Annotated in this window: 45 protein-coding genes and 1 pseudogene; 5 read left to right on the top strand and 41 right to left on the bottom strand. The window is 38.9% G+C overall.

Annotated elements, in window-relative coordinates; translation table 11 throughout:
• Positions 1-250: 250 nt before the first annotated feature.
• The gene (locus GGQ84_RS09800; protein ID WP_429162158.1) at positions 251-1147 is read left to right on the top strand and encodes a Na/Pi cotransporter family protein; all 897 of its coding nucleotides are present in this window, start codon (positions 251-253) and stop codon (positions 1145-1147) included.
• 84 nt (positions 1148-1231) lie between these two features.
• The gene (locus GGQ84_RS09805; RefSeq protein WP_429162160.1) at positions 1232-1705 is read left to right on the top strand and encodes a general stress protein; all 474 of its coding nucleotides are present in this window, start codon (positions 1232-1234) and stop codon (positions 1703-1705) included.
• Between the two features lie 35 nt (positions 1706-1740).
• Here GGQ84_RS09805 and fdhD read toward each other — a convergent pair whose 3' ends face one another.
• From fdhD to GGQ84_RS09890, 17 genes and pseudogenes are all read right to left on the bottom strand, one after another.
• Positions 1741-2517 (bottom strand): formate dehydrogenase accessory sulfurtransferase FdhD, encoded by a 777-nt coding sequence (gene fdhD / locus GGQ84_RS09810; RefSeq protein WP_429162161.1) that lies wholly within the window; start codon positions 2515-2517, stop codon positions 1741-1743.
• Positions 2510-3121, bottom strand: a complete 612-nt coding sequence (gene mobA, locus GGQ84_RS09815; RefSeq protein ID WP_429162163.1) for a molybdenum cofactor guanylyltransferase — start codon at positions 3119-3121, stop codon at positions 2510-2512. The genes fdhD and mobA overlap by 8 nt, the downstream gene beginning before the upstream one ends.
• 83 nt (positions 3122-3204) lie before the next feature.
• Complete coding sequence (locus GGQ84_RS09820) at positions 3205-3573, bottom strand: DUF192 domain-containing protein (protein WP_429162165.1); 369 nt, start codon at positions 3571-3573, stop codon at positions 3205-3207.
• Positions 3574-3593: 20 nt separating this feature from the next.
• Positions 3594-4526, bottom strand: a complete 933-nt coding sequence (locus GGQ84_RS09825) for a type II secretion system F family protein (RefSeq protein WP_429162167.1) — start codon at positions 4524-4526, stop codon at positions 3594-3596.
• 11 nt (positions 4527-4537) lie between these two features.
• Positions 4538-5503: a type II secretion system F family protein gene (locus tag GGQ84_RS09830; RefSeq protein WP_429162169.1), complete on the bottom strand. Its 966-nt coding sequence runs from the start codon at positions 5501-5503 to the stop codon at positions 4538-4540.
• A 21-nt stretch (positions 5504-5524) separates the two neighbouring features.
• Positions 5525-6903, bottom strand: a pseudogene (locus tag GGQ84_RS09835) (TadA family conjugal transfer-associated ATPase).
• 33 nt (positions 6904-6936) lie between these two features.
• Positions 6937-8145, bottom strand: a complete 1209-nt coding sequence (locus tag GGQ84_RS09840) for a CpaE/TadZ family protein (RefSeq protein ID WP_429162171.1) — start codon at positions 8143-8145, stop codon at positions 6937-6939.
• Positions 8146-8179: 34 nt separating this feature from the next.
• Entirely contained in the window at positions 8180-8890 is a 711-nt protein-coding gene (gene cpaB, locus GGQ84_RS09845; protein ID WP_429162173.1) for a Flp pilus assembly protein CpaB, read from the bottom strand.
• 27 nt (positions 8891-8917) lie between these two features.
• On the bottom strand, positions 8918-9835 hold the full coding sequence (locus tag GGQ84_RS09850; protein ID WP_429162174.1) for a TadE/TadG family type IV pilus assembly protein: 918 nt from the start codon (positions 9833-9835) through the stop codon (positions 8918-8920).
• 15 nt (positions 9836-9850) lie between these two features.
• Positions 9851-10249, bottom strand: a complete 399-nt coding sequence (locus tag GGQ84_RS09855) for a TadE/TadG family type IV pilus assembly protein (RefSeq protein ID WP_429162176.1) — start codon at positions 10247-10249, stop codon at positions 9851-9853.
• Between the two features lie 11 nt (positions 10250-10260).
• Positions 10261-10602, bottom strand: a complete 342-nt coding sequence (locus GGQ84_RS09860; protein WP_429162178.1) for a prepilin peptidase — start codon at positions 10600-10602, stop codon at positions 10261-10263.
• Positions 10603-10741: 139 nt separating this feature from the next.
• On the bottom strand, positions 10742-11488 hold the full coding sequence (lgt, locus tag GGQ84_RS09865; RefSeq protein ID WP_429162180.1) for a prolipoprotein diacylglyceryl transferase: 747 nt from the start codon (positions 11486-11488) through the stop codon (positions 10742-10744).
• 111 nt (positions 11489-11599) lie between these two features.
• Positions 11600-13606 carry a TRAP transporter permease gene (locus tag GGQ84_RS09870; RefSeq protein ID WP_429162182.1) on the bottom strand — a complete coding sequence of 669 codons (2007 nt, stop codon included), beginning with the start codon at positions 13604-13606 and terminating at the stop codon, positions 11600-11602.
• Positions 13603-14199 carry a DUF1850 domain-containing protein gene (locus tag GGQ84_RS09875; RefSeq protein WP_429162184.1) on the bottom strand — a complete coding sequence of 199 codons (597 nt, stop codon included), beginning with the start codon at positions 14197-14199 and terminating at the stop codon, positions 13603-13605. The genes GGQ84_RS09870 and GGQ84_RS09875 overlap by 4 nt, the downstream gene beginning before the upstream one ends.
• The gene (locus tag GGQ84_RS09880; protein WP_429162186.1) at positions 14171-15139 is read right to left on the bottom strand and encodes a TAXI family TRAP transporter solute-binding subunit; all 969 of its coding nucleotides are present in this window, start codon (positions 15137-15139) and stop codon (positions 14171-14173) included. Before GGQ84_RS09880 ends, GGQ84_RS09875 begins: the two co-directional genes overlap by 29 nt.
• A 221-nt stretch (positions 15140-15360) precedes the next feature.
• On the bottom strand, positions 15361-16377 hold the full coding sequence (locus GGQ84_RS09885) for a sensor histidine kinase (protein ID WP_429162187.1): 1017 nt from the start codon (positions 16375-16377) through the stop codon (positions 15361-15363).
• Between the two features lie 123 nt (positions 16378-16500).
• Positions 16501-16761 carry a DUF3243 family protein gene (locus tag GGQ84_RS09890; protein ID WP_429162189.1) on the bottom strand — a complete coding sequence of 87 codons (261 nt, stop codon included), beginning with the start codon at positions 16759-16761 and terminating at the stop codon, positions 16501-16503.
• 157 nt (positions 16762-16918) lie between these two features.
• Between GGQ84_RS09890 and GGQ84_RS09895 the strand changes: the two genes are divergently transcribed.
• Positions 16919-17872 carry a calcium/sodium antiporter gene (locus GGQ84_RS09895; RefSeq protein ID WP_429162191.1) on the top strand — a complete coding sequence of 318 codons (954 nt, stop codon included), beginning with the start codon at positions 16919-16921 and terminating at the stop codon, positions 17870-17872.
• A 15-nt stretch (positions 17873-17887) separates the two neighbouring features.
• On the opposite strand, the gene GGQ84_RS09900 is transcribed toward GGQ84_RS09895, so the two are convergent.
• The 23 genes from GGQ84_RS09900 to GGQ84_RS10010 all read right to left on the bottom strand — a co-directional run bounded on the left by GGQ84_RS09900 (position 17888) and on the right by GGQ84_RS10010 (position 40109).
• Entirely contained in the window at positions 17888-18358 is a 471-nt protein-coding gene (locus GGQ84_RS09900) for a ferritin-like domain-containing protein (RefSeq protein ID WP_429162193.1), read from the bottom strand.
• A gap of 51 nt (positions 18359-18409) precedes the next feature.
• Positions 18410-19333: a cation diffusion facilitator family transporter gene (locus GGQ84_RS09905; protein WP_429162195.1), complete on the bottom strand. Its 924-nt coding sequence runs from the start codon at positions 19331-19333 to the stop codon at positions 18410-18412.
• Between the two features lie 20 nt (positions 19334-19353).
• Positions 19354-20127, bottom strand: coding sequence for a bifunctional hydroxymethylpyrimidine kinase/phosphomethylpyrimidine kinase (gene thiD / locus GGQ84_RS09910; RefSeq protein ID WP_429162197.1), 774 nt, complete (start codon positions 20125-20127; stop codon positions 19354-19356).
• A 21-nt stretch (positions 20128-20148) separates the two neighbouring features.
• On the bottom strand, positions 20149-21165 hold the full coding sequence (gene thiL, locus GGQ84_RS09915) for a thiamine-phosphate kinase (RefSeq protein ID WP_429162199.1): 1017 nt from the start codon (positions 21163-21165) through the stop codon (positions 20149-20151).
• Between the two features lie 9 nt (positions 21166-21174).
• The gene (thiE, locus tag GGQ84_RS09920) at positions 21175-21813 is read right to left on the bottom strand and encodes a thiamine phosphate synthase (protein ID WP_429162201.1); all 639 of its coding nucleotides are present in this window, start codon (positions 21811-21813) and stop codon (positions 21175-21177) included.
• Between the two features lie 8 nt (positions 21814-21821).
• Complete coding sequence (thiM, locus tag GGQ84_RS09925; protein ID WP_429162234.1) at positions 21822-22613, bottom strand: hydroxyethylthiazole kinase; 792 nt, start codon at positions 22611-22613, stop codon at positions 21822-21824.
• Between the two features lie 17 nt (positions 22614-22630).
• Positions 22631-23641: an alpha-hydroxy-acid oxidizing protein gene (locus tag GGQ84_RS09930; protein ID WP_429162203.1), complete on the bottom strand. Its 1011-nt coding sequence runs from the start codon at positions 23639-23641 to the stop codon at positions 22631-22633.
• Positions 23642-23768: 127 nt separating this feature from the next.
• A complete protein-coding gene (locus GGQ84_RS09935) occupies positions 23769-24800 on the bottom strand; it encodes a polysaccharide deacetylase family protein (protein ID WP_429162205.1) in 1032 nt (343 codons plus the stop codon).
• A gap of 77 nt (positions 24801-24877) precedes the next feature.
• Positions 24878-26044, bottom strand: coding sequence for an MFS transporter (locus GGQ84_RS09940; protein ID WP_429162207.1), 1167 nt, complete (start codon positions 26042-26044; stop codon positions 24878-24880).
• Positions 26045-26123: 79 nt separating this feature from the next.
• Entirely contained in the window at positions 26124-26618 is a 495-nt protein-coding gene (locus GGQ84_RS09945) for a hydrogenase maturation protease (protein ID WP_429162209.1), read from the bottom strand.
• Positions 26597-28060: a Ni/Fe hydrogenase subunit alpha gene (locus GGQ84_RS09950; protein ID WP_429162210.1), complete on the bottom strand. Its 1464-nt coding sequence runs from the start codon at positions 28058-28060 to the stop codon at positions 26597-26599. The genes GGQ84_RS09945 and GGQ84_RS09950 overlap by 22 nt, the downstream gene beginning before the upstream one ends.
• Positions 28026-29024, bottom strand: coding sequence for an NADH-quinone oxidoreductase subunit B family protein (locus GGQ84_RS09955; RefSeq protein ID WP_429162212.1), 999 nt, complete (start codon positions 29022-29024; stop codon positions 28026-28028). Before GGQ84_RS09955 ends, GGQ84_RS09950 begins: the two co-directional genes overlap by 35 nt.
• Positions 29017-29448 carry a hydrogenase iron-sulfur subunit gene (locus tag GGQ84_RS09960; protein ID WP_429162213.1) on the bottom strand — a complete coding sequence of 144 codons (432 nt, stop codon included), beginning with the start codon at positions 29446-29448 and terminating at the stop codon, positions 29017-29019. The genes GGQ84_RS09955 and GGQ84_RS09960 overlap by 8 nt, the downstream gene beginning before the upstream one ends.
• Entirely contained in the window at positions 29448-31397 is a 1950-nt protein-coding gene (locus GGQ84_RS09965) for a 4Fe-4S binding protein (RefSeq protein ID WP_429162215.1), read from the bottom strand. Before GGQ84_RS09965 ends, GGQ84_RS09960 begins: the two co-directional genes overlap by 1 nt.
• Positions 31398-31411: 14 nt before the next feature.
• Positions 31412-32275, bottom strand: coding sequence for a CoB--CoM heterodisulfide reductase iron-sulfur subunit B family protein (locus GGQ84_RS09970; protein WP_429162217.1), 864 nt, complete (start codon positions 32273-32275; stop codon positions 31412-31414).
• Positions 32272-32832, bottom strand: coding sequence for a 4Fe-4S dicluster domain-containing protein (locus GGQ84_RS09975; RefSeq protein ID WP_429162219.1), 561 nt, complete (start codon positions 32830-32832; stop codon positions 32272-32274). The genes GGQ84_RS09970 and GGQ84_RS09975 overlap by 4 nt, the downstream gene beginning before the upstream one ends.
• A 253-nt stretch (positions 32833-33085) precedes the next feature.
• A complete protein-coding gene (locus tag GGQ84_RS09980; protein ID WP_429162220.1) occupies positions 33086-34459 on the bottom strand; it encodes a sigma-54 interaction domain-containing protein in 1374 nt (457 codons plus the stop codon).
• 10 nt (positions 34460-34469) lie between these two features.
• On the bottom strand, positions 34470-35477 hold the full coding sequence (hypE, locus tag GGQ84_RS09985) for a hydrogenase expression/formation protein HypE (protein ID WP_429162236.1): 1008 nt from the start codon (positions 35475-35477) through the stop codon (positions 34470-34472).
• 28 nt (positions 35478-35505) lie between these two features.
• Entirely contained in the window at positions 35506-36609 is a 1104-nt protein-coding gene (gene hypD, locus GGQ84_RS09990) for a hydrogenase formation protein HypD (RefSeq protein ID WP_429162222.1), read from the bottom strand.
• On the bottom strand, positions 36593-36817 hold the full coding sequence (locus GGQ84_RS09995; RefSeq protein WP_429162224.1) for a HypC/HybG/HupF family hydrogenase formation chaperone: 225 nt from the start codon (positions 36815-36817) through the stop codon (positions 36593-36595). The genes hypD and GGQ84_RS09995 overlap by 17 nt, the downstream gene beginning before the upstream one ends.
• On the bottom strand, positions 36795-39125 hold the full coding sequence (gene hypF / locus GGQ84_RS10000) for a carbamoyltransferase HypF (RefSeq protein WP_429162225.1): 2331 nt from the start codon (positions 39123-39125) through the stop codon (positions 36795-36797). The genes GGQ84_RS09995 and hypF overlap by 23 nt, the downstream gene beginning before the upstream one ends.
• Positions 39104-39766: a hydrogenase nickel incorporation protein HypB gene (gene hypB / locus GGQ84_RS10005; RefSeq protein ID WP_429162227.1), complete on the bottom strand. Its 663-nt coding sequence runs from the start codon at positions 39764-39766 to the stop codon at positions 39104-39106. Before hypB ends, hypF begins: the two co-directional genes overlap by 22 nt.
• Positions 39756-40109, bottom strand: coding sequence for a hydrogenase maturation nickel metallochaperone HypA/HybF (locus tag GGQ84_RS10010; protein ID WP_429162238.1), 354 nt, complete (start codon positions 40107-40109; stop codon positions 39756-39758). Before GGQ84_RS10010 ends, hypB begins: the two co-directional genes overlap by 11 nt.
• Before the next feature lie 185 nt (positions 40110-40294).
• Here GGQ84_RS10010 and GGQ84_RS10015 point away from each other — a divergent pair, with 185 nt between their 5' ends.
• Positions 40295-41173 carry a L,D-transpeptidase family protein gene (locus GGQ84_RS10015; RefSeq protein WP_429162229.1) on the top strand — a complete coding sequence of 293 codons (879 nt, stop codon included), beginning with the start codon at positions 40295-40297 and terminating at the stop codon, positions 41171-41173.
• On the opposite strand, the gene GGQ84_RS10020 is transcribed toward GGQ84_RS10015, so the two are convergent.
• Positions 41163-42587, bottom strand: coding sequence for an FMN-binding glutamate synthase family protein (locus GGQ84_RS10020; protein WP_429162231.1), 1425 nt, complete (start codon positions 42585-42587; stop codon positions 41163-41165). The genes GGQ84_RS10015 and GGQ84_RS10020 overlap by 11 nt on opposite strands.
• Before the next feature lie 150 nt (positions 42588-42737).
• Between GGQ84_RS10020 and GGQ84_RS10025 the strand changes: the two genes are divergently transcribed.
• On the top strand, positions 42738-43166 hold the full coding sequence (locus GGQ84_RS10025; protein WP_429162233.1) for a PPC domain-containing DNA-binding protein: 429 nt from the start codon (positions 42738-42740) through the stop codon (positions 43164-43166).
• Positions 43167-43368: the final 202 nt, after the last annotated feature.

Genomic DNA, 43368 nt, shown 5'->3' on the forward strand with positions numbered 1-43368 from the left:
TACAAAGTGACTTCCCTCCTTGTGGGTTTTCTTGTTTCGTCACTTGAAAATTTCTCCACATTGGGGTGAAGTCCTTTTTTATGCTATTGAAAACCCTATATATCAAGGTTTAATTAATTTGCAAAAGTCTCACTTAAAAATGGTATAAACCGTTAGTCGCATCATATAGTTTTGTAGTAGTTTTTTCTTGTATTTATCTTTTAATAATAAATGGGGTTGTTATATGATCTTCACATTATTCTTTATATTTATGGGGCTACTTTTATTTATTATTGGTATGCAGCTGATTAGCAGAGGCCTTAAACTATTGTCATTCTTCAGAGTTGAAAGAATAATAAGAAATATAACCTATAGTCCCACTATGGGACTGATAACAGGTACTGTAACAACTGCTATTCTTCAGAGCAGTAGCGCTGTTACTGTTATAACTATTGGGTTAGTAAATAGCGGTTTAATGAGTTTCTATCAGTCTATTGGCATTATCTTAGGCACAAATATCGGAACTTGTTTTACTGCTTTTTTGTTTGCATACAGTATAGTAGATTATTATTGGATTTTTTTATTAACAGGAGCTCTTCTCTCTTTATCTAAAAAACTAAGGTATAACTCTCTAGGCGTAGCAACTTTTGGATTAGGTTTAGTTTTCTTAGGTTTTTATTGTTTAACAGTGGGTGTTGCACCAATTAAAGAGAGCCCTGATTTGTTGCAAATAATTAGTAAAATGAGTAACAACAACATTAGCGCCGTAATTGCTGGCACACTTTTTTCAGCAATTGTTCAGAGCAGTAGTGCTACTACAGTTGTAGTACTAGCACTTAGTCAGGAAAACTTGATTAGCCTCTCAGCCGGGATAGGAATAATTCTCGGCAGTAATATTGGCACATGCGTAACTGCAGTTATTGCTATTATTGGTGCAAATCGAGCTGCTAAAAAGGTAGCTTTAGCACACGTGCTACTCAATGTATTAGGTGTTGCTGCTTTTATTCCCTTTATTAATTTATATTCAAACTTTTTGATGACTATATTTACCGATTTGTCCATGCAAATTATTTGGGGCCAACTTATTTTTAACATACTATGTTCACTCTTGATTTTACCCTTTGTTCGACCTTTTGCTAAAGTAGTTGAATATATAGCAAAAAAATAAAAAGCACTGATGAATAAAAAATTTCTAAAAGCTTAAACTAAACTTGAAAACTATATTTCCAAGTTTGCTTAAGGAGGAGATAATTTGTCTAGTAATGTAGTAGCAGTATTTAACTCAAAAGACCAAGCAGAGGAAGCTGTAAATGCACTTAGAGATAAGGGTTTTGATCAAGAGATCTCTATCTTAGCTAAAGAGCAAAACAATGAATCAGAGCAAGGTGTAACAATGGAAAATGATAGTGTCTCAGACGGGGCCACTACCGGAGGTGTAATTGGCGGACTTACTGGTTTAGCAGTAGGTGCTGGTGCTTTAGTTGTACCTGGTCTTGGACCTCTAATCGCTGCTGGGCCAATAGCAGGTCTCTTATCAGGAGCTGCTACCGGTGGTGTTGCAGGTGCACTTGTAGACTTTGGGATCCCTGAAGCTGAAAGCAAGCGGTATGAAGAAGAAGTAAAGCAAGGTAATATTTTAGTAACAGTGGAGTGTAATAGAGATCGAGCTGACGATGCAATGAGCATGCTAGGTGAAAAAGGCTCCAATGATGTAGAGATTCACTAAAAAAGAAGCTAACCTCGTCAAATGAGGTTAGCTTCTTATTTTATTCGCTGCGGGCTAGTGTATACATTACAACGAGATGCTCTAGCGAAACCCACTATTGTAACTCCTAGCTTTTCTGCTAGATTTACTGCCAATGCAGTTGGAGCTGAACGAGAAGCGATTACTGGTATTCCCACTTTTGCAACTTTTAAAAGTATTTCCGACGATATCCTACCGCTTGTCAATAACATCTTATCATCCAAGCCTATGTCCTCCATAAAGCACTTGCCAACAATTTTATCTGTAGCATTATGGCGTCCTATATCATCCCTGAATAAAAGTACACTGTCCGTGTTACATAGGGCATTACCGTGAACTCCTCCGGTCTCTTTAAAAAGCTCCGACATAGTCTGGGAACTCTTCATTAATTTGAGCATTTGATCTATTGAAATGCTGAAATTAGATTCAATAGGCTTTGTTTGTACATCTAAAACATTATAAAATGTAGTCCCTTTGCCACATCCAGTGGTAATGTATCTTTTGAGGAACATTTTTTCCGCAAAGGGTTGCTCCTTTCCTTCAATCCAAGCAGCACCTTTATCTTCATCCAGGTGAACATCCTTTAGATCCTCTTTTGTATTAATGATTCCTTCTGCAGCAAGAAACCCTACTGCTAATTCGTCCATATGCTCAGGTGTACAAAGAAGTGTAACTATCTCCTTGTCGTTAAAATAAATGGTCAGGGGACTCTCTTTTGCCAACAAGTCTTCCATTTCTTTAGCCTCTTCTATAGATCTTCTCCAAACTGTTACTCCTTGCGTTAGTTCAGTCATTGTTCCCCTCCTCGTATAGTTCCTTAGCTTTTTCCAATGTTTGCAAATCGTTTACATTAAAAAACACCTTGTCTAAATCTGTAACACTCTTCATTTTTTCTTCGCTAACAAAATTTATCTTAACCCAAGGATAGAAAGCAATAATCTTTTTAATATTTTCTTTTAAGCATTGCTCGATAGGTTTAATACACTTTTTATGATATACTGCGTGCAATGGCTGTAGATAGTTTCCCATTTGCGGAACTACTATCTCATAGCCAGGCGCTTCACTAACTAACAGTTCAATTAAACTCCTATTTACAAAAGGCATATCACAAGCTATTGTAAAGGCATAATCGTTTTGAGCTGTTACTAATCCTGCGTGTATCCCACTCAAAGGACCTTTTTGTGGGATTATATCCGTAACTACCTTGGCCTTTAAGTTCTCATATTTATTCGGTTCGTTTGTTACAATTATAGTTTCATCAAACACCTGGTTAAAAGTATCTACTGCTTTTTCTATAAAACTCTTTTTCTCATCCAATGTTAAAAATGCTTTATTTCTCCCCATTCTAGAATTTTTTCCACCAGATAATATTACACCTGTAGCCTTCGCTTTAGACATCTCATCAGCTCCCCCACCTAATGGTAACCGCAGAATTTGTAAAATTCTTAGTATAAATTATATTATAACAATTTTACTGCTGTCTAGCTAGGTTCTTTACTCAGCTCTTTAATTATTAACTGGTCACCTACCACTGTGTTTGTATTATTAATACAACCTGTGGGCATTTCAAGCACACAGGTTGCATTTTTAACTGGTAAAATTACTTTTCTAGGTGTTACTTTTTCTTGAAGCTTTAAAGCTCTTCCTTTTTCATCTAAAAAAATAACATCTATTGGAAACTTCATGAAAAAGGTATGAATACTGTTACAGGGTTTTATGATCAGACCACTCCCTGTAGGTAATTCCGTTCGTCCTATTAACCCTTTCAATCGTGTAAAAAAGCTATCTGCCCTTTCAAAATTCCAACCTAAAGTTTTATTTTTAGTAACATTTATAACTTTACAGCCCATCTAACACCCCTATAAATTAATTAATTTATTAAAGTATTTATAATTTGAATTGCTGCTGGCCCCAAAAGCACTACAAAGATGGTTGGGAAAATAAAAAAAACAAGAGGAATTAGCATTTTAACAGGTGCTTTCATGGCAGTTTCTTCTGCTAGTTGTCTTCTTTTAAGCCGCATTTGCTCAGCCTGTAATCTCAACACATTACTAATACTTACGCCTAACTGATCTGCCTGGATTACAGCTCCAATAAATGCACTAAGGTCACCTACATTACAACGATTAGCCATATCTCTCAGTGCTGCTCTCCTAGCCTTACCTTTTTTTATTTCTTGTAATAACCGTAAAAACTCTTGAGATAATACCCCTTCCTTTTTCTCCGTCACTTTTACTAATGCTCCGTCAAAGCCCAGCCCAGCTTCTACACTTATAGTTAACAAATCTAGTACATCTGGCAATTGATCCCTAATATCTTGATTTCTAGCTTGTGTTTTTTTGTTTAAATAAACCACTGGTAGAAGATATCCTACAAGTGCACTTGCAACTCCTAATAAAATTGCTTTGTGTACTTCTATGAGTAGAATGCTTACAGACATTGTAATAATCGTTAATGCAGCAGCAATGGCATACTGTAGCACTGTGAATTCACTGGGAGAAATATTTCCGGGATTTCCAGCCATAATAATTTTCTTTTGCAATACTATTTCTTTTTCTGCAGGTACTACACTTCTTGTAACCGTAGATAGTTTTGCTAAAACTGGCCGAACAACCCTTTGAAAAAAGGGGATATCTAACTCCGCCTGTCGAATGTCCTTTTGCTTGGGCTTCCCCTGTTCAAGTTGCCCCAGTCGGTCTAGTGCATTTATTCTGTGGCGCATAAAAAAATAGTAGAGAGACAATGTGCAAAAGAAGATAGAGAAAAATATGGCCCATAATATTATATATTTTAGATTATCCATATTTGTGCCCCCTAAATTTTTATATTTACCACTTTTTGAATAAGTAAAATTCCAATAATCTCTGAAACAATGCCATATGCTAACATTAAAAGACCAATTTGGTGATTAAATAGCACCATCACATAGCTGGGGTTAATAACTAATAACACTCCTACCAACACTACAGGCAATACTCCTATAATCAATCCAGATATTCTCCCCTGAGCTGTTAGCGTCTTTACTTCTCCTTTAATTCGCACTCGCTCTCTAACTGTATGGGAAATGTTGTCTAGAACCTCTGCTAAGTTTCCCCCTACTTGCCGCTGGATTAAAACAGCAGTGATAACCATGTCAAGATCCTCACTTTTTACTCTTTTTCCCAAGTTGACTAAGGCCTCTTCAGTAGTAGTTCCTAAGTTTATTTCGCGAAGAACCCGCTTAAACTCTTTACTCAAAGGGTCAGGTAATTCGTTTCCTATATGCTCCATTGCTTGTAAAAAGCTAAAGCCAGCTCTAAGTGAATTTGACATCATTATTAGCGCATCGGATAATTGATGATTAAACAAAGCAACCCTCTTGGACTTGGAAGACTTTATAAAACTCAATGGACCAATAATCCCCAGAATACTTAAGAGAAAACTTAATAAAATGTTCTCCGTTATCAACATAACCAAAACTGCAGGTCCGAGTGCAGTGAGAATCATGGTGGTGATAAACTCTTCGCCTTTTATTGGTATATCAGCTTGAGAAAGTTCCACCTCTAACCTCTGAGCTATCCCCTTTGATTTAAAAATACTACTTATACGAATAAGTGCTTCCTTTGGGGTCAACTTTGCATGCTCTTTTTGGTCCTTTTCTATGATATTCATTAGATTTTTTGAAGTATAGGTTTCTAGTCGATTATGCATATTTTTTTTGCCACTAGTTAACCACATGTATCCTCCTAAAATAAAAAAGAATCCCCATAGAAAAACTGCTGCTATAATTAATGTTGTCACAACTGCCCCCCCTTTTTTGCTTTAAATAAAATCAGAAGGGTAAAATACTTCTTGGGGAATACTTATCCCCGCCGCTTCTAACTTCTCAACAAATTTAGGCTTTATACCCGTAGCCTTAAAGGAACCCTTTAGTTTTCCTTTACTATCTACTCCCTTGGTTTCATACTTAAAAATATCTTGTAAAACCACCTTGTCCCCTTCCATCCCTTGAACCTCTGTAATATAGGTTAATTTTCTGGTACCATCTCTCAGCCTAGACTGCTGCACGATTAGGTCTATGGCCGATGAAATTTGTTCTCTAATAGCTCTTACAGGTAAGTCCATACCCGCCATCAATACCATAGTCTCCAATCTAGCCAGCATATCCCTAGGGCTATTAGCGTGCCCAGTTGTAAGAGAACCATCATGTCCTGTATTCATCGCTTGAAGCATATCTAAAGCTTCCCCACTACGAACCTCTCCCACAACAATTCGTTCAGGACGCATTCTCAGGGAGTTTCGTACCAAATCTCTCATGGTAATTGAACCTTTTCCCTCAATATTAGGCGGCCTAGTCTCAAGGGTAATAACATGTTCCTGTCTCAACTGGAGTTCTGCAGCATCCTCAATCGTTACAATTCTCTCATTTTTGGGTATGAATGACGACAACACATTTAAAGTGGTTGTCTTTCCTGATCCTGTTCCCCCAGATACAACTATATTAAGTTTCGCCTTTACACACGCCTCCAAAAACTTTGCTATCTCAGGTGTTAACGTACCAAAGCGAACCAAATCTTGGACCTGAAAGGGGTCTTTAGCAAACTTTCGTATAGTAATACATGGGCCTACTAAAGAAAGGGGCGGAATTACTGCATTTACTCTAGAACGTCGGGAAGACGTGCATCTACCATGGGCATACTTTCATCTATTCTTCTGCCTATAGGAGCTACTATTTTTTCTATAATTCTATGAACATGTTCGTCATCCCGAAATGTTATATTTGCTTTTTCTAATTTCCCCTTTTTCTCTACAAAAATCTGACCTGGCCCATTTACCATTATCTCTGTTACAGTTTCATCGTTAATCAGAGGGTTTATTGGCCCAAATCCTAAAACCTCGTCCTTTATTTGCTCCATAATCATATCTCTATCACTAGTAGGCACAAAGGATCCTTCACTGTCGATTAGCTCTGACCCTATTTCTTCAATTTTTTCAGATAATTCTTTTATACTCTCCCTATCATCTTCCTTTGATTTAGTAGAAACTTCATCTTTTAAGTCTTCTATAATCTTCTTGTGAATCTTATCCTTCAACTCAAGGTAAGGATCTATTTTAGTTTTTTTAATGTCTTTGCTATCATCAATTGTCTTGTTATTTGCACTGACTCCCTTCTCTTGCTCTAGCCTTTTTAAAAGGGACATCCAGTCTCCCCCCCTACCTTTATCTTTCTGGTTTTAGCCGAATAGTCTACTTAGCATTCCTGCTTTCTTAGTCTTAAGTTCTTCTTGCGAACCCTTTCTAGCAACAACTAATTCTTTCAAATGGTTAATGCTCTTGCTTAATTTTGCCCTTGGTTCACTCTTTACAAATGGAACGCCTTTATTGATGGCTCCAATAACCATTTTCCCATCACTGGGTATTTGACTGGCAGTAAGGAAGTCAAGACTATGTTCTAAGTCGGATATTTTAATACCATTTTCTTCTGTGGCTCTGTTCACAACTATTTTTGTCTTCACTTTATGGTGTAGTGTTTCAAAAACCTCTAGACTAAGCTTGGCGTTTTTTATAGTTGACAAGTCTAACGCTACAACTAAAAGAATCTGATCTGACATGTCCAATGCCACCATATTTGTTTCATGAAAAAAAGGCGGCGTATCAACAATGATATAATCGTAGTTCTTTTTTAGCAGATTAATTATTTTTTCTATTTGAGTTGCTGTAATCAGTTCAGCGTACTCTGGCCTGTTAGGAGCAGGCAGAATTTTAATGCCTGTCTCATGCTTGACTAGAAACTCTTCTAATTCTCGCTCATCAAAATCCTCAAAATCCTGACTTAGTTCTGTTATGGTTTTCTTCGGCAATACGTTCAGCATAACAGCCACATCACCAAACTGTAAATCTAAGTCGATTAAAGCTACTTTTTTCTTAGTGCTTTCCGCTAAGTCAACAGCTAGGTTCACTGCAATAGTGCTTTTACCCACCCCACCTTTTGTACTAAAAATTGTTACAACTTGACTATCTCTTTCCTTATTATTAACTTTTGGCTTGGTATCAGCATTTTTTCTCTTAAGTCCTGCTTTATGAACAGAGTGGATCGTTTGAGTTAAATCGTCAATGCTAAATGGCTTAATTATATACTCTCTAGCCCCTGCTATCATAGCTTTCTTGAGATATTCATTTTCTCCTTGAACCGACATGATAATAATTGCTGTATCGGGGCAATCCATAGTAATGGTTTCTGTAGCAGTAATCCCATCTACCTTAGGCATATTGATGTCCATTAAGATAACATCTGGTTGTAGCTCCCTAGCCAAATTAATTGCCTCTTCCCCATCTGACGCTTCCCCTATTACCTCTATCTCTTTCTCTAAAATAATAATTTTCTTGATATTATCTCTAGTTTCTTGCACATCGTCTACAATCATTAATTTTATTGGTTCCATCCAATCACCCCTTCTGGCATATTAGGGTACTTTCCTAGTTAAGGAATTGTCTCATGTTAGCTGGAGGTATATTTGTCTTCCCTCCGTCCACAGGTGACCTCAACAATAACCTCAAGCTACCCCTTTCGGAAGCAAGGACAAGCTGTGGTGCATTACTAGAACTCACTTCTAGAGTAATGGTATTCCTGTCTAGAGATCCACTTTCACTGGCATTTCTGGCAATAATATTATCCACTGCTAGTACTAAGATGTCTTGTAGTACGTATGTTGTCACTGTCTCACTATTTCCATCAGCTTTTTCTGCATCTACAGTTACTACAATATCCACTGAATCCCCAGGCTTAACTAGGCCAGATAAGCCTGATACTAAGTTTATTGGAATAGTTACTGCCCGATACCCCGATTTAATCTGATAGGCTAAACCATCCTCATATTGTTCTTTTTGTACCAGTTTACCTGCTAGTAGCTGTTCTTCTGCCATAAGCATAGACTTTGTTATTGCCCCATCTATTTCCTCAGGGTTTGTTATGGCATTGGGATGAATATATGCTACTGGCAAATCAACAAACTTAAACATACTCCGGTCTACCTGAGTATTTATGGGTACCTCTTCTCTTGGCACTATTACCTGCCCATATTCTGTTTGATCTAATTTTTTTTCTATGTAATCTATATACCAGTACATCCCCATTGCTGCAATAATTCCAAAAATAAGAGCTAATAATATTACTTTTTTATTTTTCATCCTATATTCACCCCCAAGTATGCAATATTAATTAATTAACTTTACTCCCATTGCTCCATAATTTTTTTGCCAAGCATCTATTTCCCCCGGTTGTACCATCTGGACAAACCTACCAACCACTTCACTCTCATTACCCTGACCAATTACATTTTTTACAAAAAAGGCAGCAAAGCCAACTATTTCAACTTTCTTGATTTTGGTTGTATCTTCTTCTTCCCCGGTATAAACAGGTATAATTATAATTCGCTTACATTCTCTGTGATGATTATCAAATGTACAGTTGGGACTGTGGTTGCACTGAGCGATTCTCCAATCCAAAGCCGATTTTGTAGGTCCCGACATATTTCCTGATTCGGTAGGCACCTTGTCTCCTACTCGGAGCATGTTTTGATATCCGTGCTTTAAGTTTTCCTCATAACGAGATGCACCACCTCCCCCTAGCGCCAAGGCACCATAATTACCTGAGCCCAATTCGTGTTCATCCCCACCTGGTGCTTTTAACCGGTATTGAACTCCATACTGTAGGTTTTGGTCAGGAATGGCCAAGGGTGCCGCACCCATATAGCCGCTCAAGCTTCCTACCATGCCTTTGCTCATTGCATATACATTCGAGGAGCTAATTCCTAGGACTGGGGCAAAGAGAAACTGTACTTCTTTTTCCAAAGACACTTCTATCTCTGTGTTTTGATTATTCAATGAAATATGGTAATGATCTCCTTTATCATTGTAGTAGAGGTATTCTTCAGCCACTTCATAGGCTTTTATCGGTTCTCCAGGCAGCTCTTGAGCACCCGCTAAAACTGCAGCGTCGGCACTATTCACCAGTTTTACTCTGGTAGTATGGAGCAAGCCCACATCTGTTACTAGGGCTGTAAAACCCAACAGAGCTACCATTCCCATTGCAACAAGTACCATTGCACTACCCTTTTCTTCTTTTAGCTTCATTGGATACACACTCCTTTACTCAATGCGCATAGTAGTATGGCCCCTCACGGGAAAGGGATTTGGAACAATTCTGCCTACAAAAGGGGTATACAAGGGCACCTGATAATCTACTTGTACACTTATTTCCTCTCCTCTGGTTCTCCAAGCAGTGATAGGAGCTATAGTTACTTCTACTTCCTCCTGATTTAAACTAGCTACAGAACCCTTTACCTGTTCGATAATTTCCATGTCAGATGTACCTAAGGCGCCATATCTAGCCCCCTCCCTAGATGCATGGGTCACAGTTAATTGCGCGTTAAATATTCGACCAAACTCTATAATTCCAAAGAGAATCATAAGGAGAATTGGCAAAACTAAAGCTAATTCTACTAAAGCTTGTCCTCTTCTCTCTCTTATTAAATTAGTTATTTTCATAAACAAATGCATCACCTCATTAGAAGTGCAATTATAGTTCCAGCTACAATAGCTACCCCATAGGGAAATGTATTATCTGCATCGGTATTGCTCAAATTCCCCAGAGTATTTACTTTAAAGCGACTCAATACACTTAAGGTTACAGCTGTACCAACTCTGTTTAGAGTAGTGACAACTGCTTTTTGATAAAACAAAATACCTATTGCCAGAGCACCTCCACAAATGGCTATGATTAAAAAGGAATTCCAGACAAAGTTGTGGCCCATCAGGGCACCAACTGCACCTAATAGCTTTACATCACCAGCACCAATACCTTCTAGAGCAAATGGAATAATTAATAAACCAATTCCCAATAGTAGTCCCAGGCCGCTATTTATAATTTAAACTTTATAAATATATTCATCTATCCGCCACAAGTCCAATTATGTAAGGACCAATTTCCCTTATTTCCACAATACCTTTGTCCTTATATCAAAAAAACCTGATCTAAGATCAGGCTTTTCCTTTGTTGCTATTCATTTTTCTTCTAATGTAAATTGCCGCAGTAGCTACCACTATTATAATAATACTAATCAATTGGGCTGTTCTCAACGGCCCTATCATTAAGCTATCTGTTCTAAATCCTTCAATAAAGAAACGTCCAACGGAATAAAGAATTGCATATGCCAGAAATATTTCCCCAACAACATAATCTTTCTTTTTCCTCATCCAGAGCAAAATACCAAAAACCCCTAGGTTCCAGATGAATTCATATAAAAAGGTTGGGTGCCGGTACGCTCCATCTATGTACATAGCCCAAGGCAAATCCGTGACATAGCCATATGCCTCTTGATTGAAGTAGTTTCCCCATCTTCCTATAGCCTGACCAAGCACGATACTTGGCGCAAATATATCTGCTAACTGCCAAAATTTCAGATTGGCCATTCTCGTATAAATATATCCGGCACCAAAGCCACCTAGAAGCCCACCATGAATCGCCAAGCCACCTTCCCAGATTGCTATCATTTTCATGAAATCACCAGCGTAGAGTTGATAATTGAATATTACATAATAAGCTCGGGCCCCAATAATTCCAACTGGTAAGGCAATTAAAATTAAATTTAGCAGCTTATCCTGGTCAACTCCCTGTCTTCCTGCTTCCCTTAGTGCCAAGAAAGATCCAAGCAAGATTGCACTACTAATTATAATTCCATACCAATATATCGTAATTGGACCAATTTGCAAGGCTACTGGATCCATATAAATCACTCCCATACAAGGTTTAATTATTAGCAGTTATAAGGAATAAGCCAAGCCGACAATAGTCCCGTCGCCTTGGCTTATATTTTCCCAAAGTCATTAATAATATAACTAGCTGTATAAGTTTTGGCCAAAGTCAGTACTTGGACCTTCTTTTGGTCGACGACGCTGGTTTAAATATGCAACAATAATAAGAGCAGCTCCAGCTATGTCAGTTTGTAACACGTACTCAGGGTAAATCATCAATAATCCACCAATAAACAGTGCAAAGCGCTCCCATAGTAATGCTTTTCTAGCCAAGTAACCAATAGAACCACTACTAATACCAATCATGCCTACAAAAGCTGTAGCTAAGGCTATGATAACAGTAACAGGAGTTGCATCGACCAGCACTAACACAGGTGACAAAGCAAATATATACGGAATCAAGAATGCCGCAATTGCTATCTTAACTGCCGTCAGTGATGTCTTAAATGGATTTGATCCGGCTACACCTGAACCGGCATAAGCTGCTAAGGCCACCGGAGGTGTAATGTCGGCTACAATTCCAAAGTAGAACACGAATAAATGGGCGGCAATAACTGGTACTCCAAGCTCTAAAAGCGCTGGGGCAGCCATTGTAGCTGTTACAACATAGTTTGCTGTGGTAGGTAAACCCATACCAAGCACAATACATGCAATCATAGTAAAGAATAAGGTCAATATCAAATTCCCGCCTGCTAAACCTATAATTCCTCCAGCCACTTTCATACCTAAACCAGTAAGTGTCACAACCCCAACGATAATCCCTGCAGTGGCACACGCGGCAATTACGGGAAGTGCGGTCCTAGCACCATCTTCAAGTGTTTTTAGCATCTCCCTTAAATTCATCCGACTTTCTTTCTTGAAGAAACTAACAACAAAGGTTGCTAAAATACCCCACATAGCTGCTCGCATTGGTGTTTGACCACTCACTAAAATATACACTATAACAACTAATGGTAAGAACAAATAACCCTTTTGCAGTATTAAATCTTTCAATACAGGGAGTTCACTTTTAGGCAGCCCATAAAGACCTTCCTTTTTAGATTCTAAGTGAACAGACAAAAATATCCCTGTGAAGTATAAAAATGCTGGTATAGCAGCTGCTGCCGCAATAGATAAATAATCAATACCTGTAAACTCAATCATGATAAACGCTGCTGCTCCCATAATAGGTGGCATTAACTGGCCACCAGTAGAAGCAGAAGCCTCAGTTGCTGCAGCAAACTCCGGCTTATAACCTCTACTCTTCATAAGAGGAATTGTAAATGAACCTGAGCCAACAGTGTTTGCTACTGAACTACCAGTAACTGTCCCCTGCATAGCACTAGCTATTACTGCTGCTTTTGCTGGTCCACCAACTGCTCTACCAGTAAGAGCAAAGGCTAAGTCATTAAAAAATTGTCCTATCCCAGTCTTCCTTAGCATTACACCGAAAAAGAGGAACAAGAATATGAACGTAGCTGAAATACCTAGGGGTATACCCATAATTCCCTCTAGACTCAAGAAAGAGTGACTTACTATTCGCTCAAAGGAAAAGCCCCTGTGAGATAAAAATCCAGGCATATAGCTTCCAAAGTAAGCATATAAAAGTGCTGCAGATGCAACAACCACGATAGGAGTACCTACTGCTCTTCTAGTAGCCTCAAGAACTAATATTACACCAATTGTGGCAACCACGTAATCTTGTGTTATAAAAGCACCTGTTCTCTGAATCAGTTCCGCGTAAAAGAACACATGGTAAAAGGCAACACCCATACCTAGTACACCTAATACAATATCGTACCAGGGTATAGTACCTTTTTTAAGTCCAGACTTCTTTGCTGGATAAAGCAAAAATATCATGAATAGTGCAATACCTAAGTGGATTGACCTCTGCTTTTGCGGAGGCAATACACCAAACATACCTGTATACAAGTGAAATACAGTTAAACTTATACCAAGAAAAGCTACTACTATTCCCCAGAATTTCAAGTCTTTTCGGTACGCTGACTCTTTATCGTATTTTTCCAGTAACTCTTCAACTTTAATTTCTTCATTGTCGTTCATATTAGCCATTGTCTCAGGTTGTTTTGAATTACTATCATTTTTTTTCATATCTCATTCCACCTCCAAATTAAAAACTTACCAATTGATAGGGGAACAGCTTTAATTATCACAAGTGAATTCTCTGTTTTTTGAGACAGGAAAACTTCTGTATTGTCTTCAAATATCAGATGATGATTAGCTATTACCTGCCCCACTGCTAAAAGCAGTTCGTCCATTTTCCTTTCAAATCCTACTACTCTATAGCTATTTCCATCAATTATAAACTCAGTTGTCTCTGACCCTGCTATTTCACTATCGACAGGTAGGTTTGCACTAAAATGATTAAATCTCATCTCTTCTAAGGCTAATCTATTGTCAACAGTTATTTTATATAACTCTTTAACTGGTTGCTTGCTAACTGAATGGGTAAACTGAATTGTAAACCCTTCTTGTCGAGTGAGTACTTTATTATAAATTATTTTATCAGTGCGGTAATCGGAAACTTGAATAATTATATAACGATCTAAATAAAAAGAGACTAAACCATATAAAAACAAACTCATTATCAACGTTATTATCAGTAAAAAATAGGGTCTAGATGGTAACCAGACCCTATTTTTCATTTTAAGTTTATTATGGAAGCTCAACGCCAACTTCTTCATAGTATCTTATCGCTCCCGGGTGTAGAGGTGTTGTAATGCCGTCAACAGCATTGTCAATAGAGATTTGTTCTCCACGAGCGTGACCTCTTGCAATCTCGTCATTCTTTTCGTACATTACCTTAGTTAAGTTGTAAACAACTTCTTCGTCTAACTCATCAGTTACATATAGCACAGCTTGAAGTGCAACTGTGTTTGCATCCTCAGGTACACCATCATAAGTTCCACCTGGAATTACATATGGAGCTGCTAATGGATAAGCTTCTTGTAAAGCCTCTAATCCTTCACCGTCGATTTCAACAAACTGAATATCTCGGCTTGTTATTACATCATTGATTGCACCAGCAGGCACAGCTAGTACGTTAGCAGCTACATCGATGTGTCCATCTTTAAACTGGTCAGCTGCATCGCCAAAAGGCACTTGAATGTCTCTAAAGTCATCGTAACTTAAACCATAAGCAGCTACAATTTCTCTGAAAGTAGCCTCTGTACCACTACCTGGAGGTCCAACTGCAACTCTTTTGCCTTTCAGGTCTGAAATAGTGTTGATATCACTATCAGCACGAGCAAAAATCTGCATTACCTCTGGGTATATAACACCTACAGCTTTAAAGTTTGTTACTGGCTGTTCAAAGTCTCCATCACCATTGAAAGCATCTTCAGCAATGTTATTCATAGCCATTACTAATTCAGCCTCACCGCGTTCTAGTAATCGCATGTTTTCAACAGAAGCACCTGATGATTGAACACCAACATTTACACCATCAATATGCTCACTCCATGCGTTTGCAATAGCTCCACCTAGAGGATAATAAGTACCAGCAGTTCCTCCAGTTGCCATTAATAATTCTAAGTCTCTTTCTCCATCTGAATCTCCACAGCCCACAAAGACTGCTGACAGCATCAATACTGCCATGATTACTGCAATTGTTCTTTTCTTCACTTCAATTCCTCCCCTTAATATTTTAATATGAACCAAAAAATGGCCCAACCTTTTTTTCAGAATTTTAAGAATATAATAACGTTTTACTATTTAGTTGTCCAACATAAATATAATTCTCTTTAAAAACCAAAATTCCTCCCAAGTATAGAATTTTTTTTGCTGAATTCAAGCTTTCGTAAAATTCCCACTAAGTTTTATTTTATTCTGTCTATTTCTATTATCTAATTTAGTATTATCTTTGCTTTAACAGTTGTTCCTTTCCCAGGAACTGAAACAACCTTAAATTCACCTTCTACTAACTCAATTCTCTGTTTCATGCTTGCTAAGCCGAAATTATTCCCCTCCACAAAATTCAGCTCAGAAAAACCACAACCATCATCTTCAACTATTAGCATAATTACATCTTTGTTAACTTCTATACTTACTTTAACTTTTTTCGCGTTTGCATGCTTTCTCACATTAGTTAAGGCCTCTTGAATTACCCTGGCCATTTGCACTTTGATATTGAAGGGAATTTTGTTTTCATTACCCTCTAAAGATACTTGTACTTGAATGTTGTTTTCTCGTTGAAATTTTTCAGTCATATTGCGAACAATGTTGTAAAAATTCTTTTCCAATTCCATATTCATTTTCAGCCCGAATATATGCTGCCTCACATCATCATAGGCTTCATCTAGTACTTCGTTGATTTTTTTAAATTCATTTTTGTACTCCTCATTATTTATCTTCCGTGAAATTTGTTTCAACTTGAAATTTGAGAAACCTAAAGCTTGAGCCAAACCATCATGTAGTTCTCTTGCAATTCGGTTGCGTTCTTCAACTATTGCACACTGGGATAGTTTTTTGTTTGCTTCATCAATAATCTTCTGTTTGTTCTTTAACTTTTGAGATAAAACTCCAACTGCAATAGCAAATAAAAAAGTGGTCACTAGCTCTATACTCAAGTATATTATAAAAGTAATATGTGTTTCAGGGCTAATTACTATTTGCCGCAGTTCTATCAATAGACTTGTAATAACAGTAAAAGTTGCTGTAAGAAGCCCACCTAATACTCCCAAGTAAAAAGAAAAGATGCCTGCAGACAATAAATGCATCCTCCAGACAGAGCTTTGGAGCATTAAGTCTTCTATGAGATGAGGGAAAATTAGTCTGATAACTAACGGACCTAATAAGAATGCAAAGGCTATAGCTTTTGGCAATGAAGGTATTTGCATAAACTCTCGATATAATCTTATCATAACTCCCCCCCTAACTAAAACCTCACTTGTACTAGTACTATGTTACCATAGAACGTATATAAAGAAAATAGGCAAGCTAATTATATATGAATTAGCCTGCCTATTTCGAAATAAAATTAATTTTTAGTGTTGTTCTTCTATTTGTTGTTTTCCCAGCCTTAAGACCATGTTCGCTAATGTATATTTTTCTTCTTCATTAGCTTGCTCCCACATCTGCTGCATAAGTGCCTCTTCTGGACTATCAGGCTTTACAAAGTGAGTCATCAGGTTTCCTAAGCTCACCATGCCCTTAACCATATTTTCATCTGAAACTCCATGGTTTTTACCATCGATAATGCGTTCTGCTAAGGCTTGTGGAAAAGCGGAAATATTGTTGTTTTCCATTAGTTCACCTCCTTTTAATCATTAATTATTATCTCCACATTTTATAGTGGTATGTAGAAAAAATTTTACCTAAATTATTTGTCATTTAAATTTGAAAAAAGGAGAAAATATACTTTAAGCGAAGATAATATAATATTTATAACAGGAGGACTTAAAATTGGACGCAGCTATCACTGTAGTTTTTGGCCTTTTTGCCTTAGGAATAGTTATGGTAATAAAAGGAGGAGATTTATTTACTGACGGAGCAGTTTGGGTGGCAAAGTATACAGGAATTCCACAGGTAGTTGTAGGTGCCACAATAGTCAGCTTAGCTACAACTATTCCCGAGTTGATTGTAGCTATAACAGCTGCACTAACTGGTCATCCTGATATGGCAGTAGGTAATGCTATTGGTTCTGCAAATGTAAACATAGGTATTATTTTAAGTATTGCTCTAATAATTTCCAGTTTGAAGGTTTCTAAGTCATTTCAGATAAATAGTATGATTATGTTTGTTACTGGTTTGGTATTTTTTGTTTTGCTTCATGATGCAACCGTTACTCGCTTGAATGCGATAATATTGCTTATAATATTAATTATCTATTTCATATATAATTATCAACAGGCTATTAACTCTAATTCCAGTAAAGCTAAGCGAACAGAGAAGGACAATAACCTAAAGCAAAATCTTATTAAGTTTTCTTTTGGAGCTATTTTAATAGTTATTGGCAGTAGACTACTAATTGACAATGGCTCTAAGTTGGCTGAATTTTTTGGAGTTCCTGAATTAATTGTTGCCCTAACATTAGTGGCTATCGGCACGTCTTTACCAGAATTAGTTACAGCAGTAACATCTGCCCTTAAAGGAAACCCAGCTATAGGCATTGGTAATATTTTAGGAGCAAACTTTTTCAATATAACACTAGTATTTGGTGGTGCGGCACTGATCACTCCTATACCTGTTTCCGAACAAACTATTAGAGTCGATGCACCAGTTATGCTAACATTAATGTTGCTTACGGTTTTATTTACCTATCGCTTTAAACGCCTTACAACTATTCATGGAATCTGTTTAGGGTCAATTTATTTGGCTTATTTCATTTTTTTGGCTACAACTATAATGGGAGGCTAGGTTAGCCTCCCATTATTATTTCAATGCTGTTAATTTTTTGATATGCTTTCGCTCTTCCCCTATGAGCTCTTCAATCACATGCGCTTCCGATGCATTAACCATATTCTTGAATTCTATAAAGAACACTATTGAATCTTTTTCAAAGTTGATGGCAAAGTCAATTGCATCTTCTGTAGTGGAAATCTTATCTAAAATTGTATCAAGATCTCTGTTAAACATATGAGAACTCACTAAAGATTGAACATATTCTAGATATTCACCTTCAAAGCTTTCCCTAGCATTAAATTCTTTTAGTTTCTCACCTAGTTTCGAAAAGTCTAGCTGATGTTTCGCTTCTTCTTTTGCTAAAAACTGAAAAAGTTCTGATGCTTTATCATCATCACATTTTTCAGCTAAGCTATTATAAAACTTCTCACCCTTTTTTTCCACTTCTACAGCAAACTCTATCAGCTCGCTCCCACTAAATTTAGACAAATGCCACACCATAAATCCCCCTCTCATGATAATAAGCTTATGTGTATTTATTCTATAAACACATTATTTTTCCTGCTTTTTGCGTTTGCAATCGCACTCTCCACTTAATTCACTATAAAAACAGGGGTTTACATGTATTAATACATCTTTTACAGTTGAGTCTTTTTCTAAAATATTGTATTTAGCAGCAGCGGCAATTGCATGTCCCTTTTCCACTGTAACTTGAGGGTGTACACAAATTTTTAGATCCACATATATATAGGGGCCATTATATCTTGCCTTTATCTCCTCTACCGATCTTACACCTTCAGTATTTTTAACAATCTCACTAATCTGTTCAATTACTTCTGGTTTAGGAGCTGGGTCCATTAATTCTTTAATTGCACTCCAATAAACATTTATACCCATTCTAAGTATCATAATAGCAACAATAATACCAGCTAGCGGATCTAAAATGGGGTAGCCAAAGTTGGCACCTAATACACCTATTAATGCAGCAATAGATGAAAAAGCATCAGAACGGTGATGCCATGCATCTGCAACAATAACAGAGCTCTTAATCTTCCTGCCAATTCTTACGGTATAATGATACATTCCCTCTTTAATTACAATCGATAAAATTACTGCATAAATTGCTACTGTACCTGGTACAACAATATTGCCACTTTGTGCTACTTGAATAGCTTTCCACCCTATACCTGCAGCAGTGAAAATTAATATTAGAGCTAATATTTTTGCAGCAATTGGCTCGGCTTTAGCGTGTCCATAGTGATGGTGCTTATCCGGCGGTTGATGAGCAAGCTTTACCCCACCCATTGCCACTAATGTTGATAACACATCAGAAGCAGAGTGAAATGCATCGGCTATTATTGCTGTACTACCAGTTAATACACCGACGCTTCCTTTAAGCAGTGTTAGGACTGCATTACCAGCTAATCCAGCCGCAATGGCATATCTAGAAAGCTGGACTCTTTCTTGTTCATTCATTTAAAAAATACACCTTCTTGTCAGTGGTTTAACAATAAGGAACCCTTTCCTAGTAGGTAATTCTCATTTATTGCCTTCCACACATATTTTTTACTCTTTTCTACTGCTTGAAAAATATTTACTTCTCTTGCTAAATAGCTTGCTATTGCTGCTGAAAGAGTACACCCTGTGCCATGAACACTGCCTACCCCAATTCTAGGTGCAGACAAATAAGAAAATTCTTTCCCATCAAAAAAGATATCTAAAGCTTCTCCCTCTTTGTGTCCACCTTTAATCAATACCGTTTCTGGCCCCATCTCCCGAAGCAAGATGGCAGCTTTCTCCATATCCTTCTTCGTTTCTATTTTGATATCAGTGAGCTTTTCAGCTTCTGGAATGTTTGGAGTTACAATTTTCGCTAGAGGAAATAGTTCGTTTTTTATTACGTTTACTGCTTCCTCCGTCAATAAAAGGTGTCCACTAGTAGAAACTAAAACCGGATCTACTACTAAAAAGGGAAGTTCATACTCCTTTACTTTGTGTGCCACAGCTTTTACAATTTTATCGTTTGCCAACATACCAGTCTTAACAGCAGAAACTTTCACATCGGTTGCTACAGCGTCTATTTGTTCGGCCACAAAATCTTCTGGTAAGAAATGAGCGTTGTTTACCCCACAAGTATTTTGCGCTGTAACAGCAGTTAATGCTGAGGTTCCATAAACACCAAGGGCATAAAAAGTTTTAAGGTCTGCTTGTATCCCTGCACCAGCTATGGAATCAGATCCTGCGATTGTAAGCGCTATTTTTTTGTCCATATTTGTATCCTCCTAATTTTATTAACTTCGAAAATGATTATACCCTTTTGCTTTAATCAACCGACTCTGACCTTCTTTATTGATTATACATACTTTGTTTTCATCATTTACTTTAGGAATTATTTTTCCAATCTGTGTTATATTTAAATTGAGGTTGCCCCCTACTACTTCCTTTACAGCTTGCCAACGTTCTTCAGGTACTGTAAATAATAGCTCGTAATCTTCTCCACCAAATAAAGCTAATTCTAAAACATCTATTTTATTTAAACTAGCAAAGGCTCTAGCCTCTTCCGAGATGGGAATGGCTTCTTCTATTACTTCAGCACTTACATCACTTTGGGCACAGATATGGTTTATCTCACTGGCCAAACCATCACTAATATCTATCATAGAGCTTGCACCTAAACGCGCCAAAAGCTGACCCGCCTCAACCCTAGGCTCTGGCATCATGTGACGCTTTCGCAAGTACTCCTGAATATGATCAGGGGGGGATTTCTTAAGTTCTTGTGTGATTTCTGCCAGCCCAGTTGCTGAATCTCCTAGTGTCCCTGTTGCAGCCAGCACATGACCGGGCTTTGCTCCCGATCTCATAATTGCTTTATTGTATTCCACTTCTCCTATAACTGCTACATCTATAACAATATCATTTGAATTTACTGTATCACCACCAACAATACTTACATGAAATTGTTGAGCAATCCCTTTTACTCCTTCGTAAAACTCTTGAATATAGACAATTTCTAAATCCTTAGGCCAACCTGTAGATAAAAGTGCATATTTTGGTTTTCCACCCATGGATGCAATATCGCTCAAGTTAACTGCTAATGCTTTGTAGCCCAATTCCCTAGGGGTGATTACATCTCTTAGAAAATGCCGACCCTCTATTAACATATCACTACAAAACAGAATGTTTGTGCCTACAGTAGCTTCTAAAACTGCTGCATCATCACCTATTCCCTTTATAACTCCTTCTGAGTTTATGGTATTAGCTTTAATTCGATCTATGAGCTCAAATTCACTAATTTTATCAATTTTCAATGTCTAAGCCTACCTTTCTGCTTGACCTATTATTTTCTTTTTGTATTGCTCTGCAGTGCTCTTTACAGACTTTGCACTCATAATTCCCGATACCACTGCCACTCCATCTACACCTGTACTCATCACTTCTCCTAAGTTATCCAGCTTTATTCCTCCAATTGCTACCACCGGCACATCCACTGAGTTAACTATCTCTTTTAAACCCTTTGTTCCAATTTCCGGAGCCTCTGTCTTAGTGTTCGTTAAAAAAACTGCTCCAGCACCTAAGTAATCAGCTCCCTGGGCCACAGCTCCTTTGGCATCTTCAACCGTATCCACTGATACCCCTAGTATTTTATTTGACCCAAGTAGCTTTCTAACCATATCAGGTGGCATATCATCTTGTCCCACATGAACACCGTGGGCATCTATAGCTAACGCCACATCTACTCGGTCATTTACAATAAACGTGCTATTATACTTTTTAACTAGTTCCAATAAACGGCCCCCCAGGTCTATCATGTCTCTAGTGCTACCACTTTTACTTCTAAGCTGAACCACATCAGCTCCTCCTTCTAAAGCTTCGCCTACAACGTCTATTATGCTTCTTCCTAGAGTTAGATTCTCATCAGTTACTACATACAGACCATATTTATTCATTGTCATCATTTTATCACCTACTTAATTTTTATATTTATTTGCTTCTCTATATTTGATTGCGTTAGGCTGTAGGTACTGTCAAATAGCTTCACTTTAAAATTCCCAGGAAGTCCTGCACTTTCTGCAGCTAACTGTCCAGAAATTCCAAATGCAGTAACACCAGCAGTAGCAGCTAACATATAGTCATCTGTTACTGCAGCACAAGCAGCTATTACAGATGTTACCATACATCCAGTTCCAGTCAGAATTTCTAACATAGGATGTCCATTTCTACACTCTGCCACTTTCGTTCCATCTGTTATGTAGTCTATTGGACCTGTTGCGGCAACTACAGAGCCTGTCTTTTGCGCCAAGGACTTTGCAGCAACTCCCACTTCCCCCTCTATTTCTCCTGCATCAACTCCTTTTACTTGCGCCTCAACTCCTGCTAATACACAAACCTCAGCACTATTGCCGCAAATAATTGCAACATCCAATTCCTCTAGAATTCTATTTGCTACTTGGGTTCTATAGGATGTAGCCCCTACTCCTACTGGATCAAAAACAATAGGTATTCCTATTTCGTTTGCTTTTTTTCCCGCCAAAATCATGGCTTCCACTTGAACAGGTGTAAGTGTTCCAATATTTAGAACAAGGCCACTAGCAATACTAACCATCTCTTCCACTTCTTCTTTCGCATTTGCCATCACTGGTGAAGCACCAATTTGCAATGTAATATTAGCTGTATCATTCATCACAACCGCATTAGTAATATGATGAACTAATGGCTTTGTTCTTTTTACCTCTCGTAGAGTATCAAACACATCCATTGCTTCTATGTTTTTCACTATTCATCACCCCATATTATATCTTTATTTATACTATCAACATCGTTACATCCTGTCATTACCATACCTTGAACTAATTCTCCTATTATTTTTTCTAAAACTACACTTACCCCAAGGGCACCTGCACCTAGGTTTCCTACAACAAGAGGTCTTCCAATCAGTACCCCATGAGCTCCTAAACCCAACATCCTCAATACATCAATTCCTGTTCTAATACCACCATCAACAAGAACCAACACTCTGTCTCTTACTGCATTAGCTATTTGGGGCAGTACATGAGCTGTTCCTGGGGTACCGTCTAACACCCTGCCACCATGATTAGAGACAACTATAGCTTTTGCCCCAACCTCTGCAGCTATAATAGCTTCTTCAACGGTCATTATTCCCTTTAAGATAAAGGGCAATTCGGTGCTATTTATTACACTACTTAAATCCTTTTCTCCCATAGGTGGGACTCCAGTTTTCAAAGCAACTAGGCCAGTCCCATCTATATCCATACCCACAGCAGGAGCTCCTACCTCTTTTGCTTCCTTAATTTTTTCCATTACTTGATATACTGTACCAGGTTTTAAAACTGGTATTCCTAAGCCCTTTTTCTTTTTTATAGCTTCTATTCCACTGGGGTATTCTCGAGAACTGAGACCATCACCAGTCATCCCTATTAAACCAGCTTTAGCGCAGCCTGCAATAGTATTTTCCGCATACTCTTCCTCGCTAATAACATCACCGTAATTGTAAGTCATCCCCGCGATGGGGGCTCCCAATATAGGAGCTTTTAGTTGGTGACCAAACATATTTACTTCCGTACTAGGAATAGTTCCGCCAATAGTACGCATATTTAACCTTACTTCTTCTAAGGCTTTAATATTTGCTTTAAAGGAACTGCCTGTTCCCACCCCACCTACTCCAGGTACTTTGCCAGCACATGCATTTCCATTACAGCTAACGCACACTTTACATATGTTACCTAATCTCTCTCGGGCTTTTGCTTGAATAGTTTTAAGATCCAATATTCTCACTCCCAATGAATTCATTTCTGGTCTTTGTTTAATTTTAATACTTTTATGCCTAAAATAAAAGTCCTCCTGCCATTTTAATAAAAAGAACAGCTTTTTACAGCTGTTCTCAAACCATCCTTTATTCATTTTTTCTCAGAAAATTAATTGTGTTTAGATTTATATAATTATTTTTACTATCCCACCTTATTTCTATATCATCCAATTGCTCTATGACTGGCCGAAGTGGGATATATGCTCGCCTATTAATTAGAAGCAGATGGTTTTCTCCACCTTGAAGTTTAAAACTATAAGTCTGCCCTGAAAGATTAATAACTACTTTTTTCTCCTCATCCACCCAGCTTATCTTGCCACCTAGTAATTCAGCTAAATCTCTTGCAGCAAGATATGATGTTCCATTATGCAAAATAGGTGGGCGATCAAATACTTTAAATCGTCCATCCACTCGCATGGTGATGGGCTTATAATTTATTATTTCTTCTCTCGTGGGATTGCTCACCTGGGTTACAGGAACTATATTATATTTTCGCTGTTGCAGTCCTTCTATTATTCCTGGCAACGCCTCGGGGGTATTGTTTCTATTTACATGCATAAGTACAATACCCCCGTTATGGGCATTATCAAGAACCGAATTTGTTATCTGACTTGAGCTAATACCACTCCAATCTCTAGTATCAATACTCCAAAGATAGACTTGGCTATAACCGGCCTCCCCGATGGCATTATAAACTCTTTTGTCGACAGCCCCATAAGGTGGCCTAAAGAGAGGTTGTGGATTAACACCTGTGGCCTTCTTTATTACTTGCTCTGCTCTTTTTATATCTGCTATAATAACATCTTTACTGTGCCTTGTTAGCAGGTGATGGCTATATGTATGATTCCCAATTTCGTGCCCCCGATCAACTATTTGCTTTGCTAAGTTTGGATTATTTTCCACCCATGAACCCAACAAAAAAAAGGTGGCTTTAACCCCATAAGAGTCTAGTGTTTGTAATACTCTATTTATATCAGTTCCACCTTCAACGTCAAAAGTTAACGCAATATTCCTGTACTCACTATCCCCTCTACTAATACTCTGCACCCGAGCTTCCGTGATAGAAACGCTACAAAAAAAATATATAATAATTGTTGCTATAGTTATTATCTTTTTCATTTTAGTAGCTTCTTCCTCCTTTTACTCGTATATGTTTAACATATGCAAAAGTAAAGGAGTAAGAACTATATAAATTCTTAGCTTACAGAATTAAATTGCAAGGTTTTACTAAAATAAATAAACAAGAAAACACTGAACATAATTATAGCTCCAGTTATGTACGGATAACTGGTTCCAAACATATAAGTAAAGCCTCCCCAAATAGGTCCTATAATTCTTCCCAAGCTATCAAAGGAACCTACCATTCCCATCGATACTCCTTGATTAAAAGGGGTTTGTTTTGAAACTAATGAGTTCATTGCTGGGCGCAATAAGCCCATTCCTACTCCTGAAAGAGCAATAAAAAAAATCAGAGAAACTAATCCAACTGCAGACAAAACTAATAAGTACGCACTTGCAGTAATAAATAATCCCGCAAGCATAATGGCCTTCTCTCCAAATCTATTAATAACATAACCTACTACTAATCCCTGTTGAACAACTGTGACAATCCCCATAATCATAAACGCCAGTCCCATTTCTTTCTCTCCGAAACCAAAGTTATCACTGGCGAAATATGCAAAGGTTGCTTCAAGGTTAGCAGCTGCAAAACTCACGATAAACGCTACGACCAACAGCACACCTATAGAACTCTGCAATCCCTTGGTCAAAGAGGGGCGTTTTGACTTCTTTTCTGTTCTTTCTTCCTCGAGCAAAGACTCTGGTAAAAATATAATTATAAATATAACGTTTACTGCAGCTAGTGCTGCTGCTACAAAGAAGGGGGTACTTACATGATAACCCGCCAAAAAACCTCCTATTGCCGGCCCAAAAATAACACCCAACCCCATAGCCGCACCCATCATACCCATGCCCTGTCCTCTGCTTTTCTCATCTGTTGTGTCACTTATATAGGCCATTGCCGTGGGCATTGCCGCCGAGGACAGTAACCCTCCAACTATTCGAGCCAAGAATAAAACCCACAGCCTTTGAGCTAAGCCAAATATGAGAAAGGATAGAGCAAAGCCAATTACCCCCATTATTAATAGAGGCTTTCTGCCCACCCGGTCAGACAGGTTACCCCATATTGGTGCAAAAATAAACTGCATCACTGAATAGGATGCCATCAGCAAACCCAAGTCTAGGGAGCTAGCCCCTAGCTCTCTAGAAAAGAAAGGAAGTACAGGAATGATAATACCAAAGCCTAGCATTATGGTAAATAACACTGCAAAAAGGATTAGCCTTTGATAAGCTTTGACTTCCACTTGTCTCGCCACCCTTCAATAACTAGTGACAATTATTATAACCCTTACAGTATATCCTTTACAAACAAATAAACTCTGATTAATTAAAATCAGAGTTTATTTGTTGAAGAACTTGAGTTATTACCTCAGGCATTGCCTTCTCTACCTCTGGACAGCACCCCTGGTGAAATGTACTATTATCTGCAACCTCAACTGCATAGATATCAACAGTTTCTGGCACAGGTAGATTCAGCTCGCGATAGAGCTTTAAGGAGGTTATTAAGTTTATGTCGTGCACTGATGCTAGTCGCACTGTTGTGGAAACAGCTTCAGGAGAGAAGTGGTATACGTCCCCCACCTCTCCGTCAGCAGTCATTATGGAGTCAATGATTATAGCCCGACTATAGCCCTGAAGCATTTCAACCAAGTTAAAACCCGCAAGTGATGCCTCAATCACATCCACTTTTTGGTTATTCAATAGTTTTTCCTCTAATTCCCTGGCAATATAAATCCCCACTCCATCGTCACTGAGAATAGTGTTTCCCAATCCAACAATTATTGTCTTTTCCCCTTTCACTTGACAAGCTTCTGGCACAGCTTCCCACTGCTTTCGTAAACTTCTACCTCAAGGGGGATATTGCCAGTGATTGAATGGGTTGCACAGGAGAAGCAGGGATCATAGGCTCTAAATGCCATCTCTACCATGTTTAATAGCCCCTGGTCTACTTTCCCCTTTTTAATTAGCTTTTCTGCAGCTCTCTTCACACTCAGATTAATAGCTCCGTAATTATTGGTTGTTCCCACTATTAGGTTGATTTTAGTTGCCAGCCCCGCTTCATCTGCTTTATAGTGGTGAATTAGGGTTCCCCTAGGTGCTTCAACCACCCCAACACCTTCATTGGGTGTAGCCGTTGGAATTGTTCTGAAGTTATCGCTAATTATCTCTTCATCAGATGCCAGCTCCACCCAACGCTCAGCAGCATATAGCATCTCCACAAGGCGAGCCCAATGATGAACTAGGGATGCAGTGATAGGCTTTTTCCCTCCCAATGTGCTTATCATTTTCTCATAGGCCTCCTGAGCTAAGGGAGTCGCCATTCCATCAATTACGTTGGCTCTACCCAAGGGTGCAACCTGATAGATACCGCTGTCTTTCCCGTCAGTAAAGCCGTTCCACCCAACGCTTTTCAAATAGGGTATTTTCAGGTACGTCCAAGGCTCTACCCGCTCTTCAATGTAATCTAGGTACTGATTGGGCTCAAATTTTGCCACTTCAGTGCCCTCTTGATCCACAACTCTAATCTTGCCCTCGTAAAAATTGGCTTTATTATTTTCGTCAACTAGCCCCATGTAATAGGTGTTTATTTTGTAAATATCCCCAGTAATAATGTCAAGATAGGTTTTGTTTTTGAGTACTATTTCTTCAAATAGGTCCAGTGAGAATTTGGCAAACTCCACACAGGACTCTCCCATCTTGAGAATTTCATCTCGCTCCTCAGCGGTAATGCCTTTACTCTGACCTCCCGGAATTCCCGTTATTGGATGGGTGGGCTTACTACCTATTATTCCCTGAACCTTTTGAGCATAAGCCCTGTGCTTGATTACTTCTCCACCCTTCTCTAGACCGACCTTCCCTACTACTCCTAAAATATTTCTTTCCTCTGGCTTTGCATCTGGCCCCAAAACAAAATCTGGTGCTGCCAGAGCGTAAAAGTGAGCAATGTGGGAGTGAACATACTGAGCACTATACATGAGCTCTCGTAGCATTTTAGCTGTCCTAGGAGGATCTACGCTGTATACTCCATCTAATGCCTTTGCGGCTGCAAGATGATGGGCTACTGGACAAACACCGCATATTCTCGGCACTATTCTAGCCACCTCTTCAACAGGTCTCCCCTCACAGAACTTTTCAAAGCCCCGCAACTCAGGAATTTGAAAGTACGTATTTTCCACGTCACCTTCATCGTTCAAGAATATTTCTATTTTACCGTGCCCCTCAAGTCTAGTTATTGGATCTATTGTAATTCGCTTTTTCATTAGAAACCCCCTCCCTTCTCTTGCCTTTTAGCATTGATGCTGCCAGCGTGAACCTATAAAATGTTCCTGCAGGATCAATAATCTGTGCTGTAATCTCCCTTATTATCTTAGGATCATCACTGTCAATAATTGAAGCTATGGCACCCACAAGCTTTCCTCCTTGATCAATGTTGGCACCACTTGGTCCGTAGCAGCCTCTACAGGGCATGTTAGCTGATGTACATCTGCCGTTACAGCCTCCCCTAGTGGCAGGTCCGCAGCAGATTATTCCCTGCTCTAGCAAGCATTTTTCAGCATCTATATTCACCTGGCTGGGTAGTTTAATTTGGCTTATCTTCTTCTCTTCCTTCACTCTAGAGCACTCATCACACAATGTCTTTTCCCCAGCAATAATTGCCCTTCTCGGTGGTGCTTGACCGCCAACCAAAAGCTCTATTGCGCCCCAAATGGTGTCAGGTACCGGAGGACATCCGGGCATAAAATAGTCCACATCTATTACCTGATCTAAAAAGTACACGTGGTTATAAAACTCGGGCAGCTCTAGCTCACCCTCAGGGGCATTAAACTTTGGCTTAGGTATGAGCTTTTCAGGATTGTTAGTTGAGATATTATCGACAAAAACCCTGTTTAGAATTTCCTCCTTCGTGTGGAAGTTCCCCAAGCTAGGAATACCTCCAAAGCAGGCACAGGAACCAAAGGCAATTAAAACCTTGGATTTAGCTCGCAAAAGCTCAGCCATTTCTCTGTTTTCTGAATTTCTTATAGCTCCACTGAACAGGCATAAATCTATTTCCCCATCCTGCATGGCTTGCACGTCGGCCACCTTTCCATCTGCAGCTAAGGGGAAAAATACTATATCCGCCGCATTGCCCAAATCTATTATTTTTTCATTAATGTCTAGTAGCGCAACTCCGCAGCCACCGCAGTCAGCTGCCCAATATACTGCAACCTTTAATTTAGCCAATCTCCTCACCCCCCTTTATATTTAAGGGCCCTAATTCCTTAAGCTGTTCGGTCATATCGTAGACAATCTTAGCAAAACGCTCTCCCTCAGAAGCAGATACCCATACTAGCTTAAATCTCTCCTTCTCTATTCCCAGCTGGCTTAGCATGGTCTCCAGTAAGGGCTCCTTGCGCATCATCTTAGCATTTCCATCTACATAGTGACAGCTTCCTGGATGACAGCCACTTACAAGCACACCGTCAGCACCCTGTTGAAATGCCTTTAGAATAAAAACGGGGTCCACTCTACCTGTACACATTACTCTAACTATTTTTATGCTTTCTGGGTATTTAATTCTAGCTGTTCCAGCTAGGTCAGCTCCCGTATAAGAGCACCAGTTACACAAAATTCCCAAAATGTTTGGCTCAAAGCTATCCTTACTCATTAGCCCAACACCCCCTCAATCTGAGCTAAAATCTGATCATTGTCAAAGTGCGCTATTCTAATTGCCGCTGACGGACAGGCGGAGCTACAGCTTCCACAGCCCTTGCAAACTGCTTCATTTATCACGGAAACCTTCTCGTCTTCATCAAATGTTATAGCCTTATATGGACAAAGATTATTACAGATTTTGCACCCTGTGCACAGCTTGCTGTCGATACTAGCTGTTATTGGCGAGGTTTTAACCTTCCCAGTGGCTATAACTGCTAGGGATTGAGCCGCCGCTGCTGAGCCCTGAGCTACACTGTCTGGTATGTCCTTGGGACTCTGGCAGCAGCCTGCCAGGTGAACCCCATCTGTTGACGTAGTTACCGGATCTAGCTTGATGTGAGATTCTAAGAAAAACCCATCTGCACTTCTAGAAATGCCGAATATCTGGGCTACTTTATCTGCATCATCATGGGGTACTAGTGCGGTATTTAGTACTACCATGTCTACAGGTATTTCCCTAAACGCACCCAGCAACGTATCCTCTGCTCTCACAACTAACTGGCCTTCAACCTCTGTTACCTCTGCTCCTTTTCCTCTAATAAAGTTAACTCCCTCTTCCTGAACTCTATTGTAGAATTCCTCATATTGCTTCCCAAAGGTTCTCATGTCGATATAGAATTCATATACTTCACCTTCAATTTTCTCCTTGAGTAATTGGGCAAATTTTACCGAACTCATACAGCATACTCTAGAGCAATGCTTATGGTAGTTTTGGTCTCTACTTCCAATACAGTGTAAAACTGCAGCACTTCTAGGTGCACTCCCATCCTTTTTGACTACCTTGCCGTTTGTAGGCCCTGAAGCATTGGTCATCCGCTCAAACTGGAGACCAGTAACCACATTGTCATAAACTCCGTATCCCCACTGAGGTGCTATTGAGGCATCAAATAACTTGTAGCCTGTTGCCAAAATTATGGCACCTACCTCAATTTCAACCTCTTCCACCTTCTGCTCAAAGTCAATTGCCTCTCGTGCACAGGCCTTTACGCAGGCCTGGGAACATTTGCCCTTTGCTAAATACAAACACCTTTCTTCATCTACCCTCGCCTTTAGCGGAGTTGCTTGGGGAAAGGGAATATAAATAGCACCTCTATTGCTCAGCCCTTCATCAAAATCACAGGAAATTTTACCTTTTAAAACACAGGCCGGTTCGCAGTCTCCACAGCCCGTACATACACTTTCCTTAACATACCTTGGGTTCTTTTTAATTTTAACTTTATAATTCCCCACATATCCATCTACCTTTGTAACTTCTGAGCATGTGTGGAGAGTAATGTTAGGGTTACTGTTTACATTCACCATTTTTGGAGTCAAAATACAGGCAGCGCAATCCATAGTGGGAAAGGTCTTATCAAACTTAGCCATGTGTCCTCCTATAGATGGCTCCCGCTCTACCATATACACTGGGTGTCCTGCATCCGCAATCTGCAGAGCTGCCTGAATTCCAGAAATGCCGCCCCCTACTACCAGCGTTGCTTTATTAACAGGCACCTCCTTTTCATAAATAGGCTTATGATGAACCACCCTTTTAGCTGCTGCCTTTACTAAGTTAATAGCCTTCTCTGTACTGGCCTTAGGGTCCGTGGCAATCCAGGAGCACTGCTCTCTAATATTTGCCATCTCCAGCAGGTAACCGTTAAGACCCTTTTGCTCCAAAGCGCTTTTGAATGTGGGCTCGTGCATTCTAGGTGAACAGGCAGCCACGACCACCCTTGTAATTCCATTCTCTTCTATATCATTTTTAATGAGCTCCTGCCCTGGGTCAGAGCACATGTATTTATATTCCTTGGCCACCACAACCTGATCCAGCTTTTCTGCTTCTTTTGCCACCCTTTCCACATCAACGGTGGCTGCTATGTTTGAGCCGCAGTGACAAACATAAACACCAATTTTTTCTGACATGTTATCAACACCTCCTAAAAGTACTTACTAAGGGTATCCACAGCTGATACTATTCCTCGATCTATCCCCAGGTTTTTGTAGTTTATAGACATCCCCAAGCCTAATAATTGAGTAAAGAATACTACTGGCACTTTATAATCAGTGCCAAACTCCTCGTTAACCTTGTGCTGAAATGTATCTAGGTTCATTTGGCAAAGCGGACAGGACACGGCTATAACGTGAGCCTCGCTCTGAACTGCTTCATCTAATATGGACCTAATAAGCTTTAATGCCAGCTTTTCGTTAGTTGATATTAAGGCAGCACCACAGCATTTTGCCTTGCTATTAAAAGTAACCGACTCTGCTCCTAGTGCCTCTATTACTCGGTCCATTGAGGTTGGCATCTCTGGATGGTCGTACCCCCTGGGCCTGACCATTTGACAGCCATAATAGGGAGCAACCTTTAAATCAGTAAGCTGTTTAGAGATATTACCCTTAATTGCATCCAGTCCAAAATCTTCACATAAAATCTCCAGTAAATGCTTTACCTGATATTCACCGTCGAAGCTTAAACCCGCCTTAGACATTATCTGGGTTACCTCATCCTTTAACTCTTTCCTAGCCTTTATTTTCTTGTTAGCTTGATTTAGCCTTGAATAACAAGCATTACAGGAAACAGCTATTTCTCTGCTCTTGCCATCTACCTTGGCAAGATTAGCTGCGGCTATTGCCAATGCTGTCTTCTGATTTTCGCTGGCAGCAGAAGTGGCTCCACAGCAATTCCAGTCCTGAATTTCTTCTAACTCAATATCTAACTTTTGAAAGCACTGATCGATAGACATTTGATAATCTTTAGCTGTTGCATGCAGAGAGCATCCGGGGTAGTAGCTGTACTTCAATTGCCGTCACCTCCTTTAGATAACGCAACTATTTTCTTGAATTGGGCTCGGTTCTTCAGTCTAGGTGGAAATAAAACTAGCTTTTTCTTTTTTAATAGCTTAATCCCTATGGGAGCATAGTCAAATAGCTTTTTCGGGTTAGTTTTTAAGGCAAATTTAGTTATTAGCATGCCTTCATTCATTCTTCCTGAGGACTCCACTACTTCATTAAAAGTGCAATAAAAATTTGGAGCCTCTGCTTTTGAATCTGTCGCACCACTTGTAATAGCTAAGTTCTTTAAGGCATACATCATGTCTGTAATAACTATCCCCCTAGGACATCTTGCTGTACAGCTGTAGCATGAAGCACATATCCACATTGAGTTGCTAGATAGAACCTGCTCCCTCTCCCCAGCCCTTATTAAATTAATAATCTTTCTAGGTGTAAGCTCCATTTCATAACACGTCGGACAAGAACCTGAACAGGTGCCACATTGAATACAGTCAGATATGTTTTCACAACCGGGTAGCTGCTTTACCTCACGGTAAAAGCTGTGCTCATTAAAAACTGTCTCCATACTCCTTACCTCCTTTGCAGTAAATTTAGCAGAGCACTAAATTCTGATTTTATTCTAAATATTGCAAATATTGTGCCAATAGATAATTTTCACAAAACTATTTCCCTCTTGCTAACCACCTGATTTAGCAAATATATGACTGCTTGTTCAAATACACACAGAGAGGCTGTAAACAATTGTTTACAGCCTCTCTGTGTGTATTTCTTGTTTGTCAACCAATGCTTACAGATACAGTCTGCTAAAAGCCCTTGTGTTAACCTATATTGTATTTCTCCATTTTCTTGTAAAGGGCTGTCCGACTCAACCCCAATATCTTTGCTGCCTCCACTTTACTCCCACCAGCATAAGCGAGAGCCTTTACTATGCTCTCCACTTCTGCTTCCTCCACTGCTTCCTTTAAGGGCTTTACAGACTCTAAGGGTCTTATTCCTGATTGCTTAAGTAACCCCTCAGGTAAGTGAATAACATCTATTGAGCCTGCCGTAGCCAGATTAATGGCTCGCTCTAGTAAATTTTCTAGCTCTCTAATATTTCCTGGCCAATCATATTTTTTAAAAGCATCCAAAGCCCTTTTGGTAATATCTACCCTCGAAATCTGATACTTCATACTCAATCGAGATAGAATACTCCTGCACAAGAAGTCTAAATCATCTATACGCTTGCGCAGCGGAGGCAGGTATAGGCCTATCACCAGTAACCGATAATATAAATCCTCTCGAAACTTTCCTTGGGCAACTAACTCCTTTAAGTCTCTGTTTGTAGCAGCAATAATACGCACATCAACCTTTTTAGTGGTAGTTCCCCCTACCCTCTCTATTTCTCTATCCTGAGTCACCCTGAGGATTTTTGCCTGCATCTCTAGGGGCATATCTCCCACTTCGTCTAAAAAAATTGTTCCATTATCAGCCAGCTCAAATTTGCCCAATTTCCCAGTTGCTCTGGCACCTGTAAAGGCCCCTCCCTCATAGCCAAAGAGCTCTGACTCTAGCAGATTGCTTGGAATAGCTGCACAGTTTACCTTTATAAATGGCATCTTCTTTCGACCACTTTCTGCATGAACGGCAGAGGCTAAAACCTCCTTACCCGTTCCCGTTTCACCAGTTATTAGGATGTTTGCATCAAACAACGCTGCTCTTCTTGCCACTTCAACAGTTTCTTGAACATCCTTATTTGCAGAAATAAACGGTTTGAAGTGACTTTTAGTCAGCTCTTTATCAGCTAACCTTTCCTGATAATAACTTAGCTCCTCCTCTAGTAGCCTCAGCTTTTCTAGAATAACTGCATATCCTCTGCTTTCACTAGAAATAATAGTGCTAATGCCACCAACTACTTCATCGCTCTCGTAAATCGGCTTTTCTTCCAATACTGCTAAATCCATATCCTGCTGTTTTACTATTTTTACTATTTTTTCTGCATTATTTAGTATATGATCCATGAGAGTAAAGCTTACTGCAGTCCAAATTTGCTTGCCCAAAACTTCATCTCTATCCATTTTCAAGAATTCACAGTACAGCTTGTTAGCATACTTTACCTTCCCTGTTTTATCAACTAACAAAACCCCTGTGCCTATATTTTCTAGGGCTAAATAAAATAGCTTCCAATTTTCAGACCACAGTACCTTAGTCATATGCTCCCTCCTAGCAAATCCGAGGTAAATGCTCTCCTTCAAGTGCTGTAAGTATTCTCTCTATTCCCAAGCTAGTCTCCAAAGTTACCTTTCCTCTATCCTTTGCAACTACCTGTCCTATAATCTCGCTATTGCTACCCAGTTTATTTTTTTTCAGCACATCTATGGCCTTTGCTCCATCATTCTCCTTTACAACAATTAGAGCCTTGCCCTCATTGGCCATGTAAACAGGATCTAAGCCCAGCAAGCTACATCCAGCGGCTACATCTTTGCGCACAGGTAATTTCTCTTCAAACAATTTCACCCCAACCTGTCCCTGCTGAGCCAATTCATTAATTGTGGTAGCTACTCCACCTCTAGTAGGGTCTCTCATGCATTTTATGTTGATGTCCGCTTTCCAGAGCTCTGAAAGCATGTGATTTAAAGGGGCACAGTCACTTTTCAAGTTACTCTCTAAGCCCAACTCTTCTCTCAGGCTTAAAATTGTCATTCCATGGTCTCCCAGCGTTCCAGTAACAATAATAAAATCTCCAGGCTCCATCTTGCTTGGACTATACTCTCTGTTTCCAGCAAAGCCTACACCTGTGGTGTTGATAAAGATGCCATCTGCACTCCCAGTTTCTACCACCTTAGTGTCTCCTGTTACAATCTTCACCTTAGCACTTAATGCTGTTTTTGCAATTGATTCTACTATTTGCTTTAAGTACTCCATGGGAAACCCAGCTTCTATTATAAAGCCTACACTTAAATAGGCTGGCTCTGCCCCACTAACTGCCAGATCATTTACTGTACCACATACTGCCAGTTTACCTATATCTCCACCTGGAAAGAAAATTGGAGAAATAACAAAGCTATCTGTAGTCATTACAAGTTTTTCATTTTTGTTCTCTAAGATTGCGCCATCTAACAATTGGTTCCCACTATTTTTGTTAAAAGCTGGGTATATAACCTCTTCTATTAGCTCTTGGGATAATTTTCCGCCACTCCCGTGAGCTAAAGATATTTTATCTTGGTCCAAAATATTCACCCTTTCTTGCTCTGTTGCATTACAAGTTATATTTGTAGTAAGCGGCACAAGCCCCCTCTGAGGAAACCATACATGGGCCTAAAGGCTTCATTGGATTGCAACCCTTTCCAAACAATTGACACTCTGGTGGCAACTTATGTCCCTTCAATATGTCTCCACAAGAACAACTTTTATTTATATATGATTCTTTATTTTCCGGCTCAATTAGATTAAACTTTATTCTTGCATCATATGCTTTATATTCTGGTTTTATGGCTAAACCGCTATTTTCAATTGGCCCTATTCCCCTCCACCAAGCTGTACTAGTCTCAAAAACCTGGTCAGAAATCATGCGAGCAGTAGAATTTCCCCTTTGGCTTACAGCTCGCGTATACTGGAGCTGAGTTTCACTGCTACCGCTACTCATTTGCTCCAGTAGCATATAAATACTCTGAAGAATGTCTATTTGTTCAAAACCAGCAATTACACAAGGTTTTTTGTATTCATCGGAGATAAACTCATATGGTTCAACTCCGATAATTGTACTTACATGTCCTGGACAGATAAATCCGTCAACTTTGGTGTGAGGGTCCTCCACTAAAACCCGCAATGCCGGGGGCACTAACTTATGCATAGACAATACTGAGTAGTTTTCTATTCCTTCTTCAGCAGCTTGAATGATTGAAGTGGCTACTGTGGGGGCAGTTGTCTCAAACCCAACCCCTAAAAAAACTACCTCCTGATTGGGTTGCTTACGCGCTAATTTCAGTGCATCTAAAGTAGAATAAACTATCTTAACGTCTGCACCTGAAGTTTTCGCATCAGCTAAACTTCCATTTGGCCCGGGCACTTTCAACAAGTCTCCAAAGGTAGCGATGACAACGCCTTCCCTTTTAGCCAAATTAATAAACCCATCTATTTCCCAATCATGAGTTACACATACAGGACAACCGGGACCAGAAATTAATCTTACATTTGGTGGCAAAACCTTTCTAATACCACTTTTCCCAATGGCCATAGTATGTGTACCACAAACCTCCATTAAGGCTATGGAATGGTCTATTTCGTCAGCTAAATAATTTATCTTTTCTATGAGCGCTTTGGCAGCTTTATTAGTCGCTCCGCTGTCAATTGTACGCAACATCACTCAGCTCCTTTAGTAACTTAATAGTCTCATCTGCTTCGCTTTCTTCTATTATTTGGATTGCATATCCAGCGTGAACTAAGACCCAATCACCTACTTTGGCATTAGGTGTCAAAGCTATACTAACTTCCCTTTTTATAGTCTCCAATTCCCCAGTTGCCATTTTATCTTTAATTTCTATTATCTTAAGGGGTACTGCTAAACACATTTTTTATCACCTCATTTCCTACAACAGTCTGACCTAAGGCTATTCCGCCATCATTTGCTGGAACTTTACAGTTTGTGTACACATTATATCCCGCTTGCTCTAGTTCCAACACTAATAGACTTGTTAAAAGCCTATTCTGAAAAACACCGCCAGATAACGCTACATCCTTACAGTTCATATTGGCGCTCATCTGCTGGGCAGCTAGTACAAGCCCCCTAGTAAAGCCAATGTGAAATTTTATAGATATATTCTTGGCCGTATCTTTTTTATCTAAGTCGAATAATAGCTGCTTCCACATATAGTCACTTTTCAAAAGAAAACCATTACTATTCTGTTCTATTTGAAAACGGTACCCTTTGATTTCATCTAACATCTTTTGAAGCTCTAATTTTTCAAAATTATATACCCCTGAGGCTGCCTCTAACTCCATAGCCGCTTGTCCTTCATATAGTCCTTGTTCTTTTCCCAGGACTATTGCCGCAACAGCATCAAATAAACGCCCTCCACTAGATGTTTCGGGGGCATTAATACTCCTATTAATCTGCTTAACTATTATTTCTATTTCTAATGGTGTTAGTACTTTTGATAAATAGCTTTTAGCCATACTAATACCTTCTTCTCCAAGTGCACTATACAAATAGCTACAACTCATGCGCCCAGGGTGTTTTACGCTTTGATCCCCTCCAGGCAGGGGTACATATTCTAGGTGACCTAACCGTTGGAATTCCCTTTTATCCCCGTACAAAAACTCGCAACCCCAAATAGCCCCATCTGTCCCATAGCCAGTTCCATCCACAATAATTCCAAGCACTTTATTTTCAATCCCATGTTCAGCTAGGCAACTGGCCATGTGGGCATGATGGTGCTGAACAGCTACAATAGGAATATTGTTTCCCTGTGCATATTCCTTGGCAAACTTAGTGGTATGGTAACCTGGGTGCATATCGTGGATGATTCCACTGGGCTTAATTCCAGTAAGGTTGCCTAATTGGTTAATATTTTCGCAATATATGTGATAATTCTTAACATTCTCCATATCTCCAAGGTATTGACTTAAAATTGCATGATCATCTTGAGCAAAGCAGAATGAATTTTTAAGATCTCCCCCACAGGCAAGTAAAGGGGCAACAGGTTCTTTGAGCTCTATAGGCAACGGTACATATCCCCTTGCCCTACGCATAAATTGCCATTTGCCAGCCACTATGGCTCCTACAGAATCATCGCATCTATTTACAATGTCTCGATTATGCAACACAATGTAATCTGCTAACGTATTAAGAGATTTCATTGCTTCCTGGTTATCTTTAATCAATGGGTTTGATGAAAGGTTGGCGCTAGTAGCTACTAACAAGTCTAATTCTTCAAAAAAGCAAAAATGAAGTGGTGCATATGGAAGCATTATTCCTAGTGTATCTAAGCCTGGGTTAATTCCTTCAGGTAATACCCTATCAGAGTTTTCTCTCTGCTTTAGGACTACAATTGGCCTAGCTGGTGAAACTATCTGTTCTTCTTCTGCCTTACTCAAATAGCTAATTTTTCGAACAGTTTGCAAATCGGATGCCATTAATGCAAATGGTTTAGCATCTCTTTGTTTTCTTTTGCGTAGTTTTTCCACTGCTACATGGTCTCTAGCATTGCATACCAACAAAAACCCACCTATACTTTTAACAGCTAAAATATTTCCTTGACGAAGCAAGGTAGAGATTGAGGTTTTGGTTATATTTCCATCTCGATTCACTACCTGAATTTTTGGTCCACAGTCTGCACATCCATTAGGTTGAGCATGGAACCGTCTATCCATAGGGTTTTGATATTCTTCTGCACATTTCGGACACATTTTAAAATTTTCCATGGAAGTATTTACCCTGTCGTAAGGTAGCTTTTTTATTATTGAAAATCTAGGCCCGCAGTTTGTGCAGTTAATAAATGGATATTTATACCTGAAGTCTTGCTTATGGTTATATTCAATTGAGCAATCAACACAGGTAGCCACATCTGGTGCAATTAAAGTCCGCTTTGATGTTGTAATATAGCTCTCTTGGATAAAAAAATCAGAGTATGCTTTTACATGAACATCCTCCACCAACTTTACATCTATTCGCGCCATGACTGGAGCCTCTATATCTACTCTATTAATAAAATCATCTAAGTTTGGCTCATCTCCTTCAACGTGAATAGTAACTCCTTCAGTAGAATTCAAGACCCATCCCTTGAGATTTAGTTCTAAAGCCAATTTATAGACAAAGGGGCGGAAGCCCACACCTTGCACAACCCCTTTTAACTTAACTATTTTTGCTCTTTTTTCCACTGGACTTCGCCCCTAATCCAGTCACACCATTCATCTAAACCAGTACCTTGACTGGCAGACATTTCTATGATTTTTATCTGAGGATTTAAACTCTTAACGTCTCTTCTAAAGCTTTCCATATTAAAGTTACTGTATGGTAAAAAATCTATTTTATTTAATACACACACATCAACTTCTTTAAACATAACTGGATATTTTAAAGGTTTGTCATCACCCTCTGGCACACTTAAGACTGCAACTTTTTTATCTTCCCCCATTGCAAAGTTTGCTGGACACACAAGGTTCCCTACATTTTCAATAAATACTACATCCAATGCTTCTAAATCGAATTCCTGCAATGCTTTGCTAACCATATTAGCATCAAGGTGACATCCACCTTCTGTATTTACTTGAACTACAGGTGCTCCTTGTGCATGTATTCTCTCTGCATCCTTAGAGGTCATTAAATCCCCTTCGATTACTGCCATCTTTATTTCAGCATTCAATTTCTTGATTGTTTCTTCTAATATGGTAGTTTTTCCGGCTCCTGGTGAGCTCATTAAATTCACACTTAGAATTTTATTTTCCTTAAAGGTTTTAGTATTCTCACCTGCTAAATCTTCATTTGCTTTCATAATATTTTTTAGAACCTTAATTTTCATCTGTTTCCTCTCCCTCTCCTTCGACAAAGTCAATATATAGTTCTTTTCCAGATACAAATTCTCCTAAGGCTCCAGCACACTCAGGACAATAGGGATTACCTCTAGATACCTTAAATTCAATGCCACATTTGTTACAGCTAGCTCTGAGCTCCTTTTTCTCTATTTCCAGCACTGCATCTTGGCATATAGTATCCTGTGCCAAGATTTCAAAACATAGCGATAATGAATCTGGTACTACTCCACTCATTTCGCCTACTACAACCTTTACTTTTGAAACTCGCTTCAACTGGTATTGCTCTGCTTGGTCCATAATCATTTTAAACATACTATCCATTATCGCCATTTCATGCAATCTACGCCACCCCTACTGCTATAATTTTCTTATTTATCTTTTAATTATTTCGATAACGAAACTTATTCTCCTGCAGAATAATTAATTTCCATATTTATGCATAATTGAGACAGGCATAATTTTGCTCATCTTAGTGTAGTAATTAAATCGTAGTGATTATGAGAGGAGGTAATTAGTTGGATGTCAGGAAGTCATTAAATATTTTAATCAAGTTAGTTGTTTTTAGTATTATAGCTGTTATATGTTCTAACTCAACGGCACATGCAAGCAGTAGTTCCCACCAAATTATAATAAGTAAAGCAGAAAATGAATTGGCCTATATCAAAAACGGACAGTTTGAAGCTAAATTTCCAGTAGGTACAGGTAGGACTCCTAGTTTAACACCAGAAGGTAGGTTTCAAGTTGTTTCAAAAATTAAAGAACCCTATTACCGCAGGGGCAGAATTCCAGGAGGTAGTCCTAATAATCCTCTAGGCGCTAGATGGTTAGGACTGAGTGTCCCAGGTACAGGGGGAGCTATTTATGGCATTCACGGAAATAACAACCCCTCATCTATAGGCAAATATGTATCAGCGGGCTGTATCCGCATGCATAATGAAGACGTGATTTGGCTCTTTAACCAAGTGCCAATGGGTACCGAAGTGCTTATAGTAAGTAACAACTGGAGTCATTTCCCGTTAGTAGCTAATAATAATATCAATTATATAGATACACCTATATACGTTAATAATGAACAGTTAAACATTAATTATAATGATCATCCCTTTGTTGAAGCAGGTACAACAATGGTTTCCCTTAGGAGTTTGTTTGAAAATATTGATGCTCACTTCAATTGGGATAACCAATTGCAACAAGTCTCAGTTAAAATTGATAGCCTAGAGTTTTCCATTTGTACAATTGAGGATAAAATATTAGCTGATAGGATTGATACAGAATTAAAAATGCCTCACTCTAGGTTTGTCGACGACAGGGTTTATGTACCATTGAGGGCTATTTGTGAATTAATTGGTGGTAGTGTAAATTGGAGTGAAGATACAATTGAAGTCACCTTTTAAAAGAGCACTTTTTTAGTGCTCTTTTTTCATAACCTAAATCTACTTTAGCAATAGCACAAGTTTCTGGATCTAAAGCAAATAAATCCTCTTTGTTTACCTCAGATATTTTTGTTTTTCCCAGCGCCTGAACCGCTTCTTCTAATTCCAAAGTACACGACCGCAAAAATTTCTCAAGAGTCTTAGAACCAAGGTTTACATTAAATCTATCTTTAAAGGCTCCATTTTCCCATAATACTTGAGTAGGAGGCTCAAATGGAACAGCATCTAGAACTTGTGAATGCGCTGTAGCAAAAAGAGCTGCTGTTCCAATATACACCGCATCAGCTCCTAAAGCAATTGCTTTTAAAAAATGTCCTGGAACTAATAAGCCTCCGGTTACAACAAGGGAAATATCATTTTTAAGATTGTGTTTCTCCATAAACCTGCCTGCTCTACTTACTGCTAACAGTGTTGGTAATCCAAAGTCATCTTGAATTATTGGAGCCGATCCCACTGTTGCAGCCTCTGCACCCTCAATAGCGATAACGTCAACCCCAGCGTTCACTAATATCTCCATGTCTTTTTCTAGATATTTTCCGGCTGCCATTTTTACTCCTATAGGCACGCCTCCAGTAATTTTTCTAAGATAATCTACTAGCTTTTTCATATCACTAGGTTTTTTTACTTTTTTTAAGCGGGCGTGAATCACTGCATCTTGCCCAGATTTAAGTCCTATGCGTTTTCGCAACTTGGGACTTATATCTTTGTATTTAGACTTGTGACCAATTCCCGCAATAGCTCCTTGTCCTATTTGGATTTCTATCATATCCCCTTGCTTTAATATTGAAGGAGCTTTATTCCAGTCGCCTCGGTGATATTGAACGATTAAATTTTTTGCAGCTCGTCGCTCTGCTGATGAAAAGACTCCTTCTCCAGTGTTGGTAGCTGAGCCCACTTTTGCAGTTCCTTTGGCCATAGCTACTTTAGCCTTTTCACTTAAGGCAAGTCCACATGCCATTCCTGAAATCATAATTGGTGTGTCAATTTTCATTGGCTTTTTTGCCTTTGGCCCTATGATGACACTGGTATCCACCTTTACATCATAGGGTGTGGGGAAATCTTTTAACTGGGCTATATTAAACATCAAATTGTTGAAGTTAGGAAACTTTTTTGGACTACCTAGTGGCCTATGGAGTACCTTTCCTTCTTCAGATCTCAAATTGGTCTCCACTATACCCTGTAAGGTTGCCTTTGTAGAAGCTGAAACGAATTCCCATAAATTTTCCTCATATTTATCAATCATTATCCTCTTAGTGGCTTTATTCATTGTGTTCTTTATAGTCTTTCTTGTTAAATATCTAGTCATATAGTAACCTATAGTTAAAGTAATTGCACCTTTAATAGCTCCAGTATATTGCACTATTTTATGTAACATATCATCCTGCACCTCTTGTAATTATTTATAGTTAGTATGTGTATGGAAACAAAATTAAATTTTAAAAAAAGCCCTATTATTGATATTTATTATGTACTATAATAGAAAATAAACATACATACACGCTATTAAGAGGAGGTATTTTAGAAAATGAAGGTGAACGAATACAAACTAGGAAGAGCTTTTGTTGGATGTTTCGATTATGAAGCAGATTTAATTGAATCAGTTGAACAGTTTGCAAAAGACAATGATATTAAGGTTGCTCAGGTTAGAGTAATTGGTGCTGTAAAAAAAGCGGTAATAGCTTACTATCACCAAGATAAAAAAGAATATGAAAATGTAGCATTTGATGATCCTATAGAAGTTTTAGCGTGTATCGGGAATCTATCATATAAAGACGGCAATCCCAAAGCTCATTTACACGCAACCTTTGGATATGGAGACGGAAAGGCTATTGGTGGACACCTAATGCCTGGAACAACTGTCTTCTTTGCAGAAGTATACATTCAAGAGCTTTTAGGTGAGGAGCTTCATCGTGATTTTGATGAAACTACTGGCCTTCCTGCTTGGAAATTATAATATCCCAGCAGTCCGGCAAGAGACCTTATACGGTCTCTTTTTTTTTGGAAAATTTGCTATTAATAAAAACTCATTAAGAGAGTTAAATTAATAATAAAATAGGAGGCGATAGCGTGAAAAATAAGGTAGCTTGGAATAAACAAGGGCACACTTAATAAAGGTCTTTTAGGACCCCAAAAAATGAACGTAGTTTAAGCCACAG

The organism is Desulfitispora alkaliphila (genome assembly GCF_050433185.1).
GTDB lineage: Bacteria > Bacillota > Desulfitisporia > Desulfitisporales > Desulfitisporaceae > Desulfitispora > Desulfitispora alkaliphila.

Excerpts from the sequence above, each read along its gene's own strand:
- GGQ84_RS09800 (WP_429162158.1), top strand. The coding sequence starts at position 251 with ATGGGGCTACTTTTATTTATTATTGGTATGCAGCTGATTAGCAGAGGC.
- fdhD (WP_429162161.1), bottom strand. The coding sequence starts at position 2,517 with ATGACTGAACTAACGCAAGGAGTAACAGTTTGGAGAAGATCTATAGAA.
- mobA (WP_429162163.1), bottom strand. The coding sequence starts at position 3,121 with ATGTCTAAAGCGAAGGCTACAGGTGTAATATTATCTGGTGGAAAAAAT.
- GGQ84_RS09820 (WP_429162165.1), bottom strand. The coding sequence starts at position 3,573 with ATGGGCTGTAAAGTTATAAATGTTACTAAAAATAAAACTTTAGGTTGG.
- GGQ84_RS09825 (WP_429162167.1), bottom strand. The coding sequence starts at position 4,526 with ATGGATAATCTAAAATATATAATATTATGGGCCATATTTTTCTCTATC.
- GGQ84_RS09840 (WP_429162171.1), bottom strand. The coding sequence starts at position 8,145 with ATGGAACCAATAAAATTAATGATTGTAGACGATGTGCAAGAAACTAGA.
- cpaB (WP_429162173.1), bottom strand. The coding sequence starts at position 8,890 with ATGAAAAATAAAAAAGTAATATTATTAGCTCTTATTTTTGGAATTATT.
- GGQ84_RS09850 (WP_429162174.1), bottom strand. The coding sequence starts at position 9,835 with ATGAAGCTAAAAGAAGAAAAGGGTAGTGCAATGGTACTTGTTGCAATG.
- GGQ84_RS09855 (WP_429162176.1), bottom strand. The coding sequence starts at position 10,249 with ATGAAAATAACTAATTTAATAAGAGAGAGAAGAGGACAAGCTTTAGTA.
- lgt (WP_429162180.1), bottom strand. The coding sequence starts at position 11,488 with ATGGATCCAGTAGCCTTGCAAATTGGTCCAATTACGATATATTGGTAT.
- GGQ84_RS09870 (WP_429162182.1), bottom strand. The coding sequence starts at position 13,606 with ATGAAAAAAAATGATAGTAATTCAAAACAACCTGAGACAATGGCTAAT.
- GGQ84_RS09875 (WP_429162184.1), bottom strand. The coding sequence starts at position 14,199 with ATGAAGAAGTTGGCGTTGAGCTTCCATAATAAACTTAAAATGAAAAAT.
- GGQ84_RS09885 (WP_429162187.1), bottom strand. The coding sequence starts at position 16,377 with ATGATAAGATTATATCGAGAGTTTATGCAAATACCTTCATTGCCAAAA.
- GGQ84_RS09890 (WP_429162189.1), bottom strand. The coding sequence starts at position 16,761 with ATGGAAAACAACAATATTTCCGCTTTTCCACAAGCCTTAGCAGAACGC.
- GGQ84_RS09900 (WP_429162193.1), bottom strand. The coding sequence starts at position 18,358 with ATGGTGTGGCATTTGTCTAAATTTAGTGGGAGCGAGCTGATAGAGTTT.
- GGQ84_RS09905 (WP_429162195.1), bottom strand. The coding sequence starts at position 19,333 with ATGAATGAACAAGAAAGAGTCCAGCTTTCTAGATATGCCATTGCGGCT.
- thiD (WP_429162197.1), bottom strand. The coding sequence starts at position 20,127 with ATGGACAAAAAAATAGCGCTTACAATCGCAGGATCTGATTCCATAGCT.
- thiE (WP_429162201.1), bottom strand. The coding sequence starts at position 21,813 with ATGATGACAATGAATAAATATGGTCTGTATGTAGTAACTGATGAGAAT.
- thiM (WP_429162234.1), bottom strand. The coding sequence starts at position 22,613 with ATGGATGTGTTTGATACTCTACGAGAGGTAAAAAGAACAAAGCCATTA.
- GGQ84_RS09935 (WP_429162205.1), bottom strand. The coding sequence starts at position 24,800 with ATGAAAAAGATAATAACTATAGCAACAATTATTATATATTTTTTTTGT.
- GGQ84_RS09950 (WP_429162210.1), bottom strand. The coding sequence starts at position 28,060 with ATGAAAAAGCGAATTACAATAGATCCAATAACTAGACTTGAGGGGCAC.
- GGQ84_RS09960 (WP_429162213.1), bottom strand. The coding sequence starts at position 29,448 with ATGAGTAAGGATAGCTTTGAGCCAAACATTTTGGGAATTTTGTGTAAC.
- GGQ84_RS09965 (WP_429162215.1), bottom strand. The coding sequence starts at position 31,397 with ATGTCAGAAAAAATTGGTGTTTATGTTTGTCACTGCGGCTCAAACATA.
- GGQ84_RS09975 (WP_429162219.1), bottom strand. The coding sequence starts at position 32,832 with ATGGAGACAGTTTTTAATGAGCACAGCTTTTACCGTGAGGTAAAGCAG.
- GGQ84_RS09980 (WP_429162220.1), bottom strand. The coding sequence starts at position 34,459 with ATGACTAAGGTACTGTGGTCTGAAAATTGGAAGCTATTTTATTTAGCC.
- hypD (WP_429162222.1), bottom strand. The coding sequence starts at position 36,609 with ATGTTGCGTACAATTGACAGCGGAGCGACTAATAAAGCTGCCAAAGCG.
- GGQ84_RS09995 (WP_429162224.1), bottom strand. The coding sequence starts at position 36,817 with ATGTGTTTAGCAGTACCCCTTAAGATAATAGAAATTAAAGATAAAATG.
- hypB (WP_429162227.1), bottom strand. The coding sequence starts at position 39,766 with ATGAAAATTAAGGTTCTAAAAAATATTATGAAAGCAAATGAAGATTTA.
- GGQ84_RS10010 (WP_429162238.1), bottom strand. The coding sequence starts at position 40,109 with ATGGCGATAATGGATAGTATGTTTAAAATGATTATGGACCAAGCAGAG.
- GGQ84_RS10020 (WP_429162231.1), bottom strand. The coding sequence starts at position 42,587 with ATGTTACATAAAATAGTGCAATATACTGGAGCTATTAAAGGTGCAATT.
- GGQ84_RS10025 (WP_429162233.1), top strand. The coding sequence starts at position 42,738 with ATGAAGGTGAACGAATACAAACTAGGAAGAGCTTTTGTTGGATGTTTC.